This is a genomic window from Streptomyces malaysiensis subsp. samsunensis (assembly GCF_024519315.1).
GTDB classification, from domain to species: Bacteria; Actinomycetota; Actinomycetes; order Streptomycetales; family Streptomycetaceae; genus Streptomyces; species Streptomyces malaysiensis.
The window spans coordinates 1-57671 of sequence record NZ_JANIIC010000049.1 but is presented as its reverse complement, the minus strand read 5'-3'; the positions used below and the strand labels follow the sequence as shown (position 1 = coordinate 57671).

The 57671-nt window shown below is 72.5% G+C and carries 43 protein-coding genes (1 of these 43 running past the window's edge); 17 read left to right on the top strand and 26 right to left on the bottom strand.

The window, feature by feature from the left end:
- The 5 genes from NQU54_RS33675 to NQU54_RS33655 form a co-directional block, all read right to left on the bottom strand.
- Nucleotides 1–2144, bottom strand: partial view of a hydantoinase B/oxoprolinase family protein gene (locus tag NQU54_RS33675; RefSeq protein ID WP_257634343.1) — the 5' portion only. 1501 nt of this gene lie to the left of the window's left edge; 2144 of the gene's 3645 nt are visible here — the first part of the coding sequence; its start codon is at nucleotides 2142–2144; the stop codon falls past the left edge of the window.
- Nucleotides 2141–3454, bottom strand: a complete 1314-nt coding sequence (locus NQU54_RS49470) for an SGNH/GDSL hydrolase family protein (RefSeq protein WP_308408519.1) — start codon at nucleotides 3452–3454, stop codon at nucleotides 2141–2143. The genes NQU54_RS33675 and NQU54_RS49470 overlap by 4 nt, the downstream gene beginning before the upstream one ends.
- Nucleotides 3451–4665 carry a glycosyltransferase gene (locus NQU54_RS33665; RefSeq protein WP_257634342.1) on the bottom strand — a complete coding sequence of 405 codons (1215 nt, stop codon included), beginning with the start codon at nucleotides 4663–4665 and terminating at the stop codon, nucleotides 3451–3453. The genes NQU54_RS49470 and NQU54_RS33665 overlap by 4 nt, the downstream gene beginning before the upstream one ends.
- A 308-nt stretch (nucleotides 4666–4973) precedes the next feature.
- Nucleotides 4974–6140, bottom strand: a complete 1167-nt coding sequence (locus NQU54_RS33660; protein ID WP_257634341.1) for a glycosyltransferase family 4 protein — start codon at nucleotides 6138–6140, stop codon at nucleotides 4974–4976.
- A 377-nt stretch (nucleotides 6141–6517) separates the two neighbouring features.
- Complete coding sequence (locus NQU54_RS33655) at nucleotides 6518–7942, bottom strand: HEAT repeat domain-containing protein (RefSeq protein ID WP_257634340.1); 1425 nt, start codon at nucleotides 7940–7942, stop codon at nucleotides 6518–6520.
- Nucleotides 7943–8254: 312 nt separating this feature from the next.
- Between NQU54_RS33655 and NQU54_RS33650 the strand changes: the two genes are divergently transcribed.
- The gene (locus NQU54_RS33650) at nucleotides 8255–9757 is read left to right on the top strand and encodes a PP2C family protein-serine/threonine phosphatase (RefSeq protein ID WP_257634339.1); all 1503 of its coding nucleotides are present in this window, start codon (nucleotides 8255–8257) and stop codon (nucleotides 9755–9757) included.
- Between the two features lie 237 nt (nucleotides 9758–9994).
- On the opposite strand, the gene NQU54_RS33645 is transcribed toward NQU54_RS33650, so the two are convergent.
- Nucleotides 9995–11503 carry a DNA-binding protein NsdB gene (locus NQU54_RS33645; RefSeq protein ID WP_257634338.1) on the bottom strand — a complete coding sequence of 503 codons (1509 nt, stop codon included), beginning with the start codon at nucleotides 11501–11503 and terminating at the stop codon, nucleotides 9995–9997.
- A gap of 246 nt (nucleotides 11504–11749) precedes the next feature.
- Between NQU54_RS33645 and NQU54_RS33640 the strand changes: the two genes are divergently transcribed.
- Both NQU54_RS33640 and NQU54_RS33635 read left to right on the top strand, forming a co-directional pair.
- A complete protein-coding gene (locus tag NQU54_RS33640; RefSeq protein ID WP_257634337.1) occupies nucleotides 11750–12853 on the top strand; it encodes an aminoglycoside phosphotransferase family protein in 1104 nt (367 codons plus the stop codon).
- A 165-nt stretch (nucleotides 12854–13018) separates the two neighbouring features.
- Nucleotides 13019–15052: an N-acetylmuramoyl-L-alanine amidase gene (locus tag NQU54_RS33635; RefSeq protein ID WP_257634336.1), complete on the top strand. Its 2034-nt coding sequence runs from the start codon at nucleotides 13019–13021 to the stop codon at nucleotides 15050–15052.
- A gap of 144 nt (nucleotides 15053–15196) precedes the next feature.
- Here the strand turns inward: NQU54_RS33635 and NQU54_RS33630 are convergent, their stop codons facing one another.
- Together NQU54_RS33630 and NQU54_RS33625 are read right to left on the bottom strand one after the other, a co-directional pair.
- Nucleotides 15197–15697, bottom strand: coding sequence for a hypothetical protein (locus NQU54_RS33630; RefSeq protein WP_257634335.1), 501 nt, complete (start codon nucleotides 15695–15697; stop codon nucleotides 15197–15199).
- 61 nt (nucleotides 15698–15758) lie between these two features.
- Nucleotides 15759–18686: an ATP-binding protein gene (locus NQU54_RS33625; protein WP_257634334.1), complete on the bottom strand. Its 2928-nt coding sequence runs from the start codon at nucleotides 18684–18686 to the stop codon at nucleotides 15759–15761.
- Nucleotides 18687–18938: 252 nt separating this feature from the next.
- Here NQU54_RS33625 and NQU54_RS33620 point away from each other — a divergent pair, with 252 nt between their 5' ends.
- Nucleotides 18939–20129, top strand: coding sequence for an isoafricanol synthase (locus NQU54_RS33620; RefSeq protein ID WP_257634333.1), 1191 nt, complete (start codon nucleotides 18939–18941; stop codon nucleotides 20127–20129).
- Here NQU54_RS33620 and NQU54_RS33615 read toward each other — a convergent pair.
- From NQU54_RS33615 to NQU54_RS33590, 6 genes are all read right to left on the bottom strand, one after another.
- Nucleotides 20117–21949, bottom strand: a complete 1833-nt coding sequence (locus tag NQU54_RS33615; RefSeq protein WP_257634332.1) for an AMP-dependent synthetase/ligase — start codon at nucleotides 21947–21949, stop codon at nucleotides 20117–20119. The two genes, NQU54_RS33620 and NQU54_RS33615, sit on opposite strands and share 13 nt — an antisense overlap.
- A gap of 447 nt (nucleotides 21950–22396) precedes the next feature.
- Nucleotides 22397–22642: a DUF397 domain-containing protein gene (locus tag NQU54_RS33610; protein ID WP_069871390.1), complete on the bottom strand. Its 246-nt coding sequence runs from the start codon at nucleotides 22640–22642 to the stop codon at nucleotides 22397–22399.
- Nucleotides 22643–22735: 93 nt separating this feature from the next.
- Nucleotides 22736–23902 carry a thiolase family protein gene (locus NQU54_RS33605; RefSeq protein ID WP_257634331.1) on the bottom strand — a complete coding sequence of 389 codons (1167 nt, stop codon included), beginning with the start codon at nucleotides 23900–23902 and terminating at the stop codon, nucleotides 22736–22738.
- On the bottom strand, nucleotides 23899–24966 hold the full coding sequence (locus tag NQU54_RS33600) for a thiolase family protein (RefSeq protein ID WP_257634330.1): 1068 nt from the start codon (nucleotides 24964–24966) through the stop codon (nucleotides 23899–23901). The genes NQU54_RS33605 and NQU54_RS33600 overlap by 4 nt, the downstream gene beginning before the upstream one ends.
- A complete protein-coding gene (locus NQU54_RS33595) occupies nucleotides 24967–25926 on the bottom strand; it encodes a Zn-ribbon domain-containing OB-fold protein (protein WP_257634329.1) in 960 nt (319 codons plus the stop codon).
- Nucleotides 25927–25988: 62 nt separating this feature from the next.
- Complete coding sequence (locus NQU54_RS33590; RefSeq protein WP_257634328.1) at nucleotides 25989–26795, bottom strand: crotonase/enoyl-CoA hydratase family protein; 807 nt, start codon at nucleotides 26793–26795, stop codon at nucleotides 25989–25991.
- Nucleotides 26796–26960: 165 nt separating this feature from the next.
- Here NQU54_RS33590 and NQU54_RS33585 point away from each other — a divergent pair, with 165 nt between their 5' ends.
- Both NQU54_RS33585 and NQU54_RS33580 read left to right on the top strand, forming a co-directional pair.
- Nucleotides 26961–28610, top strand: a complete 1650-nt coding sequence (locus NQU54_RS33585; RefSeq protein ID WP_257634327.1) for an acyl-CoA synthetase — start codon at nucleotides 26961–26963, stop codon at nucleotides 28608–28610.
- 26 nt (nucleotides 28611–28636) lie between these two features.
- Complete coding sequence (locus NQU54_RS33580) at nucleotides 28637–29215, top strand: GNAT family N-acetyltransferase (protein WP_372506125.1); 579 nt, start codon at nucleotides 28637–28639, stop codon at nucleotides 29213–29215.
- A gap of 27 nt (nucleotides 29216–29242) precedes the next feature.
- Here the strand turns inward: NQU54_RS33580 and NQU54_RS33575 are convergent, their stop codons facing one another.
- The 8 genes from NQU54_RS33575 to NQU54_RS33540 form a co-directional block, all read right to left on the bottom strand.
- Nucleotides 29243–29845: a chorismate mutase gene (locus NQU54_RS33575; protein WP_069871375.1), complete on the bottom strand. Its 603-nt coding sequence runs from the start codon at nucleotides 29843–29845 to the stop codon at nucleotides 29243–29245.
- 253 nt (nucleotides 29846–30098) lie between these two features.
- A complete protein-coding gene (locus tag NQU54_RS33570; protein WP_257634326.1) occupies nucleotides 30099–31661 on the bottom strand; it encodes an acyl-CoA synthetase in 1563 nt (520 codons plus the stop codon).
- A gap of 107 nt (nucleotides 31662–31768) precedes the next feature.
- Complete coding sequence (locus NQU54_RS33565; protein WP_257634325.1) at nucleotides 31769–32872, bottom strand: NAD(P)H-dependent flavin oxidoreductase; 1104 nt, start codon at nucleotides 32870–32872, stop codon at nucleotides 31769–31771.
- 174 nt (nucleotides 32873–33046) lie between these two features.
- The gene (locus tag NQU54_RS33560) at nucleotides 33047–34603 is read right to left on the bottom strand and encodes a phytoene desaturase family protein (RefSeq protein WP_257634324.1); all 1557 of its coding nucleotides are present in this window, start codon (nucleotides 34601–34603) and stop codon (nucleotides 33047–33049) included.
- Between the two features lie 46 nt (nucleotides 34604–34649).
- On the bottom strand, nucleotides 34650–37049 hold the full coding sequence (locus NQU54_RS33555; protein ID WP_257634323.1) for a serine/threonine-protein kinase: 2400 nt from the start codon (nucleotides 37047–37049) through the stop codon (nucleotides 34650–34652).
- Nucleotides 37050–37071: 22 nt separating this feature from the next.
- Nucleotides 37072–38025: an oxygenase MpaB family protein gene (locus NQU54_RS33550; RefSeq protein ID WP_257634322.1), complete on the bottom strand. Its 954-nt coding sequence runs from the start codon at nucleotides 38023–38025 to the stop codon at nucleotides 37072–37074.
- 225 nt (nucleotides 38026–38250) lie between these two features.
- On the bottom strand, nucleotides 38251–38667 hold the full coding sequence (locus NQU54_RS33545; RefSeq protein WP_069871537.1) for a VOC family protein: 417 nt from the start codon (nucleotides 38665–38667) through the stop codon (nucleotides 38251–38253).
- Nucleotides 38668–38677: 10 nt separating this feature from the next.
- A complete protein-coding gene (locus NQU54_RS33540) occupies nucleotides 38678–39106 on the bottom strand; it encodes a helix-turn-helix transcriptional regulator (RefSeq protein ID WP_069871363.1) in 429 nt (142 codons plus the stop codon).
- A gap of 122 nt (nucleotides 39107–39228) precedes the next feature.
- On the opposite strand from NQU54_RS33540, the gene NQU54_RS33535 reads away from it, so the two are divergent.
- Together NQU54_RS33535 and NQU54_RS33530 are read left to right on the top strand one after the other, a co-directional pair.
- Nucleotides 39229–39639 (top strand): VOC family protein, encoded by a 411-nt coding sequence (locus NQU54_RS33535; RefSeq protein WP_257634321.1) that lies wholly within the window; start codon nucleotides 39229–39231, stop codon nucleotides 39637–39639.
- Nucleotides 39640–39762: 123 nt separating this feature from the next.
- Nucleotides 39763–42156, top strand: a complete 2394-nt coding sequence (locus NQU54_RS33530; protein WP_257634320.1) for an ATP-binding cassette domain-containing protein — start codon at nucleotides 39763–39765, stop codon at nucleotides 42154–42156.
- Between the two features lie 98 nt (nucleotides 42157–42254).
- Here NQU54_RS33530 and NQU54_RS33525 read toward each other — a convergent pair whose 3' ends face one another.
- Together NQU54_RS33525 and NQU54_RS33520 are read right to left on the bottom strand one after the other, a co-directional pair.
- A complete protein-coding gene (locus NQU54_RS33525; RefSeq protein WP_257634319.1) occupies nucleotides 42255–43433 on the bottom strand; it encodes an acyl-CoA dehydrogenase family protein in 1179 nt (392 codons plus the stop codon).
- Nucleotides 43434–43569: 136 nt separating this feature from the next.
- A complete protein-coding gene (locus tag NQU54_RS33520) occupies nucleotides 43570–45678 on the bottom strand; it encodes a pyridoxamine 5'-phosphate oxidase family protein (RefSeq protein WP_257634318.1) in 2109 nt (702 codons plus the stop codon).
- Between the two features lie 142 nt (nucleotides 45679–45820).
- Here NQU54_RS33520 and dhaK point away from each other — a divergent pair, with 142 nt between their 5' ends.
- The 7 genes from dhaK (at nucleotide 45821) to NQU54_RS33485 (ending at nucleotide 53377) form a co-directional block, all read left to right on the top strand.
- On the top strand, nucleotides 45821–46813 hold the full coding sequence (gene dhaK, locus NQU54_RS33515; protein ID WP_257634317.1) for a dihydroxyacetone kinase subunit DhaK: 993 nt from the start codon (nucleotides 45821–45823) through the stop codon (nucleotides 46811–46813).
- A gap of 89 nt (nucleotides 46814–46902) precedes the next feature.
- The gene (dhaL, locus tag NQU54_RS33510) at nucleotides 46903–47508 is read left to right on the top strand and encodes a dihydroxyacetone kinase subunit DhaL (RefSeq protein ID WP_069871533.1); all 606 of its coding nucleotides are present in this window, start codon (nucleotides 46903–46905) and stop codon (nucleotides 47506–47508) included.
- The gene (gene dhaM, locus NQU54_RS33505; protein WP_257634316.1) at nucleotides 47505–47921 is read left to right on the top strand and encodes a dihydroxyacetone kinase phosphoryl donor subunit DhaM; all 417 of its coding nucleotides are present in this window, start codon (nucleotides 47505–47507) and stop codon (nucleotides 47919–47921) included. The genes dhaL and dhaM overlap by 4 nt, the downstream gene beginning before the upstream one ends.
- 636 nt (nucleotides 47922–48557) lie before the next feature.
- Nucleotides 48558–49637 (top strand): polyprenyl synthetase family protein, encoded by a 1080-nt coding sequence (locus NQU54_RS33500; RefSeq protein WP_069871350.1) that lies wholly within the window; start codon nucleotides 48558–48560, stop codon nucleotides 49635–49637.
- Nucleotides 49634–50557, top strand: a complete 924-nt coding sequence (locus NQU54_RS33495) for a terpene synthase family protein (RefSeq protein ID WP_257634315.1) — start codon at nucleotides 49634–49636, stop codon at nucleotides 50555–50557. Before NQU54_RS33500 ends, NQU54_RS33495 begins: the two co-directional genes overlap by 4 nt.
- 14 nt (nucleotides 50558–50571) lie before the next feature.
- On the top strand, nucleotides 50572–51933 hold the full coding sequence (locus tag NQU54_RS33490) for a cytochrome P450 (RefSeq protein WP_257634314.1): 1362 nt from the start codon (nucleotides 50572–50574) through the stop codon (nucleotides 51931–51933).
- 82 nt (nucleotides 51934–52015) lie between these two features.
- Nucleotides 52016–53377 carry a cytochrome P450 gene (locus tag NQU54_RS33485; protein WP_257634313.1) on the top strand — a complete coding sequence of 454 codons (1362 nt, stop codon included), beginning with the start codon at nucleotides 52016–52018 and terminating at the stop codon, nucleotides 53375–53377.
- Between the two features lie 176 nt (nucleotides 53378–53553).
- Here the strand turns inward: NQU54_RS33485 and NQU54_RS33480 are convergent, their stop codons facing one another.
- On the bottom strand, nucleotides 53554–54747 hold the full coding sequence (locus tag NQU54_RS33480) for a cytochrome P450 family protein (protein WP_257634312.1): 1194 nt from the start codon (nucleotides 54745–54747) through the stop codon (nucleotides 53554–53556).
- 123 nt (nucleotides 54748–54870) lie between these two features.
- On the opposite strand from NQU54_RS33480, the gene NQU54_RS33475 reads away from it, so the two are divergent.
- Both NQU54_RS33475 and NQU54_RS33470 read left to right on the top strand, forming a co-directional pair.
- Complete coding sequence (locus NQU54_RS33475; protein ID WP_257634311.1) at nucleotides 54871–55551, top strand: TetR/AcrR family transcriptional regulator; 681 nt, start codon at nucleotides 54871–54873, stop codon at nucleotides 55549–55551.
- 252 nt (nucleotides 55552–55803) lie between these two features.
- Entirely contained in the window at nucleotides 55804–57231 is a 1428-nt protein-coding gene (locus tag NQU54_RS33470; protein WP_257634310.1) for an MFS transporter, read from the top strand.
- On the opposite strand, the gene NQU54_RS33465 is transcribed toward NQU54_RS33470, so the two are convergent.
- On the bottom strand, nucleotides 57225–57671 hold a 447-nt coding region (locus NQU54_RS33465; protein WP_257634309.1), incomplete at its 5' end, for a PucR family transcriptional regulator. The two genes, NQU54_RS33470 and NQU54_RS33465, sit on opposite strands and share 7 nt — an antisense overlap.

Sequence of the window (57671 nt, the reverse complement as noted above, 5' to 3'; positions counted from 1 at the left end):
TGCTCCAGGCGCACACCCATCTGCTCGGCGATGGCCATGAAGAGGCTGTTGAAGACCTCCAGCATCACGGGGTCCACCTCGGTGCCGACCGCGGTGGTGCTCGGCCGCGGCCTGACCCGGGTGAGCAGCAGATGGCCGCGTTCGCCCATGGCGGCCTGCCAGCCGGGGTCGACCACGGTGGTGGCGTCCTCCTCGGCGATGATCGCGGGCCCGGTGACCCGGTCCGCCGGGCGCATATGGCCGCGTTCGTACAGCGCCGTCCGCTGCCATCGCCCTTCCGAGAACATCCTTACGGTCGCCACGGGCGCCGGCTCGCCCTCCCTCGGCGGCGGTTCCACGGCATGGCCGCCGGTGGGCCCGGACGCGCCGACCGCCTCGACCGAGACCGCCTCCACGACCAGTGGCTTGTCCATGGTGAAGGCGTATTGGGCGCGGTGCGCGCGGATGAAGTCCTCGGTCATCGCGGGGGCGGAGCCCAGCGGTACGGGAATGCTGGAGTCCGTTCCCGCGTACCGCAGATGGACCCGTGCGACGGTGTCCAGGGTGTACTCCGGGACGCCGTCCGCGAGCAGTTCGTCCCGGGTCTGGCCGGCCAGCCGCGCGCACAGCTCGCGCACGCGCGCCAGCGTCTCCTCGCCCAGCTCCGCCTCGACGGCCTGCTCACGCATGGCGGTGGCGTCGGCCACCCCGATGCCGTACGCGGAGAGCACCCCCGCGAGCGGCGGCACGATCACCGTGCCGATGCCGAGCGCGTCGGCGACGGCGCACGCGTGCTGGCCGCCCGCGCCGCCGAAGCTGGTGAGCGCGTAGCGGGTGACATCACGGCCGCGCTGCACGGAGATCTTCTTGACCGCGTTGGCCATGTTGAGCACGGCGATGTCCAGGAAGCCCGCCGCGACCTCCTCCGGTCCGCGCCGGTCGCCGGTGGCCTCCGCGATCTTCTCGGCGAGGGCGGCGAAGCGCTCCCGGACCGTCGCCGCGTCCAGCGGCTGGTCGGCGTGCGGGCCGAAGACCGCCGGGAAGTGGTCGGGCTGGATCCGGCCGAGCATCACATTGGCGTCGGTCACGGTCAGCGGGCCGCCGCGCCGGTAGCAGGCGGGGCCGGGGACGGCACCGGCCGAGTCCGGCCCCACGCGGTAGCGCCGGCCGTCGAAGTGGAGCACCGAACCGCCGCCCGCCGCCACGGTGTGGATGTTCATCATCGGGGCGCGCATCCGCACCCCCGCCACCTCGGTGCCGAAGACCCGCTCCAACTCGCCCGCGTAGTGCGAGACATCGGTCGAGGTGCCGCCCATGTCGAAGCCGATGACACGGTCGTGTCCGGCCTCGCCGGAGGAGCGCGCCATGCCCACCACACCGCCCGCCGGTCCGGACAGCACCGCGTCCTTGCCCCGGAAGTGCGCGGCCTCCCGCAGCCCTCCGTTGGACTGCATGAACATCAGCCGGATACCGGGCAGTTCAGTGGCCACGTCCTCCACATAGCGGCGCAGGATGGGTGAGAGATACGCGTCGACCACGGTGGTGTCGCCGCGGGAGACCAGTTTCATCAGCGGGCTGACCTCGTGGGAGCAGCTCACTTGCGGGAAGCCGAGGGCGCGGGCCACCGCGGCGACCGCCTGTTCGTGCGCGGCGTGCCGGTAGCCGTGCAGCAGGACGACGGCGGCGCTGCGGAAGCCGTCGCGGTGAGCGGCGCGCAGCGCCTCGCTGGCGGCGTCGAGGTCCAGGGGGCGGACGACCTCGCCATGGGCGTCCACCCGCTCGGGGATCTCCACCACCCGGTCGTACAGCGCCTCGGGGAGCAGGATCCGGCGGTCGAAGAGGCGGGGGCGGTTCTGGTACGCGATGCGCAGCGCGTCCCGGAACCCCTCGGTGACGACGAGGACGGTCGGCTCGCCCGTGCGCTCCAGCAGGGCGTTGGTGGCCACCGTGGTGCCCATCTTGACGACGCCGATCCGTTCGGCCGGGACAGGTTCGCCGGGGCCGAGCCCCAGCGTCTGCCGGATCCCGGCGACGGCAGCGTCCCTATAGCGCTCGGGATGGTGGGACAGCAGCTTGCGGGTGACCAGACGGCCGTCGGGACGCTTGCCGACGACGTCCGTAAAGGTTCCGCCCCGGTCGATCCAGAATTCCCAGCGACCCGTCACCCCGCCATTGTCGCAGCGGGCGGCGGTGTGTCCGCGATGAGCGGATCGGCGGTCGGGTGAGGCGGGGGCGCGGCGGGCGCGGCCTGCCGGGTGCGCGGGGCGTCGGGCGCGGGTCTCCGGGCGAGCGGATCGGCGGCCGAGGGGGTGGGGGTGGAGGTGGAGGTGGGGGTGGAGGTGGGGGGCAGCGGATCGGCGGCCGGATGAGGGAGCAGGGCGGGGGCCGGGCCACGGGTCACCGCGGTGAGCGCGGCGAGCGTCGCCCGCCGGTCCCGGTCCTCCAGCAGATGTCCGGTGCCCCGGAGGTGGTGGCTCCACTCCAGTGCCGCCAGCGCGACCAGGCCGGGCAGGAGGTCGGTGCAGCGGTCCGCTATCCAACGGGTGCCGCGGGTCGCCATCCACCATGCGGAGGCGGTGCGCGAGGGGGCGCGGCCGTCGAGCTCCAGGGACGGCGGGGCGCCGGTCGCGATCGACCGGGCGCGCAGGGCGCTGTGGAACTCCCTGGCCAGCAGCCGGTGCCCCAGCTCGCTCGGATGCAGCCGGTCCACGCTCCACGCCCGCCGGTCGGCGACCCAGGCGTGGTCGCCCAGCTCCACATGGACCGCCTCGTAACGCTGGGACAGCGCGTGCACCACGGTGTTCACCGCGCGCATCCGGCGCCCCAGCGGGCGCGCCAGCGCGGCCGGGAGCCCCAGCATCCGCCCGGGGTCGGGCAGGCAGGCGGTGAGCACCACGGTGCCGTCGGCGCGCAGCGCGGCGATCGTGCGGTCGAGGGCCTCGGCCACCTGGTGGATGTCGAACGAGTCGCGCAGCGTGTCGTTCCCGCCGACCACGACCGACGCCAGATGCGGACGGGCGCGACGGGCAGCGGTCAGCTGCTCGTCGGCGACATCGGCGGCCAGCGCCCCGCTGCGGGACACATTGACGAACTCCACGGGCTCCTCGGGATGCGGCCCGCACGCGGCCGCCAGCAGCGCGGCCCAGCCGCGCCAGCCGCCGGGCACCGGGTCGCCGAGCCCCTCGGTGAGCGAGTCGCCCAGGGCGGCGAACCGCAGCCTGCGCGGCTCCGCGCCCTCGCCCGTGCCGGGTGCCGTGCCCGGTGTCGTGCCCCGCGCCGTGGTGTGTGTCCGGGACGCCTGGTGCGGGGCGGCCGTGGATTCCTGCCCCGTACCCTCCGTCCGCGTAAGAACCGCCTCCGCATGAGACCGCTCCGTGCCGGGCGACTCCGCATGAGACCGCTCCGTACCAAGCGACTCCGCATGAGACCGCTCCGTACCAGCCCGGTCCCCCGTATGAGCGCCGGCTGCGCTCACCGCACACCGCCGACTGCCCGGTGCGCGGAGACCGACGCGGCGGCCGGGACCCGGCCGCCGTCGGCGCACCGGACGCCCTCGGTGGACGCGTCATGGGCGGTCAGGAAGGAGGCGACCGCCGCGGGCCAGCCATAGCGCTCGGCCCGTGCCCGCGCCGCGGCCCGGCGGAGGGACTCCGAGCGGGCGAGTACGCGCTCGACGGCGTCCGCGAAGGCCGGTCCGTTGTCCGCGGCGGTCTCGCCCGCGGGCCCGACGATGTCCGGCAGCGCGGAGAGTGCGCTGACGACGACGGGCGAACCGCAGGCCAGCGCCTCCAGCGCCGCGAGGCCGAAGGTCTCCGCCGGGCCCGGCGCCAGCACGACATCGGCGCTCGCCTGGACGGCGGCGAGCCCCGCCCGCTCCGCCACATGGCCCAGGAAGACGGCCGGCAGCCCCTCGGCGTGGGCGCGGGCTTCCAAGCGCGGCCGGAGCGGCCCGTCCCCGGCGACCACGAGCGCCGCGGAGACGCCCCGCCGCCGCAGCTCGGCGAGCGCGTCGAGCGCCCGGCCCGGCCGCTTCTCGGGCGAGAGCCGCGAGCACATGGCGAGGAGCACGGCCGCCTCGCCACGGTGGTGGTCCCGCAGCGCGGCGTCGTAGTGGGAGGGGTGGAAGTGGCCGAGATCCACGCCCAGCGGGGCGCGTACGACATTCCGCGCACCGATCCGGACAAACTCGCGCGCCGCCCATTCGGTGGTGCAGACGATCCGCGAGTACGCCCGCGCGGTGCGGAGGTTGAGCCGGTCCGCGGCTCCCCGGGCAAACCCGTCCGGCGCACCCCAGGTGCGCAGCACGGCGTCCGCGCTCTCGTGGGAGACCATCACGGCGGGGACGCGGGCACGCCGCGCCCACTCCCCCGTCCAGCGGAGGGTGGTGCGGTCCGACACCTCGAGCCGGTCCGGCGCGAGGCCGTCGAGCAGCCGGGTCAGCCGCCGCCGGTCGGTCAGGACGCGGTAGCCGCCGGTACCGGGGATGGTCGGCCCGGGCAGCGTGATCACCCGCCCCTGCCGGGTCTGCTCGTCCGAGACCCGCTCACCCGGCACCACCAGCACGGCCTCGTGCCCGGCCGCCTGGTAACCGGCCCCGAGCTCGCGCAGCGCGGTACGGAGGCCGCCGGAGGCGGGGGTGACGAAGTTGGCCAGCCGGACGATGCGCAGCCCCTTGTCGTCGCTCATGCTGTGCTCTCCTCCCACGGCGCTCATACCGAGCCCCTTCCCGTAGCGATTCCGCCCGCGCGACGCGGAAGCGCGCGCATCATCCCCCACCGCGGCCCGGCGGCCACGCACGCGGCGCTCATACCGTGCCCCTTCCATTCGCTTCTCCGCCCACGCGGCACAGAAGCGCGCACATCATCCCCAACCGCGGCCCGGCGGCCGCGCGTGCGGCGCTCATACCGAGCCCCTTCCATTCGCTTCTCCGCCCACGCGGCACAGAAGCGCGCACATCATCCCCAACCGCGGCCCGGCGGCCGCGCGTGCGGCGCTCATGCGGCGACCGCCGTGCGGGCCGCCAGCACCTCGGTGTAGTGGTCGATCAGCTGGTCGCCGATCGCCTCCCAGGTGCGGCCCTCGACCGCCTCGCGGCCCGCGTGCCCCATCGCCGCGCGCAGCTTCGCGTCGGCCGCGAGCAGCGATACGGCGTCGGTCACCTCGGTCGCGTCCCCGGGCGGCACCAGCAGCCCGGTACGCCCGTGGTCGACGAGGTCGAGCGGGCCGCCCGCCGCGGGTGCGATCACCGGGACGCCACTGGCCTGGGCCTCCTGCACGGTCTGGCAGAAGGTCTCCTGGGGTCCGGTGTGGGCGAAGACGTCCAGCGAGGCGAAGATGCGGGCCAGGTCGTTGCCGGTGCGGCGGCCGAGGAAGCGGGCCGTCGGCATGGCCGTCCGCAGCGCGGGGTCGCTCGGCCCGTCCCCGACCACGACCACCTGGACACCGGGGAGCTTGCTCAGCGGCGCGAGCAGCTCGACGTTCTTCTCCGGGGCGAGGCGGCCGATGTATCCGACGATCAGCTCACCGCCGGGGGCCAGGGAGCGGCGTAGCTCCGGGTCGCGGCGCGAGGAGTGGAAGCGCTCGGTGTCGACCCCGCGCGGCCACAGCCGGATCCGCGGCACGCCGTGCTCGTCGAGGTCGCGGGCGGCGGCGGTGGAGGGCGCGAGGGTGCGGTCGGCGGCGGTGTGCACGGCGCGAATGCGCCGCCAGGCCGCGTTCTCGCCCGCGCCGAGATAGGTGCGCGCGTAAGAGCCGAGGTCGGTCTGGTAAACGGCCACCGCGGGTATTCGGAGCCGGAGCGCGGCCGTCATCCCGCGCGCGCCCAGCACGAAGGGGCTGGCGAGGTGGACGACGTCGCTGTGGTGGGAGGTGATCGAAGCCGCGAGCTTCCGGCTGGGCAGCGCGACCCGCACCTGCGGATAGCCGGGCAGGGGCAGGGACGGGATCCGCACGACCGGGTACGGATGCGACCGGTCGAGCTCCCCTTGCCTCTCGGGTGGCCCGCCGGCCGCGGCGGGCGGTGGGCCTCCGGGGGGACCCGCCGGTGCGATGACCAAGGGGTGATGACCGCGCCGGTAGAGGTGATCGGCGGTCTGAAGCGTGCAGTGAGCGACGCCGTTGATGTCGGGTGGGAAGGATTCAGTCACGATGGCGACACGCATACCGGTGTTGTCGGCGTACGAAGGGTGGCCCCGGCATCGTGCACGTTGCGCGCCGTAGAACGTCCCATGAGCGTTGGCCCTCACGCTCCCCGGGCCCTGCTCCGGCCCCCGGTGAGACCATCGCAAACCCGTATGTACCAGCCGATACGGCGGCCGGTCACTCGGCGTGAAACTGCCGCTGCGCGAATGCCCTGTTCAGGGCAGAGCGCAAATACGGAGGGTGATGACCCTTTCACCCTTGCCGGGGAAGACGCGCCCGCCGCCCCCGAGGTTGCCTGCCCCGGCGCGATGCCTTGCTCCGGGGCGGACGGCGGAATCGGAAGCCGGGGGCAGAGGCCCGCCGGGGTCAATAGCCGGGCGGCAGAAGCCCGGCGGGGTCAGAGGCCCGGCGCCTCGGGCTCGAAGCGGCTGCGGACCGCCGTCTGGACCTCGGCCTCCTCCGCAGGGTCGGCGGCCAGCCGGCGGAGTTGTTCGACCACGCGGGCGTCGGCGGTGGCGGCGTGGTGGGCGGCGAGTTCGCGGGTGCTCTCCTCGCAGTCCCAGAGGCATTCGACCGCGAAGCCCGCCGCGAAGGACGGATCGGTGGCGGCCAGCGCGCGGGCGGCGCGGCCGCGGAGGTGGGAGGAGGCGGTCTCCCGATAGATATGGCGCAGTACGGGCGCGGCACAGGAGATCGTCAGGCGCCCGGCGCCGTCGACGAGCGTCCACAGGGTCTGGGCGTCCGGGCCCTCGGCCCGGACCGTGCGGCGGAGGGCCGCGAGCACGAGCGGGGTGTCGTACTGACCGCCGCGGCAGGAGAGCATCGCGGCCGCCGCGTCGCCGAGGGCGTCGGGGCGGTGGGCCCAGACCCGGGCCCGGTCGAGGGCGGCGATACTGCGCATGCGTTCGAATGCGGAGAGGGCCGCCTGGGAGACCAGCTCCGAGGCGTCCGGCTCGGTCACGGCCGCCTCGATCAGGTCGAGCACCTCGGGGTCGCCGGTCTCCGCGAGGTGGCGCAGCGCCGCGGCGCGGGCGGCGTCGGGGGCCGACGCGGCGGCGGCGAGGAGCTCGGGCCGGTCCTCGGGGCCCGCGACGGCGGCCAGACAGCGAGCCGCCGCGTCGGGGCGGCGGGCGTCCGGCTTCAGATCGTGCTCCCGCTGGGCCCACAGCAGGATGTCGTGGACGCTCCAGCCGGGGCGCGGCCCCGAGGGCCGCAGCTGGCGCTGCCACCGGTCGAAGGCGCCCTGCTCGGCCGCCGCGCGCACCCGCGGCCCGTGGTGCGGATCGTCGGCCCACAGCCGCCAGGGCCGGGGTTCATAGGCACCGCGCACGACGGCGGCCAGTTCGGCGTCGCCGTCGGAGGTCTCGGGGAAGCGGACGAGGATCGCGGGGGCGAGGCCGCGCAGCCCGGTGTCGTCGTCGCGCAGGGCCAGCTCGTCCAGGGCCCACTCCCAATTGCTGCCGGCCGCGGCGTAGCGGCGCAGCAGCCGCAGGGCGTCTGCCCTGCCGTAAGCGGCGAGGTGGCCCAGAACGGACAGGGCGAGTCCGGTGCGCGCCTCGTCCTCGTCGACCAGGTCGTCGGGGTGGAACAGATGCTGTTCGATCTCGTCGAGTCCGGCGTCGAGGTCCAGACAGAGCCTGGCGTAGTAGAGCGAGCGGTTCTCGACCTGCCAGTCACGGCGGGGGTCGCGCAGCACACACTGGTGCAGTGCCGCGAGCGCCTCGGCCCGCGGCGCGGCGAGGGCGTGCAGGGTCCCGTCGCCGCGGCCTCGCTGGAGGAGGCCGAGCAGGGTGCCGCTGGGCGCTATGTCTGGATCGAACATGAGGTCAGCATCCGGTGCGGGAGGTTCGCTGGCAACGGGATTTCCGTCGATCGGCATTCTTGCCGATGTCCTGGCGCCGTATGCCTGATGAACGGCGTGAGACTGCGGGACTCCCGAGCGCCGCAGCCTACCCGGAATCGCGCCCTCCGCCGATTCCCGCCGGACGCAGCCCCGGAAGGCCATCGGCATATGCCGCAAGCACCACCGGATCGGGTATTGCCAAACCGCTTACGGGATGTCGCACCCTGTGCAAGAGTCGTTACCGGTCCCTCCCTCAAGACCGGCCGCGCCGCGCCCGTATCGGAGAACGTCATGCCGTCCCCCCGCTCCGCGGACCATCCCGCCGTATCGCCTCCCCAGCGTGACACGGTGGACGCCCTCATCTCACAGACCCAGCGGCTCCGCGGCGGCCTCGACGCCGTCCGCCGCGACACCGTAGCGGACCTGAGTGGTACGGACGACGCGCAGCTGCGCTGGCAGCGCGCGGTGTGCGAGCTCGCCGTCCATCAGCTGGACGATCTGGGCCGGCATCTGGACGAGCTGCGCGAGGGACTGGCCGCCGATCCCCCCGAGACGGACGCCGAGACCGCGGCGGAGGCGGCGGCTGCGGTGACGGCCGCGGCGGCGGCCGGATGCGCGGCCGACGGCCGGGGCTCGTCGCCGAGCCGGGTCGGCAGCGCGGAGTGGAACCTCCTCACCGACGAGGTGACCTGGTCCGACGAGCTCTGCCGGATCTTCGGCCGGCACCCCGGGGACGGCGGGCTCACCCTCGACGAGCTGCCCTCCTGGGTCTTCTCCGAGGACCAGCCGATCCTGACCGCGATGGTCACGGACTGTCTGGTGGACGGAAAGCCGATCGACGGGGAGTTCCGCGTCGTATGTGTGGACGGCGCGGTGCGCACCGTCCATATGGCGGGCGAGCCGGTGCTCGACACCGACGGCAGCACCGCCGCCATGTGGGCCGTGCTCCGGGATGTGAGCGAGCTGCGCCGCGGCGAGCGGGCGGTGCGCGAAAGCCGGGACACCCTGCGCCACCAGCGGCGGATCGCGCGGACCGAGCGCCGGCTCGCGGTGGAGGTGCAGGAGGCCGTGCTGCCGCCATGGCGCGGCTCCCTCCGGCTTCCGGCCCGCGACGGCTTTCCGGGCGCCGAACCACCGGATGACGGCGCCGCCCTCGACCTCGCCGCCCACTATCTGCCCTCCGAGTCCAGCGCCCAGATCGGCGGCGACTGGTACGACGCGCTGGAACTGCCGGACGGCCGGACCCTGCTGAGCGTCGGCGGCCTCACCGGCCATGGAGTGACCGCGACCTGCGGTATGGCCATGCTGCTCGGCGCGGTGCGCGGCATGGCGGTGGCCGGGATCGAGCCGGGCCCGCTGATGGGGCGGCTCAACCAACTGCTCGCCGTCTCCTCCCAGCCCGCGCTGGTCGGCGCCGTCTGCGGACAGTACGACCCGGACACCCGCACCCTGCTCTGGGCACAGGCCGGACACCCCGCCCCGCTGCTCTTCCGCGACGGGACGGGGCGCCCGCTGCGCTCTCCCGACGGCGTGCTGCTGGGCGCCACGACGGGCGCCGCGTACGCCCAGGCCGAGGAGCGGCTGGAGCCGGGCGATCTGCTGGTGCTGCACACCGGACGGCTCGCCCGGGACGCCGAGGGCGCCACCGAGCGGCTGCTCGCGCTCGCGCCACGGCTGACCGCCGCCCACGGCGCCCAGGAGTGCGTACGGACCGTGGCCGAGGCGTTCGGCGACGAGCCGCGTGCGAACGACGCCTGTGTGCTGATCGCCAGGGTCACCGCCGCCCGCGCATGACGCGGCTTCCCGCGTCGGCATGACGCGGTGATCGACCCCTCGTAAGCGGTGCCCGACCTCGTAAGGCGTCGCACCGCGTAAGGCGTGCCCCCCGTAAGGCGTCGACTCCCCGTAAGACGTTGCCCCGCGTAAAGCCCTTCGTACGGCCCCTCCGGCCCTTCGTCATGCCCCTCGTAAGGCAAGCTCCTCGTAACGCGAGCAAGCTCCTCGTAAGCCCCATAAGGGGTGGCCCGGACGCTAGACGGCCGGGCTCCTGGCGATGGAGCCGGATCCTTTCAGCCCCGCGCCGCCCTTTCCCGCGCCTCCCTTCGGCAGTACCCGCTGGATCTCCTCCCGCAGCTCCCGGACGGCCGGTGAGGTGCCGTACCGCGCGGTGAGCCGGTACATCTCGCGCAGCCGGTCCCAGGTGCGGTGCGAGGAGTTCTGCTCGATCGTCAGCAGGGCCGTCCGGGCGTAGCGCTCGGCCTGCTCGGGGTCGTCGCCGATGAAACAGGCCGAGGCGATGGAGATGTGGTCGAAGATCTGGGACCGCTGGCGCCCGCCCTCCCGCATCCGCAGCGCCTTCTTCGCATGGTTCAGGGCGATCCCCGCCGCCGCCGGCTCGTGCTCGGCGAGGGTGCGGTAGACCAGCCCCTGCATCCCGTGCAGATCAGCCTCGTTGAACAGCTGCATCCAGCTGGGCGCCGGCCCGTGGTCCCCGTCGGAGACGAACAGCTCCTCCGCCTCGCCCAGGGCGCGCCGCGCCGCCTGGCCGTGGCCCTTGGACGCCTGCGCCCATGCCTCGATGGTGCAGAACATGGCCCGGGTGCACGGCAGCGCCTGCTCGCCCGCACCGGACGTGGCCAGCTTCATCAGATCCAGCGCGTCGTCCGGGCGGCCCAGGTGCACCATCTGCCGGGCGGCCCGGGAGAGCGCCTCGCCCGCCCGGGGCCGGTCGTCGCCCTCGCGGGCCGCGTGCGCGGCGATGACGAAGTACTTCTGGGCGGTGGGCTCCAGGCCGACGTCATGGGACATCCAGCCGGCGAGCACCGCCAGATTGGCCGCCACCCCCCACAGTCTGCGCTGAAGGTGCTCGGGGTGGCGGTAGGCGAGCATGCCGCCCACCTCGTTGAGCTGGCCGACCACGGCCTTGCGCTGGAGCCCGCCACCGCGGGCCGCGTCCCAGGCGCGGAAGACCTCGACCGATCCCTCCAGGGCGTCGATCTCCTGGGAGCCCACGGGGGCGGCCTCATAGCGGTCGAAGCCCACGGGCTCGACGGACAGGGGGTTGTCGGTACGGGGCGCGTCGGTGGCGAGGGTGGGGTCGGAGAGCAGAAAGTCGCTCATGGCACCGGTGATGGCGGATCCTGCGGCGAGCGCGGCGCCCGCACCCACCAAGCCGCGTCGGTTGAACATAAGGTCCATTCCCGTGAATTCGGTGAGGACCGCGGCGGTGGACTCGGGCGGCCAGAACAGCCCGTCGCCGGACTGCCCCTTTCCCGCGCGCCCCCCGCGTCCGAACCCGAGATCCTCGATGGTCACGACTCGACCGAGGCGCTCGGTGAACAGGGCCGCCAGCACCTTGGGCACGGGATCGCGCGGCGTCTCGCCGGTGTCGATCCAACGCCGCACCCGCGAGGTGTCGGTCGCCAGCTGCGGATGGCCCATGGCCGCCGCCTTCCGGTTCACGAGTCTCGCGAGTTCCCCCTTGGACCATCCGGCGAGGCCGAACAGATCCGCAAGACGGGTGTTGGGTTCCCTCGTCACGTCAAGCCCCCAGGTTCCTCGGCTGACTTGACAGTAACGGCCCCGTCACAAGCGGTGCGACTATTCGCCAGGGTTCGCCAGGGTCCGCCAGATGGTGTGCCACCCGCACACGGGTGTGATGTAGGAGCGCGTTACCCGGCCCGGTGGCGGCTCGCGCTGGATCGGCCGCATTCCCCAGGGTGCGGCCCCGCCCCGGGGCCGGGTGCGTACGCAATTCGTCGGCACACGAAGGGATCTGTATCGCCCATGTACGCAGCATCGTCCTCCGTGTCCGCCCCGCCCCGGCCGTACCGGCGGCAGCTGCCCGGCGCTGGGCCGTACCTCGATCCCGCCCCCGGCGGCCGGACCCGGCGGACCGCCGCCCTCGGCCCCGTGCCGCCCCGCGGGAGACTCGACTTGTCCGGTCCTCAGGGCGCGCAGCTGCGCACCGCGATCACCTCGGTCCATCGCATCTGTCCGGAGTTCAACCCGGTCCAGGTGCTGCGGCGCAGCGGCCGGTCCGTGCTTCTGATCGGCGCGACCGGGCGCAGCACCGCGGTGGCCAAGTGCCTGCTGGACCACTCCCCCGCGTGGGCCGAGCGGTTCCGCCGGGAAATAGCGATGTACCGGGCGTTCGTCCGCCAGCGCCCGCCGGTGCGTGTGCCTAGGCTGATTGCCGCCGACCCGGACAACTGCGCACTGGTCATCGAGCGGATGCCCGGGCGGATCGCGGCCGCGCAGCGCCACCCCACCGAACCTCCGCCGCGCGCCGATCTGGGGGCGGTGCTGGGCGCGATCCGCCGGGTCAACCAGTGGCGCCCGCCCGCCGGTCTGTTCGACGCCCCCATCGACTACGCCGTCCGGCTGACCCGCTATCACGAGCTCGGACTGCTCACCGACCGGGACATGGGCGATCTACAGAAGCTGCTGCGAGGCGTCTCGCAGACCTGTGGGCGGCAGACCCCGGCCCAATTTTCCCATGGCGACGCCCTGTTGAACAATGTCCTGCTCTCCCCCGCGGGCCCGGTGCTCCTCGACTGGGACCACGCGGGCTGGTATCTGCCCGGCTATGACCTGGCCACGCTGTGGACGGTGCTGGGCGACGCCCCCGTGACCCGGCGCCAGATCAGCCAGCTGGCGCAGGCCGCGGGCCCGGCCACGCGGGATTCCTTCCTGGTCAATCTGATGCTGGTGCTGACGCGGGAGATCCGCCAGTACGAGACCGCGGTGCAGCGCACCATGCACGACCCCGCCCCCGTGGTGCCGGGCGCGGTTCCGGCCGGTGAGGAGCAGCGGCTGCTGCTGCGCAGGCTGCACGACGACTGCGCGCTGGCCCGGCGCGCGGTGCGGGCGGCGGTCGGCACCCGCTGAGCGGAGGCGGAGTGGCGTCCGGGCGCGTCACCGGTCTGGACCGGTGACGCGCCGCAGGCGGGCTGACGTCCGAACGTCCGTCCGGGTGACGGCGATTGACGCCACGCCTGGCAGCGCATATCTCTAAGTGGCTCGGCTCGCCCCGGCCCGCTTGAGGAGGCTGCAATGCCAGAATCCGCACAGGACAGCGCCCACGACGCGAACAGAGATCCGTCCGGTCCCACCCGGCGAACCACACTGCGGACCGCGGGAGCCGCGGCGTCCGCCGCGTTTCTGCTCCCGCTGGTCTCGGCGACACCCGCGGCCTACGCCGACCAGTCACGGGCCGAGGGGGCCGAGGGGCCTCCGGCCGACGGCGGCGCATTGCAGCGTGCCTTCGCGGCCGCGGCCGCCGAGTACGGCGTTCCGCTGAGCGTGCTCCTGGGCGTCTCGTATCTCCAGTCGCGCTGGGACGGCCACCGCGGTGCGCCGAGCGTCACCGGCGGCTATGGCCCCATGCATCTCACCGACGCCCACACCGCCCTACTCGGCGCCCCGCACCACAGCCAGGGCACCGAGGACGCGCGCGGCGATCTCGCCCGGCCCCTGCGGGTCCCCAAGGCCACCGTTCCCGAGCCCCGGCGGCTGCCCGCGCGGCTGCGCACCCTCGGCCGGGCCGCGGAGCTCACCGGGCTGTCCGCGGAGGCGCTGCGCGGCGATGAGAGCGCCAATGTGCGCGGTGGCGCGGCCCTGCTGGCCGCCGCCCAGAAGCGGCTGGGGCTGCCGCGGAGCGAGGACCCCGCCGACTGGTACGCGGCGGTGGCGGCCTACTCGGGCGCCGATGACGCCACGGCCGCGGGCGTCTTCGCCGACGAGGTGTACTCGGTGATCCGCGGCGGTGCCTCGCGGACGACCGCCGACGGCGAGCGGGTCTCCCTCGACGCGGCGCCCGGTGTCGCGCCGGACACCCGGCAGCTGCGGACGCTCGGTCTGGCCTCCCCCGCGCGGGATCCGCGGGTCGAGGCCCCCAAGGACGTGTCCTGCGAGTGGCTCCCGGCGCCCTACGAGGAGTTCGGGGACAACGACTACGGCAACCACGACCTGGGCGAGCGCCCCTCCTCGCAGTCCATCGACTACATCGTCATCCATGACACCGAGGGCTCCTGGGACACCACCCTCAAGCTGGTCCAGGACCCCACCTATGTGTCCTGGCAGTACACCCTGCGCTCCTCCGACGGCCATATCGCCCAGCATGTGCCGCTGAAGGACGTCGCCTGGCACGCGGGCAACTGGTACGTCAACGCCAAGTCCATCGGCCTGGAGCACGAGGGTTTCCTCACCGCCCCCGACGCCTGGTACACGGAGGCGATGTACCGCTCCTCGGCGCGGCTGGTGCGCTATCTCGCCAAGCGGTTCGACATTCCGCTGGACCGCCAGCACATCCTGGGCCATGACAATGTGCCGGGCACCACCACCGGCACCATCCCGGGCATGCACACCGACCCGGGCCCCTACTGGGACTGGGCGCACTACTTCACCCTGCTCGGCGCGCCCTTCCAACGCACCGCGGGCTCCTCCGGCGGCCTGGTCACCATCCGCCCCGACTACGACACCAACCGGCCCGCCTACACCGACTGCGAGACGGCGGGCCAGGCATGCGCCCCGCACGGCTCGGCCGCGGTGCGGCTGCACACCGCGCCGAGCGCGGACGCCCCGCTGGTCAAGGACATCGGGCTGCGCCCGGACGGCTCCGACTCGACGACCGGTGTCAATGACACCGGGGCCCGTGCCACCACCGGGCAGCAGTTCGCGGTCGCGGGGCACGAGGGCGACTGGACGGCGATCTGGTACCTCGGCCAACGCGCCTGGTTCCAGAACCCCAAGCGGCGGCCGACGGCGGTGGGCGCCAAGGGACTTGTGGTGACACCCAAGGACGGGGCGGCGGAGGTCACGGTGTACGGCCGCGCCTATCCGGAGAAGGAGGCGTATCCGGAGGGCGTACCGGTGCAGGCGGTCTCGCCGCTGCCGTACAAGCTGCTCGCCGGGCAGTCCTATCCGCTGGGGCTGCGGACGCGGGGCGAGTATCTGTGGGCGACCACCTTCGATCCGGCCGGTCACAAGGTGGTGCGCGGCCAGGATGTGTACTACCAGATCCAGTTCGGGCACCGGGTGGCGTTCGTCCGGGCCGCCGATGTGACGGTCCGGCGCTCCGGGAAGTGAGGTTGATGGGTCAGCGAAGCTGATGGATCGATGGGCCTGATGGCCCGTCAATCCACCGTGGAGGAGTGGTAGAAGAAGGGCCGTGGGCGCGGCCGTACCGGCCTCGTGCCGTACGGGCGTCTCACGGCCCTTCGCGGCGGCCCCTCAGCGCTGCTGGAACATCTCCGCGGGCAGCGGCTTGAGCAGCCGGTACAGATCGTCGGTGATCGGCCGGTCCCAGCTGGCGATGGTGACGAGCACACCGTCGCTGCGATCGAACTGGGCACAGGAGATCCGGCCCTCGGAGAGCTTGATCCGGCGGACGATGAGGAGGTTGTCCTCATGCATGACCGGGCTGTCCTCGGTGTCCACCACCTGGACCGGCTCATCGTTCCCGAGCGCCGCCAGCAGCTGGGTCACCTCGAACGGCGGCTGCCCCTCGGCCACATCCCGGGCCGGGGACCCCTCGGGCAGATTGCCGATGATCATGGCCGGGCCGCGCCCGCCGAACAGGTCGTACCGCAGGAAGACGCCCTGGCAGGTGCCGTCGGGGGCGGGCAGCAGCCCCGCCCCGAGATCGCCGGGCCAGTCTCCCGGGTCCATGGCGAGGACATCGAAGTCCGGCCCGGTGGGCGTGGCGGCGCTGCGGCGGCGGAGGAAGGACATGCGGACATGGTACGTGGCCGCGCGCCCGTTCCCGTGTCGGGTGGCGGACGGGCCGCACCCCTCATTCGGGGTCGGGCACCGGGCGCTGGGGAAGGCCGACGGTGGGCGTGATGAGCCGCTTCGCCAGCCCGGCCCGGTCGGTGCCGACCTTACGGTAGACATCGGAGAGCAGCCGGGCGACCTCGCGCTCCTCGAGCCCGGTCGTCTCGCTGATCCGGGCGTCCGGCCAGCCCTCGGCGGCCCGCTCGGCGATGGCCTGCTCCTGCGAGGTCAGCGGGCTGGTGTGATCCACCCGCAGCTGCATCGGGCGCAGCCCGGCCGCGGACAGCTCGTCGCGGGCCCGGGCGGCGAGCGCGTCGGCCCCGCAGCGCACCGCTCCCTCCAAACCGCGGTAGAGCCGGTCGCCGGCCTCCTGGGGCAGGCCGATGCGGCGCAGCGCGGCGCCGTGGTCGACCAGCGCCACGGCCAGGTCGTACGCGGCCGGTGAGCGCATCAGATGGCTGACGGCCTCGGCCAGCAGCTTGATCCGGTCCGGCCCCTGGGTCACGGTGGCCGCGGTGTGCAGCGCCTTGCCGATCGCGGAGTGGGCGCCGAACTGGCGGGCGCGGCGCACCGCGTCGTCGGCGACCTCTGCGGCCTGCCGGGGACCGGTGAGCGCGAGGGCCTGGGCGAGGTGGAGCTGCCAGGGGCACCAGGCGGGGTTGCGCATACCGCGTCCGTCCATGCGGCGGCCGACCTCGATGAGCCGGTTCCGGGCCTCGCGGTGCAGATTGGCGGCGAGCAGCAGCTCACCGCGGACCGCCGGCACATCGGGGCAGAGCGTGGCCTGCGGAAGGGTCTCGCCACGGTGCCCGGCCGCGAACTCCTGCGCCTCCTGGATCCGGCCCCGGCAGATCAGCGTTCCGATGAGGGTGCCGACCGCGGTCCAGTGGGCGGGTGTCGAGGAGCCCACCAGATCGGCGATCCGCATCCCCTCACGGGCCAGCTCCTCCGCCTCGCCGAGCGCGCCGCGGCGCAGTCGGGCATAGCCGAGGAGGGTGAAGCCGAACGCCAGATGGGAGCCGCGCCAGCCCTTGCGCTCGCATTCGGCGATGCCCTTGTTGAACAGCTCCTCGGCGCGTCCGGGCTGGTCGCAGTGGAGGAAGACCAGGGCGACCAGGATGGGCACCTCGAAGCCCCAGTCGTCATCGGTCCAGCTGAGGCCGTCGCCGAGGGCCTCCTCCGCGTAGTGCAGCGCGGTGGCGACGGGCTCTCCGCGCGTCATCGCGTCCCAGGCGCGCAGCCCCATCAGATAGCGCTCGGCCATACCGCGGCCGGTGAGGTGCTCCGCGAGCCGGGTGAGCCGCCGGGAGCGGGCGGGCGACTCCTTCTCATCGGCGCGGAACATGTTCCACATCAGCTGCTCGGTCTGCATCCGCAGCCGGGTGCGGGCGCTGGTGGCGCGTCCGACCTCGTCGGCGAAGACCTGGGCGGCCTCCTCCATACGGCCGCTGTGGCCGTACGCCTGGGCGAGCCGGTAGGTGATCGCCTCGCGCAGTTCGGGGCCGAGCGCGGGCTCCCCGAGCGCGGCCCGCAGATGGTTGACGGTGACATCGGGCTCGGTGAGCTGGGCGGCGCAGCCAAGCTCGTACAGCACGGCGGCGCGCTCCTCCAGGGCGGGCGGTTCGCGCAGGGCCCTGGCCAGACAGCGGCGCCCGGCGTCGGGTGCCCCGGCGCGCAGATACTCCCGGGCGGCCTCCCGCAGATGGTGCACCACCCATGGGTCGCCCTCGGGGTGCATCTCCAGCAGATGCCGGCCGGCCGCCGCGGAGCCCAGGCCCGCGCCGAGCACCACGGTGGCGGCCTGGCCGTGCATGGCCACTCTCATGGCGCCGGGGATCGCCTGGTAGACGGCGGTGGCGATGAGCGGGTGGAGGTACTCCAGGGGTTGGGTGCCGTTTCCGGGGCGCGGCGGGGCCAGGATCCGCGCGTCGACGAGCCGCGCCACCATTTCGGCGGCCTCGGACTCGCTGAGCCCGGCGACATTCGCGGTGAGCGCCGGGGTGGCCTCGATGCCGAGGACGGCGACGGCCCAGGCGAGGCGGACGGCGGCGGTGCCGAGGCGGGTCAGCCGGTCGTTGAGCCCGCTGTCCCTGGCCGAGGAGACCAGTTCGCGCAGTGCGGGCAGGTTCTCCGACTGCGGTTTCAGCCTGCGGTCGCGGATCTTGGCGGTGAGCTCGGTGATCTCCCAGGGGTTGCCGCCGGTCATCGCCCAGCACTCACGGCAGAACGCCTCGTCGGCGTGGTCCCCGAGGACCTCCCGGACGATTCTGCCGACGCCGCCCGGGGTGAGCGGGGCCAGTACGTGGGGCCGTGCTCCCTGGCGCTCGACCAGGGCCCGTATCGCGGCGACGTCGGCGGTCAGGTCCTCGGGGCGGTAGCCGACGGCGAGCAGCAGGGGCAGATCGGCGGTGCGCGAGGCGAACCGGGTCAGCCAGTCCAGCGATTCGGGGTCGGCCCAGTGGACATCGTCGAGGATCATGACGACCGGGGCGTGCTCCACGGTGAAGCGGGTCACCAGCCAGTCGAGGCCGTCGCGGACGCCCTGTGGATCGGGTGCGCCGCCGCTGCCGGAGACCACCAGGCCGACCGCGGGCGCCACGATGTCGTACCAGCCGCCGAGGATGCGGCGGTGCTCGTCCTCGCCGGTCGCCGCGAGCACCGGCTGGAAGAGCTGGCGCACCACATGGAAGGCCGCGCCCTGTTCGTGCTCGCCACCACGGGCGCGGAGCACGGTGCAGCCGCGGGCGACGGCCCGCCGGCGCGCCTCGCCGAGCAGTGCGGTCTTGCCGACGCCGCCGGGCCCCTCGAAGGCGATCACTCCGCCGCCTCGGATCTCGTCCCGGTCGGCGGGTTCCGTTCCGCACAGTTCGGTCAGCGCGCCGTGCACCGCGCGCAGCTCCCGCTCCCGTTCCAGCAGTGTCCGGCGCGTCCGGTTCTGTTGGCTCATGCACTCCGCCACGTTGCTTCCCCTCCGGCAGGTGACGCCGAGCGTAGCGTGAATGGCACGCTCCGTAGCTCCCGTATGGAGGGATTTCCGTCCGCTCTTGCCACTGGCATGCGCCAATTCACCGCCTCCTCTATCGATGCCACGTTCCGCACGCGAGGATGACCGGATTCAGCGGGTTGGCCAGTTGCCGTGTACGCCTGTGGCATATGCGGGCTCGGGCCGCCCGGACGACGAAGGGGGCGGAGACGACTCATGCACACGCACGCTTCGCGACCACACGCCCGGCAGTCGGCACTGCCACGACGGGCGGCCCTGTTCGACTTCCCGGCCTCCGCCGACCTCAGCCCGGACACCGGGGCGGCGAGGCAGCACACCATCCAATGGCTGTCACGGTTCAGGGTCTTCGAGAACCACGCGTCCGTCGAGGAGTACGACGCGCTCCGCTTCGACGTACTGACGGGACTGTTCTACCCCCGGGCGACCGGCGCCGATCTGAACCTCGGCAGCGACCTCGTGGGCTGGTACTTCGTCTTCGACGACCAGTTCGACGGGGAACTGGGCTGCCGCCCGGAGGAGGTGGCACGGCTGGTGGCGGACGTCATCCGGGTCACCGAGGAGGACACGGCACCCGGCGGGACGGGCGGCGGCGAAGGGCCGCTCCTGGAGAGCTTCCGCGATCTGTGGCGCCGGATCAACTCCGGGCGGCCGCGGGTGTGGCGGGACCGCTTCCGCCACCACTGGCTGGAGTATCTGCACTCCTACCACCGCGAGGCCCTGGAGCGGACCGGTGCCCCGCCCGCGGACGGCGGCGGGGACGCGCCGCGCTCGGTGGAGGATGTGCTGGCCCTGCGGCGCCACTCGATCGGCGTACAGCCCTGTCTGGACCTGAACGAGCCGTTCGGCGGCTACACCCTGCCGTCCGCGCTGCACGGCGGCTTCCCGCTGGCCCGGATGCGGGAGGCCACGGACGATGTGGTGGTCTTCACCAATGACATCGCCTCCCTGGACAAGGAACTGGCCGTCGGCGACGTCCACAACAGCGTCATCGTCCAGTGGAAGCTCGCGGGCGGTGGACTGGAGGACGCGGTGCGCCATATCGCCGGCCTCGCCAACGCCCGCTACGGCTGGTTCGAGGAGACCGCGGCCAGGCTGCCGGAGCTGCTGGCCGAGGCGGGGGCGGACCCCGGCACCCACCGCGCGGTGGGGCGCTATGTGGACGGCATGCGGCATGTGATGACGGGCAATCTGGGCTGGTCGCTGCGGACGGCCCGGTACGACGAGCGGGGCACCGAGGCGGTCAGCGGGGGACGGCAGCGGCCGTGGGCCCGGCTGACCGGCGCGGAGGACCTGATCCGCGCGGGAAGGGGAGCGCCGCCGCCACCGCCCGGCAGCGGCCCGGACACCCGTCAGCCGATGCCCTCGGAGCCCTCTCAGCTCGCGTAGAGCTGCTCGATCTGCGCGGCGCAGACCTTGTAGACCGCGTCGCGGCGCAGCTTGAGCGAGGGCGTCAACAGCCCGTCCGCCACGGTGAATTCCTTCGGGAGGATACGGAAGGCCCTGATCGACTCCGCCCTGGACACCGAGCGGTTCGCCGCCGAGACCGCCTGCTGGATCTCCTCGTGCAACGCCTTGTTGGCCGCCGCGTGCTCCCGGCCGACGGGCAGCCGCGCGCCGACCACCTGGTGCCAGCGCCTCAGCATCTCGGCGTCCAGGGTGATCAGCGCCCCGACGTAGGGGCGGTTGTCGCCCACCAGGACGCATTGCGAGATCAGTGGATGCGCCCGCAGCCGCTCCTCCAGCGGCTGCGGCGAGACGCTCTTGCCGCCGCTGGTGATGATGATGTCCTTCTTACGGCCGGTGATGGTCAAATAGCCGTCGCCGTCGAGGAATCCGATGTCTCCGGTGCTCAGCCAGCCGTCGCGCAGCGCGGCCCCGGTGGCCGCCGGCTCGTCCACATAGCCCGCGAAGACGGTGCCGCCGCGCACCCACACCTCGCCGTCCGGCGCGATGCGCACCGCCGTGCCCGGCATCGGGCGGCCCACCGTGCCCTGCCGGGGGCGGCCGGGCGGCTGTGCGGTGATCGCCGCCGTCGTCTCGGTGAGGCCGTAGCCGTTGTAGACGGTGATCCCGGCTCCCGCGAACGCCAGCCCCAGCTCCCGGCTGAACGGGGAGCCGCCGGTGACCGCGTAGCGCACCCGGCCGCCCAGGACGGCTCTGATGCGCCGGTAGACCATGTGGTCGAAGACGGCGTGCGCGGCTCTGAGGCCGGGGCCCGGTCCCTTCCCGGCGCCCCGTGCCTGCTTCTCCACCGCCGTGGCGTAGCGCACCGCCGTGTCCATGGCCTTCTCGAAGACCCCGCGCTTGCCATCGTCCTGGGCGGAGTTCCGCGCGGCCCCGAGGATCCGCTCGAAGATGTAGGGCACCGCGAAGACACAGGTCGGGCGGAAGGACTGGAGGGAGGGCAGCAGGGTCGACGGGGAGAGCTCGGGCTCGTGTCCCATGAGGATGCCGCCCCGTACGCAGAGCACCTGGACCATCAGTCCGTAGATGTGGGCCAGCGGGAGGAAGGCGAGGATGGCGGGCTGCACCCCGGGCTCGGCGAACAGCCCGTTCCAGCCCGCGAAGAGGGTGTCGCATTCGGCGGCGAGATTGGCATGGGTGATCATGCACCCGAGGGGCTGTCCGGTGGTGCCCGAGGTGTAGCAGATGACCGCCGTGGAGCGCGGTTCCACGAGCCAGCGCCGCTCGACGACCAGTTCGTCGTGGACGCCGGCGCCGCGCTGCCACAGCTCCGTCACGCACCCCTGGTCCATCTGCCAGATGGAGCGCAGCCCGGGAAGGGCGTCGCAGACGGCGCCGACCGTCATGGCGTCGTCCTCGCCCTCGACCACCACGGCCACGGCCCGCGTCCGGGCCAGGATCCAGCGCACCTGTTCCGGCGAGGAGGTGGGGTAGACGGTCACCACCTGGGCGCCGACGGACCACAGGGCATAGCTGAACAGCGTCCACTCGTACCGCGTCCGTGCCATCAGGGCCACCCGGTCACCGAACCGCACACCCTCGGCCAGCAGGCCCTTCGCCAGCGCCAGGACCTCGTCCCGGAAGGCCGCGGCGGTCACCGGAGTCCACCGGCCGGGTTCGGTGGCGTGGCGCCGGGCGAACTGGATCCGGTCCGGTTCGCGGTCCGCCAGCTCGTACACCGAGTCCGCCAGTCCGCCCGCGCGCAGAGTTTCCACCATGCGAGGGAGACTGAATTCGCGCACGACACCCCCTGTTTTCAGCCGAGTTGCCGCCCCGTACAACGGGGAGGTGGGAGGGAAAACTACCTCTCGAGGCGAGGGCTGCATAGAGCGCGGACGATCCTGTTCCCCATCGCGGAGACCCGTCGCGACCTGCCGCTGTCACCGTGAGTCACGCTCACGTTTCGGCAGAAGGCATGGAGGTTTCGTGACCCCGCCGCGAAGCCATGGGAAGACGGATCTCGTGGCCGCGCCCGGCGATGTGTGGCTCCACCGGGGTCCACCGCGCTCCGATTCTGGCCGATAACGCACTCATCGCCATGGGACAGGCATCGCGGGGCCGCCGACGGGCCTTTTTGACGGCGCGACATGCCATGAGTGAGGGGCGATATGCCACGGATGGGGGACGACATGCCACGGGGCGGGCCGTCCGGTCCGGCCGGACCCGCCCGCCCCCGGTGGAGCCCCGGTTCAGGTGAGGTCGAACTCGCCCTCACGCGCGCCCAGGACGAAGGCGCGCCACTCGCCCGGGGTGAAGATCAGCGCCGGGTCTTCGGGACGGCGGCCGTGGCGCATCGCGATGAATCCCTCGACAAAGGCGATCTCCACATCGCCCACGCCCTGGCTGCTCGACCGCCATTGGGCGCCCGAGAGGTCGAGTTCGGGCTTCTCCCCGCTTCCTGTCAGTGGCTGTTCGGTGGTGGTGGTATCGGCCACGTCGGCTCATCCTCCCGGATCGTCGTCCGCGCCCCACCCTAGCGATCGCGGCCGGTGCCGCACAGGCCACGAAAGGAGGAGTGAGCAGGAGACTCAGCTCTCCGGCGGAGTGTCCGCGACCACCCACATCGAGAAGAACTGCGAGCCGCCGCCATAGGCGTGACCGAGCGCCTTACGGGCGCCGTCGACCTGGTGTTCGCCCGCCCGCCCGCGCACCTGGAGCGCGGCCTCGGCGAACCGCAGCATTCCGGACGCCCCGATCGGGTTGGTGGACAGCACCCCGCCGGACGGGTTGACCGGGAGCTCGCCGTCGATCTCGGTCACCCCGGACTCGGTGAGCTTCCAGCCCGCTCCCTCGTCCGCGAAGCCCAGGTTCTCCAGCCACATGGGTTCGTACCAGCTGAAGGGCACGTACATCTCCACCGCGTCGATCTCCCGGCGCGGGTCGGTGATCCCGGCCTGGCGGTAGACATCGGCCGCGCAGTCCCGGCCGGCCCGCGGCGAGACGAAGTCCTTCCCCGCGAAGAGCGTCGGCTCGCTGCGCATGGCGCCGCCGTGCATCCAGGCGGGCGGATACGGCGCGCGGTCGGCGCCGGCGCGGTCGGTGAGCACCATGGCACAGGCGCCGTCCGAGGAGGGGCAGGTCTCGGAGTAGCGAATGGGGTCCCACAGCATCGGGGAGGACCGCACCCGTTCCAGGGTCAGATCGTGCTCGTGGAGGTGGGCGTAGGGGTTGCGCAGGGCGTTGCGGCGATCCTTGTAGGCCACGAGCGCGCCGATACCGGAGGGCGCGCCGGTGCGCCGCATATACGCCCGTACGTGTGGTGCGAAGAAGCCGCCCGCCCCGGCCAGCAGCGGCTGTTGGAAGGGGATGGGCAGGGAAAGCCCCCACATGGCGTTCGACTCCGACTGCTTCTCGAAGGCGAGAGTGAGGACGGTCCGGTGGACCCGGGCGGCGATCAGCCCCGAGGCCACCAGCGCGGTGGAGCCGCCGACCGAGCCGGCGGTGTGCACGCGCAGCATCGGCTTGCCGACGGCGCCGAGCGCGTCGGCGAGGTACAGCTCGGGCATCATGACGCCCTCGAAGAAGTCGGGGGCCTTGCCGATCACGACGGCGTCGATGTCCGCCCAGCCCAGCTGGGCGTCGTCCAGGGCCCGTACGGCGGCCTCCCGGACCAGCCCGGCGATGGAGACGTCCCGGCGTGCGGCGGTGTGCTTGGTCTGGCCGATCCCGACGACGGCCACCGGCTCCTTCGTCACGTGTCATCCCCTTCCAGGACGGCCACCAGGTTCTGCTGGAGACAAGGGCCCGAGGTGGCATGGGCGAGGGCCCGGTCCGCGGCGCCGCGGTGGATGGCGGCGGCGGCCTCGCCGAGGCGGATCAGCCCGGCGGCCATCAGGGGGTTGGCGGCCAGCGCCCCGCCGGACGGATTGACCCGTACGCCCTCCCCCAGCCGCAGCTCACGGCGGAGGATCAGCTCCTGTGAGGTGAACGGGGCGTGCAGCTCGGCCAGGTCCACGGGGGCCTCGAAGGCGCCCGCGCGCTCGGCGGCGAGCCGGGTGGACGGGGAGCGGGTGAGGTCCCGTACGCCGAGGCTGTGGGCCTCCGTCCGGTGATCAATACCGCGGATCCAGGCGGGGCGGCGGCAGAGCCGGCGCGCGGTGTCCCCGGCGGCGAGCACGACGGCGGCCGCGCCGTCGCCGACCGGCGGGCAGTCGTGGCGGCGCAGCGGCCGCACCACATACGGGTCCTCCAGGAGGGCCTCGGGCGGCGGTGAACCGGTCAGCTGGGCATGCGGGTTGCCCTCGGCCGCGGTCCGGCTGCGCGCCGCGACCCCGGCCAGTGCCCGCTCGTCGGCACCGGTGTCCTCCGCGTCCAGCAGCGCCTGGGCCTGGAGGGCGGCCAGGGAGACCGAGTCCGGCCACAGGGGCGCCACGTAGTACGGGTCGAGCTGGCGGGTGAGGACCTCGCGCAGATCGCCGGGTGAGGACTTGCCGTAGGAGTAGACGAGCGCGGTCTCCGCCTCGCCGGTCAGCAGCCTCGTCCATGCCTCGTACAGCGCCCAGGCGCCGTCCATCTCCACATGGGACTCCGAGATGGGCGGCCAGGCGCCGACGCCGTCGAGAGTCATGGTGAAGGAGAAGGCGCGGCCCGCCAGATAGTCGCAGGAGCCGGAGCAGGTGAAGTCGATCTCGCCGGCCCGGAGTCCGACGGCGTCGAGCACCTGGTGGAGGACGGGCATCAACATCTCGACCTCGGAGATCTCCGCGGTGTCGCGCCGGTGGTCGCTCTGGCCGAAGGCGACGATGGCAACCTCTCGCATCTACAACAGCTCCTTGTAGGTGTCGTAGTCGGCATCGGGTTCGCCGGTGGGGCGGTAGTGGTCGGGGTAGCGGCCGTCCTCGCTCCATACGGGCTCCACGCGCAGCCCCATCCGCACCTCGTCGTAGGGGATGTCGCCGATGCGGGCGTGGAGGGCCAGATCGGCGCCGTCCAGGGCGATGTGGGCGTAGACGTACGGCACTTCGATATCGAGGTTGCGGGCCTTGATGTTGACGATGCAGAAGGTGGTGACCGTGCCGCGGGGGCCGACCTCCACCTGTTCGTCGGTGGCCACACCGCAGGTGGGACAGGCGCCCCGGGGCGGGACGTACACCTTGCGGCAGGACGGGCAGCGCTCCCCGTAGGTGGTGCGGCCGGCGAGGGCCTTCAGATAGCGCGACTGGGCGCGGCCGGGCGCGTAGGTGTAGTCGAGGCGGGCGGGGGCCACGATGCCGTCGACGGGGTCGGTGAACTCACCCGTGTGCGGCACGGCTCGGCCGCCCCCGGCGCCGTCGTACGGCTCGAAGCAGGCGATGTCGGTGATGGCGCCGACGCGCTCCCCGGCCCAGCGGATCCGCACCCGCATACCGGTGCGCACCGCGTCGGGGCCGGGCGCGTCGAGGGCGTGGAGGAGTGCGGTGTCCGCGCCGTCCAGCCGCACCAGCACCCAGGCGAAGGGGGTGGGCAGGGGCTGGCCGCGGCGCGGGGAGGGGTTCCAGGCCCAGGTGGTGACGGTGCCGATGGGGGCGACTTCGACGAGGTCGGACAGTTCGTCGGCGGTGACCGGGTCGTATTCGACGGGCGGCATCAGCACCCGGCCGTCGGTGGTGCGCACGCCGAGCACGGTGCGTTCGCGCAGCCCGGTGAGGAAGGCGCTCTGCACCGGGCCGAGGGAGCGGGTGAACGGGAACTCGACGACCAGAGGCGCCTGGAGCGCCTCGGGCGAGGGAGCCGGGGTCATGGGGGGTGCGTCTCCTTCCGCGCGGCCACCGGGTGGGGGCGCCGGCCTGAGGTGGTGGGGGATCACGCCCGGCGGTAGACCGGCGGCCGTTTCTCCGCGAAGGCTTTCGAGCCCTCCTTGGCATCGGCGGTGTCGAAGATGGGCCAGCCGCGTTCGAGTTCGGACTTCAGGCCGTCGGTCTCGGTCATCTCGGCGGTCTCGTAGACGGATGCCTTGACCGCCTCGACGGCGAGCGGACCGTTGGCGTTGATCAGCTCCGCGATCTCCAGGGCCTTCTCCAGCGCCGTGCCGTCCGGGACGACATGGCCGATGAGCCCGATCCGCGCCACCTCCTCGGCCGGGTAGGGGCGCCCCGTCAGCAGCATCTCCAGGGCGTGGGTGCGGGGCAGCTGGCGGGTCAGCCGTACGGTGGAGCCGCCGATGGGGAACAGCCCGCGCCGGACCTCGAAGAGCCCGAAGGTGGCGCCGCGGCCCGCGACCCGGATATCGGTGCCCTGGAGGATCTCGGTGCCGCCCGCGACGCAGGGGCCCTCGACGGCGGCGATCACCGGCTTGCGCGGCCGGTGGTGGCGGAGCATCGCCTTCCAGTGCAGATCGGGGTCGGCCGCGAGGCGGTCGCGGACATGCTCGCCGGCCATCCGGCCGCCGCCCGCGAGCGCCTTGAGGTCCATTCCGGCGCAGAAGGCCCCACCGGCGCCCGTGAGCACCACGGAGCGCACGGTGTCGTCCTCGTCGGCCTCGGTCCAGCCGTCGTACAGCCCGACCAGCATCGGCAGCGAGAGCGCGTTCCTGGCCTCGGGCCGGTTCAAGGTGAGCACCAGGGTCGCGCCGACGCGCTCGACGATGAGGTGTTCGGTCCCGCTTGTCACGACGTCCTCCCGTCTCGAGACCTAGAACAGGTTGCAGCAGCCGCAGGCCGACTTCAAGAGAAATCTGATGCTCAGTCAGATTTCTTGTTCCGTGGCCCTTCCCACCTCATCCCGGCGCGGCTCTAATGAGCGCCGAGCCGCCGGATCGAGGGGTCAGGAGGAGCCGTGGAGTACAACCTTGCCGACCTGTTCGAGTCGATCGTCGACACGGTGCCCGACAGAGAGGCGCTGGTGTACATCGACCACCCCGGCACCGGAGCCGAGCGGCGTCTGAGCTACGCCCAGCTCGACGCGGCCGCCAACCGGCTCGCCCACCATCTCGGCGACAGCGGGATCGCCCCGGGCGAGCACGTCGGACTGCATCTGTGCAACGGCGTCGAGTACCTCCAGACCGCGCTGGCCTGTCTGAAGATCCGGGCGGTGCCGGTGAACGTCAACTACCGCTACGTCGAGGACGAGTTGGTCTACCTCTACCGCGACGCGGACCTGGCCGCGCTGGTCTACGACGCCGAGTTCGGCGAGCGGGTGGCCGCCGCGCTGCCCCACACCGGCACCCTGCGCCATCTGGTGCGGGCAGGCACCGGGCACGGCCCCCGTGCGTCCGTGGCGTTCGGCGACGCCGAGGCGTCCGGGTCGCCCGAGCGCGGCTTCCCGGCGCGCTCCGCCGACGACCGCTTCATCATCTACACCGGCGGCACCACCGGTATGCCCAAGGGCGTGGTGTGGCGGCAGGAGGACCTGTTCTTCTCGGGGCTCGGCGGCGGCGCCCCGACCGGCCGGCCCGTCGGACGCCCGGAGGAGCTGGCCGAGCGGGTGGCCGCGGGCGGCGAGGGGCTGGCCTTCTTCCCCACCCCGCCGCTGATGCACGGCACCTCCACCCTTACGGCCTTCATCGCGTTCAACTTCGGTCAGAAGGTGGTGCTGCACCGAAAGTTCGTGCCCGAGGAGGTGCTGCGGACCATCGAGAAGGAGAAGGTCACCGCCGCCTCGCTGGTCGGCGACGCGATGCTGCGGCCCCTGGTGGACGCCCTGACCGGCCCCCTCCAAGGCACCGATCTCTCCTCGCTGCTCAGCGTCAGCAGCTCGGGCGCGATCCTGTCGGAGACCGTACGCGCCCAGTTCGCCGAGCTCGCCCCGCACACCCTGCTGCTCAACAACTTCGGCTCCTCGGAGTCCGGTTTCAACGGCACGGCCACCGCCGACTCCGGTCCCGAGAAGGGCTTCCGGCTGCGTGTCAACGCCCGTACGACGGTGGTGGACCCGGCGACCCTCACCCCGGTGGCGCCCGGTGAGCCCGGCCGGATCGCCCAGCGCGGCCATGTGCCGCTCGGCTACTACAACGATCCGAAGAAGACCGCCGAGACGTTCTTCGAGGCGGACGGGGAGCGCTGGGTGCTGCTCGGCGACATGGCGACCGTGGACGAGGAGGGCGTGATCACCGTCCTCGGGCGCGGTTCGCAGTGCATCAACACCGGGGGCGAGAAGGTCTACCCGGAGGAGGTGGAGCAGGCCCTGAAGGCCCATCCGGAGGTGTACGACGCGCTGGTGGCGGGCGTCCCCGACACCCGCTGGGGCCATCGCGTCGCGGCCGTCGTCCAGCCCCGGACCCCGGCGTCCGGGCTCACCGCCGAGGCGGTCCGCGACCACTGCCGGGAGCGGCTGGCGGGCTACAAGATCCCTCGTACGGTCGTCTTCACCGACCGCATCCAGCGCTCCCCCAGCGGCAAGGCCGACTACCGCTGGGCGCGGGCGGTCGCACAGGGGACGGACGGGGAGACCCCGCACCAGGACCGGGGCGCCCCGCACCGCGGCTGACCCGCCGCGCCGACTAGGCTGACCAGGTGACTCTTCCTGCCGCGGCGGTGCCCCTTTCCCCTGTGACCCTGGCCGACGGGATCACCATGCGAACCGCCGTCGAGAACGACGCCGAGGCGCTCGCGGACGCGTACACGCGCAACCGTGAGCATCTGCGCCCCTCCAGCCCGCGGCGGGACGAGAGCTTCTTCACCGCCGGCGGCCAGGCCGCCCGGCTGCGGGACCAGCTGGAGCAGTGGGAGTCCGGCCGGATGGTGCCCTGGGTGCTGACCGGCGGCGACCGGATCCTGGGCACGGTCACGCTGTCGCATATCGTCCTCGGGCCCTGGCGCAACGGCCATCTCGGCTACTGGATCGACGCCGGGCACCTCGGGCGCGGGCTGGCCTCCCTGGCCGTCCGGTCCGTGTGCCGGGTGGCCGACGAGCGCCTCGGACTGCACCGGATCGAGGCCAGCACGCTGGTGGCGAACGTCCCGTCCCAAGGCGTTCTGCTCCGCTGCGGATTCACCCGGATCGGCATGGCGCCGGACTATCTGCACATCGCCGGCGCCTGGCGGGACCATCTGCTCTTCCAGCGCGTCCTCCACGACCGCCCCGCGGCCTGACCCGACCCCTTCACGGCTTGACGGCGCTCAGCGCTCGCACACCGACGGCAGCGAGCGGCCGAGCGCCACCGTGTGCAGCACGTCCAGGTGGCGCCCGTGGACCACGGCGACCGTCCCGGCCGTGAGCCGCCCCACGCAGGAGGGGCCCTCGCGCACGGCCGCCGAGTCCGCGATGGCGCGCACGAGTTCGCCGTTGATCCGGTTGATCTCCAGCCGGATCCGCCCGAGGTCGGGGCGTTCGGTGGGCGCCTGTGAGGGGTCGGCGTCCCAGCGGTGGTAGAGGCCGCGCTGGACGACCTTGCTGGCCTCGATCTGGTCGCGGAAGATCCTCGTTGTCGCGGCGGGGTCGGCGCCCAGCTCCTCGGCCTGCCGCGCCACCGCGTCCAGCACCTCCCGCTCCCGCGCCGGATCGTCGATCGGGCTGTCCGTGCCCCACTTCGCGGCGGCGACCTCGTCGGCCACCAGCACCCGCTGCGCGGCCAGTTCGACCAGCGGCCGCAGAGTGCCGTGGGCACGGGCCGGACCGGCCGGACCTGCCGGTGCGGCGACGGCGGCGGTGGCCCCGGTGGCCAGCACGGCGGTGGCGAGTGCGGCGATCAGCGCATGGCGCGGGGACAGATGCGGTCGCATGGGCGGGGATTCCTCTCTCGGCGGTACGGGCGAGGCCAGTCCCGGCGGTACGGGCGGGCCCGTCTCGGTGTTGCGGGCGGGCCCGAAAGGTCGTCCGGGCAGCCCGGTGGGCTCTGGAACGATAGGTCGCCGCACCGCGAGCACGCCACGGGGCCGGTCCCGCGGGAAGCGGAACCGGCCCCGGGCGCGATGGCCGGATCAGGATGGCGCCCGACGTGCCCAGCGCGACCGCGTCACATGGGCGAACGCACCCTCACTGCCGGGTCTGACCCGCGTCCTTCCAGTACGGCTCGCGCAGCCGCCGTTTGTAGAGCTTGCCGTTGGGGTCGCGTGGCATCTCCGCTATGAACTCCACCGACTTGGGGCATTTGTAACCGGCCAGCCGGGTGGCGCAGTGGTCGAGGATCTCCGAGGCCAGGCCGGGCCCCGGCGCATGCCCCTCGGCGGGTTCCACAACCGCGATGACCTGCTCGCCCCAGTCCGCGTGAGGGATCCCGAAGGCGGCGGCGTCGGCGACGGCCGGGTGGGTGAGCAGCGCCGACTCGATCTCGGCGGGGTAGATGTTGACCCCGCCCGAGATGATCAGGTCGATCTTGCGGTCGCGGAGGTAGAGATAGCCGTCCTCGTCCAGGAGGCCGAGGTCGCCGACGGTGAAGAAGTCACCGATGCGGCTCTTCTCGGTCTTGCTCTTGTCCTTGTGGTAGGCGAAACCCCCGGTGCTCATCTTCATGTAGACGGTGCCGAGTTCACCGGCCGGGAGCCGGGTGCCCTCGTCGTCGAAGATGGCGATCTCGCTGATGGGCCAGGGGCGGCCGACGGTCCCGGGCTTCTTCAGCCAGCCCTCGGCGGTGGCGAAGGTGCCGCCGCCCTCGCTGGCCGCGTAGTACTCCTCGATACAGCCGCCCCACCAGTCGATCATCGCGCGCTTGATGTGATCGGGACAGGGCGCGGCACCGTGGATGGCATGACGCATCGACGAGACGTCGTAGGACCGTTTGACCTCGTCGGGGAGGGCGAGCAGCCGGTGGAACTGGGTCGGCACCATATGGGTGTGCGTACAGCGGTAGGTGTCGATGAGGCGCAGCATCTCCTGGGGCGTCCACTTGTCCATGAGCACCAGGGGATGGCCGATGTGCAGCGAGGAGCTCGCGAACTGAAGTACGGCGGTGTGGTAGAGCGGTGAGCACACCAGATGGACGTGGTCGGGCTCCTCGGCGCGCGGGGTGATGCCGAAGAACCGCAGAAAGCCGCCGAGGTGGCTCACCTCGGGGAGCTTTCCGGTCAGCGCCCGGCGGATTCCGCGCGGACGGCCCGTGGTGCCGGAGGTGTAGTTCATCACCCAGCCCAGCTCGCGGTCGGCGGGCGGTTCCTCCGGCCGCCCCTCGATGAGCTCGGCGTACGGGCGGAAGCCGTCGATCGCGCCGACCGCGTAGCGGTGGGTCGCGGGCAGCCCCGCCTCGTCGGCGGCCGCGGCCGCCTGATCGCCGAAACGCTCGTGGGCGATCAGCACCTTGGCGCCGGAGTCGGAGACGATCCAGGCGATCTCGGGGCCGACCAGATGGTGGTTGACCGGCACCAGATAGAGCCCGGCCTGAGTGGCGGCGAGCGCGGCGACGAAGAACTCCACCCCGTTGGGCAGGACGATCGCCAGGGCGTCGCCACGGCGCAGCCCGGCGGCGCGCAGCCCGACGACGAGCCGGTTGCACGCGCTGTGCAGCCGCCCGGCGGTCCACTCCGCACCGTCCGGGGCGATGAGCACGGTGCGGTCGGGCTCGAGCGCGGCCTGGGCCCAGAAGCCGTTGGGTGTAGGGGACATGGCGGTCCGGTCCTCCTTCTGACGGCGGTGTCAAGCGGTGTGGGGCGGGTGCGAACGGGTCGGGCGGGATGCGGTACCGGGCCCCGGGGCTCGCGATATCCGCGCGGTCAGCCGCGTCGGGCGATGTGGTTGACGCGGTCGATGGCGCGCTCGAAGCCACGGGTCAGATCGTCGAAGACGGCCTGGACCGGGCGGACGGAGTCCATCCGGCCGACGATCTGGCCGACCGGCGTGCCGAGCAGCGGTTCCACCTCGTGCTTCTGGATGCGGGAGACGGCCTCGGCCACCAGCAGCCCCTGGAGCGGCATGGGCAGCGGCTCGGGCCCGTCCGGGTCCTCCCAGGCGTCGGTCCACTCGGTGCGCAGCTGACGGGCGGGCTTGCCGGTGAGGGCACGGGAGCGCACGGTGTCCCCGGACCCGGCCGCCAGCAGCTTGCGGGTGAGGGCCGCCGAATGGAGTTCGGCCTCCTCGGTGGTGAGCCAGAGGGAGCCGATCCAGACGCCCTGGGCGCCCAGGGCCAGCCCGGCCGCGATCTGCTCACCGCTGCCGATACCGCCCGCGGCGAGCACGGGCAGCGGGTCCACGGCCCGCACCACCTCGGGGGTGAGCACCATGGAGGCGATCTCACCGGTGTGGCCGCCCGCCTCATAGCCCTGGGCGACGATGACATCGAGCCCCGCCTCCTTGTGGTGGAGGGCGTGGCGGGCGCTGCCCGCGAGGGCGGCCACGAGGATGCCGTGGTCATGGGCGCGGGCCACGACATCGGCCGGGGGTGAGCCCAGGGCGTTGGCCAGGAGTTTCACGGGGTAGTCGAAGGCGACGTCGAGCTGGCTGCGGGCCACCTGCTCGAGCCAGCCGGTGATCCGCCAGCCGGACGCCTCACCCTCGGCGAGCTCGGGGACGCCGTGCTTGGCGAGGGTGTCCCGGACGAAGGCGCGGTGGCCTTCGGGGATCATCGCCTCGATATCGGCCTCGGTGACCCCTTCCACCTTCTTCGCGGGCATCACCACGTCCAGGCCATAGGGCTTTCCGTCGGTGTGCTCCTCCATCCAGTCGAGGTCACGGGCCAGCTCCTCGCCCGCGCCGTAACGGACCGCGCCGAGCACACCGAGGCCGCCGGCCCGGCTGATCGCCGCGGCCACGGCGGGAAACGGCGTGAAACCGAAGACGGCGTGCTCGACACCCAGCCTTGCGCTCAGCTCCGTCTGCATGGGCGGCAGGATGCCGCAGGGTGGCGGACGAAGGAAGAGTTTTTCTGACGCTACGTCAGATTCGGCGGCAGAAAGTCGTGGCCCGGCGGGAGAAAATCCCGTCCCGGGGCGTCCGGAGGGCTCGTCCCGGGCCGTCCGTAGGGCACACCGGGGCGCCCGGAGAGCCGTCCGGGGTCACTTGCCGAGCACCGCCATCGCCGCGTTGTGCCCGGGGATTCCGCTCACCCCGCCGCCGCGCACCGCCCCCGCGCCGCACAGCAGCACATTGGCGTGGCGGGTCTCCACACCCCAGCGGCCGGTGCCCTCCTGGGCGTACGGGAAGGCCAGGTCCCGGTGGAAGATGTTGCCGCCGGGCAGCCGCAGCTCGGCGTCCAGGTCCAGCGGGGTCTTGGCCTCGATACACGGCCGGCCGTCGGCGTCATGAGCGAGACAGTCGGCGATCGGCTCGGCGAGACACGCGTCCAGCTCCGCCAGGGTGGCGCGCAGCAGCGCGGTGCGCGCCGCGTCGTTGTCCTCGGTGAACAGCCGGGCGGGGGTGTGCAGTCCGAACAGGGTCAGGGTCTGATAGCCCCCGCGTGCGAGCTCCGGGCCGAGGATCGACGGATCGGTCAGCGAGTGGCAGTAGATTTCCGACGGCGGCCGGTGCGGCAGCTCCCCCGCGGCCGCCTGGCGGTACGCGTCCTCCAGCGCGCCGTACCCCTCGGCGATGTGGAACGTCCCGGAGAACGCCTCGCGCGGGTCGACCTCGCGGTCACGCAGCGCGGGCAGCCTGCGCAGCAGCATGTTCACCTTGAGCTGCGCCCCTTCGGCGGGCGGGGCGGGCGGCTCCTCGCCCAGCAGCCGGGCCAGCTCGCGCGGTGCGGCGCCGACGAGCACATACCGGGCGGCCGCGGCGCCCTCCCCCGCCCCGCCCTCGTACCGCACCTCCGCCGAGGTGCCGTCGGTGGCGATCGAGGTGACCTCGCGCCCGGTGGCGATCCGCGCGCCCGCCGCGCGGGCGGCGTCGGCGAGGGCGTCGGTGAGCGCGCCCATGCCGCCGACGGGGACGTCCCAGTCGCCGGTGCCACCGCCGATCACGTGGTAGAGGAAGCAGCGGTTCTGCCGTAGCGACGGGTCATGGGCGCGGGCGAAGGTGCCGATGAGCGCGTCGGTGAGGACCACGCCCCGGATGAGGTCGTCGTCGAACGCCGCCTCGATCGCCTCCCCCAGCGGCCGCTCGAACAGCGCCTGCCACGCCGCGTCGTCCCCGATCCGCGCCCGCAGCTCGTCCCGGGTGGGCAGCGGCTCGGTCAGCGTGGGGAAGACGCGCTCGGCCACCCGCTGGGTCATGCCGTAGAAGCGCCGCCAGGACTCGTACTCCCGCTCCGACCCGGTCAGCCGGGCGAACGCGGCACGCGTCCGGCCGGTGGAGCCGGTGTCCACCAGCAGCCCGGTGGGGCGCCCGCCCCGGACGTCGGGCGTGTACGAGGACACCGCGCGCTTGCGTACCGCGAAACGCAGTCCGAGGTCGTCCACGATCCGCCGCGGCAACAGGCTGACCAGGTAGGAGTAGCGCGAGAGCCGTGCGTCCACCCCGGGATAGGGCCGCGTGGACACGGTGGCGCCACCGGTGTGGCCGAGGCGCTCGAGCACCAGCACGCTCCGCCCGGCGCGGGCGAGATACGCGGCGGCCACCAGGCCGTTGTGACCACCGCCGACGATGACGACGTCGTACGCATCGCTGTGAGACATGCCCTCTGGTTAGCACGCGATGATCGCGGGGGCCAGGCCACGGGGGTCACCCCCGGCGCGTCGGCTGCTCCATGGCCCCGGCCGTCCCGTCCGCGTCGGCCGCCTCGGTCACCTCGTCGGCGTCGGCCTCCTCGGCCACCTCGGTCGCGTCAGCCATCTCAGCCGTCTCAGGCATCTCAGCTGCCTCGCCCGTCTCGGCCCGGTTGTCCAGCCGCTCCCGGCAGTGGGCCTCGTCGCCGCGGCTGACGAGGGTGTCGGGATGGTCCGGGCCCAGGACGCGGACGCGGGCGCGGGTCACCCGGCGGTAGCCGGCCAGCGCGTCGGACCAGCGGCCGAGCCAGCCCAGGGCGACGGCCACTTCACGACGGCTGACCAGGGTGTCCGGATGGTCGGGGCCAAGCACCCGCTCGCGGAGGGCGCACACCGCCCGCGCCTCGACCAGCGCCTCCTGCCAGCGGCCCAGCCGGCCGAGGCTGACGCCGAGGCCGTGCCGGGCGCGCAGGGTCTCCGGATCGGCCGGGCCATGGGCGCGGGTGCGGTCCTCGACAAGGGCACGGTAGACCGCGAGGGCCTCCGCGCCCCGGTCCAGCCGCCCCAGGCCGACGCCGATCTCATAGCGGGCGGCGAGGGTGTCGGGGTGGCCGGGGCCGAGGGTGCGGGCGCGGGCGGCGGCCACCTCGCGGAAGATGCCCAGGGCCTCGCCCCAGCGGTCGAGGCGGCCGAGGGCGTACCCCACCTCGTGGCGGGTGACCAGCGTGTCGGGGTGATCGGGGCCCAGCACCCGGGCGCGGGCGGCGGCCACCCCCTCGGCCATGCGGTACGCCTCCTTCAGGTGCCCCAGACAGCCCAGGTTGAAGGCGAGGTTGTGACGGCAGCGCAGGGTGTCGGGGTGGTCGGCGCCCATGGTGCGCTCGCGTTCGGCGAGCACGGCCGTGTAGAGGCGCTGGGCCTCGGTGAAGCGGCCGAGGCGGCCCAGGGTGAACGCGGTCTCCTGGCGGGCGGCGAGGGTGTCCGGATGGTCGGGGCCAAGGACGCGCCGGCGGCCCGCCGCGACCCGCTCGTACTCGCGCAGCGCGTCGCCGGGGCGGCCCAGGACCCCGAGGGCGAAGGCGATCTCGTAGCGGCTGGCGAGGGTGTCGGGGTGGTCGGCGCCCAGGGCGCGCTCGCGTTCGGCGGCCACCGCCCGGTGTGTTTCCACCGCCTCCGCCCAGCGGCCCAGCCACCCGAGATCCAGCCCGGCGCGGTGCCGCTCGGCGAGCCGGGCCCGCGCCCCGGGCGGGGGTGGCAGAGCGGGGCGCGCGGTGGCGCGGCCCCCGGTCCAGACGCCGGTGAGCGCGGCCGCCGCGTCGGGCGGGGTCGCCGCGTCGGGCGGGGTCGCCGCGTCGGGCGGGGTCGCCGAGAGCAGCCCCACGCCGCCGGTGTACGCCTTGGACCCGGTGGTCATCTGCCGGGCCCAGGCCGGGAGGCGGGGAGCCGACGGCCCCGCGGTCAGGAGGCGAGCCAGCGGTCCGGCGGCCGGAGGGCGCGGAGCCGGCGGTCCGGCGGCCGGGAGCGCGCCGCGCGGTGCGGGGAGCGTCGGCGCCGTCGGCCCCCGGGACACCCGCGCCGGGGCGATCCGCTCGGCGAACTCGGCGGCGTCGCGCGGTCGGTCCTCCGGGGTCTTGGCCAGCAGATCGAGCACGGCGCGCTCGAACCGCTCGGGGAGTCCGTGCCGGTGGCGGCGCGGCGGGACGGGCGGGGTGTGACGGTGGCCGACGAGCACCGCCCATGTGTCGTCCAGGGCGAACGGCGGCGCCCCCGTGGCCAGTTCGTAGAGCACACAGCCCAGGGAGTACAGATCGCTGCGGTGGTCGACCGGGCTGCCCGCGATCTGCTCGGGCGACATGTAGTGCGGGGTGCCCATGGCGACGCCGGTGCCGGTGAGCCGGGAGGTGAAGCCGACGTCGTGGGCAAGGCGGGCGATGCCGAAGTCGCACAGCTTCACGGTGCCGTCGGTGAGCCGCATGATGTTGGCCGGCTTCAGATCGCGGTGCACCACGCCCTGGTCATGGGTGTAGGCGAGGGCGGCGGCGACCTGCTCCGCGATGTCCAGCACCTCGGGGACCGGCAGCGGCCGGCGCTCGGTGCCGTCCAGCAGCTGGCTGAGATTACGGCCCTCCAGCAGCTCCATGACCAGGTAGAGCACACCTTCGTGCTCGCCGAAGTCATGCACCACGGTGACCCCGCGGTGCTGGAGCGCGGCGGCCACCCGCGCTTCCCGGCGGAAGCGCTCCCGCACCACCCCGGTGAAGGCGGGGTCGTGCCGCGACCCCAGGGGCTTGAGGCATTTGACGGCGACACGGCGGCCGAGTGACTCGTCGCGCGCCCGCCACACCTCGCCCATGCCCCCGCGCCCGATCCGGTCCAGCAGCCGGTACCGGTCCTGGATCAGCCTGATGTCCGCCATGCTCCCCCTGCCTTGGCGGAAGTCAGCTCCCGCCGCCCCCGTGGAGACCGGCCGCGTGCGGCAACGCCCCCGTCGCATCCCCGCTGCCCAGTATGGCCGCGTTCCTGCGGAGTTTGTAGGGCGAGGGGCGGCTGCCCGGGCCGAGCCGTTCCACCGCCCGCAGGATGTGCTTCGGCGGAAGCTGCCAACGGGCCTTGGGCGGGATGCAGCGCAGCGCCCTGCCCATCGCCCGCAGTCGGCGGGTGACCACTTGGGGGGCGGGCGCGGGGCGCCCGTACAGCTCGTGGGCGTACGGGGGCAGGGATCCATAGGCAAGCGCGGCGAAGCGCCCCCAGATCACCTCGCGCGCCGGGACGAGCAGGGCATGGACCGGCGGCCGCCGCAGAAAGGCGTCCACCTCGCGCGCCTCGGGGGTGTCGGCGAGTTCGGGGCGCACCTTCTCGAAGTACGCGGCGAGCTCCGCCGTATCGGCCGGTACCTCGGCGGGGTCGAGACCGACCAGCCGGGCGGACACCACGTTCTCGGCGACATAGGCGTCCGCCTGCGCGTCGGTGAGCGGATAGCCGGAGCGCCGCATCACATGCAGGTAGGAGTCGATTTCGGCGCAGTGCACCCACAGCAGCAGTTCGGGCTCGTCGACGCCGTGCCGGACACCGGTGACGGGGTCGGTCAGGGAGAGCCTGCGGTGAATGCCCCGGACCTGGGCGCCCGCCCGCTCGGCCGCCTCTGTGGTGCCGTAGGTGATGGTGGCGACGAACCGCGCGGTGCGCAGCAGCCTTCCCCAGGCGTCCTTGCGGAAGTCGGAGTTCTGGGTGACGCCGCGCACCGCGAGCGGATGCAGGGCCTGGAGGTACAGGGCGCGCACCCCCGCGATCCACATCACCGGGTCGCCATGCATCTGCCAGGTGACCGACCGGGGGCCGTAGAGCCCCGGGTCCGCCTCCGATCCGCCCAGCCGCCGTATGGCCACCACCATGGCCACCACCTCCCGACGGCCAGCCTAAGCGGATCGGCGGACGTCGGCCGCGGTTCGGTGGCACCCCGAAGGCGCGGGGGGCTGCGATCGATATGCGGCTCCGCCGCGCGGCGCGGCCGGCCACGACGGCGCCGCGGACGATCGGCGGCAGGTCAGGGCACTTCCAGCGGAGCGCTCAGGCTCCGTCGGGCCCCTGAGCGGGACACCGTGCAGCCCGTGCGGGGCTCACTTCGCGAGGGGCTGGGTGAACCGCAAGAGGTTTCCGGCGGGGTCGCGGAACGCGCAGTCGCGGACGCCGTAAGGCTGGTCCATGGGCTCCTGGAGCACCTCGCCGCCCGCGGCGCTGATGCGCTCGAAGGTGGCGTCGCAGTCGTCCGTCGCGAAGATGACTCCGCGCAACATGCCCTTGGCCATCAGCTCGGCCATGGCCTGTCTGTCGGCCGGGGAGGCGTTCGGGTCGGCGAGAGGCGGCTCCAGGACGATGTTCACATCCGGCTGCGAGGGCGACCCGACGGTCACCCAGCGCATCCCCTCGAACCCCACGTCGTTGCGGACCTCGAGGCCGAGCACATCGCGGTAGAAGGGGATCGCCTTGTCGTGGTCGTCGACGGCGATGAAACATTGGGAGAGCGTGATGTCCATGCCGCTCACGCTACGGCCGGGCGGCGGGACGCGCTTCTCCGTTCCTGACCGGCCGCGTGTGGATCTTGGCCATGCACGCCGGGATGGCGGCGCCATGGTCATGGCTCCGGGCCCGGTAGCTGCTCGGGCTCTCGCCGACCAGCTGTGTGAAGCGCGAGCTGAACGACCCCAGCGAGGTACAGCCCACCGCGATGCAGACCTCGGTCACCGAGAGGTCGCCGCGCCGCAGCAGCGCCTTGGCCCGCTCGATGCGGCGGGTCATGAGGTAGCTGTACGGCGTCTCGCCGAAGGCGGCGCGGAAGCTGCGGGAGAAATGGCCGGGCGACATCAGGGCGCCCCGCGCCAGCGCCGGGACGTCGAGCGGCTCGGCGTAGTCGCGGTCCATCCGGTCGCGGGCCCGCCGCAGCCGGACGAGGTCATCGAGATCCTGCCGTTTCACCCGCTCAGCTTCCCACAGCGCCCAGGGGCGCGGACGAGGGGCGGCGACCGGGAGCGAGAGGCGACCGGACCGGTCAGGAATGGAGAAGCCCCGGTCAGAAGGGCGCGGCTAGCGTGACCGCCATGGACCTCACCATTCACTGGACCTTCCTTCCGCATGACGACCCGGACGCCTCCCTGGCCTGCTACCGCGACACCCTCGGCTTCGAGATCCGTAAGGACGTCGGGTACGACGGAATGCGCTGGCTCACGGTCGGCCCCGCCGGCCGGCCCGGAACCTCCATCGTCCTGGAGCCTCCGGCCCTCGACCCCGGCATCACCGACGACGAGCGCCGCACCATCGTGGAGATGATGGCCAAGGGCAGCTACGCCCGCCTCACCCTGGCCACCGCCGACCTCGACGGCGTCTTCGCCCGGGTGCGGAGCAGCGGCGCCGAGGTCGTCCAGGAGCCGACCGAGCAGCCGTACGGGATTCGCGACTGCGCCTTCCGCGACCCCGCGGGCAACATGATCCGCATCAACGAGCTGCGCTGAGCCCTCCTGCGACGGCGGCCACGACCCGCGAACCGGACGTATTGTTCGAAGCCGGCCAGGTCGAGCCAGGCGACACCGGCGGGGACCGCGAAGACGGTCCCCGCCCGAACAGATGGAGACACGATGAGCATGGCCACGGAGACGGGCACGCGGTCGCCTGCGCCCCACGCCGCCGACAGCCACGATCTGATCCGCGTGCACGGCGCGCGCGAGAACAACCTCAAGGACGTCAGCATCGAGATCCCGAAGCGCCGGCTGACGGTGTTCACCGGCGTCTCGGGCTCGGGCAAGAGCTCGCTGGTGTTCAACACGATCGCCGCGGAGTCACAGCGGCTGATCAACGAGACCTACAGCACCTTTGTGCAGGGCTTCATGCCGACGCTGGCGCGGCCCGAGGTCGATGTGCTCGAGGGGCTGACCACCGCGATCATCGTGGACCAGCAGCGGATGGGTGCCGATCCCCGCTCCACGGTCGGCACCGCCACCGACGCCAACGCGATGCTGCGCATCCTCTTCAGCCGGCTCGGCGAGCCGCATATCGGCCCGCCCGGCGCGTACTCCTTCAACACCGCCTCGGTCTCCGCGAGCGGTGGGTTCACGGTCGACCGCGGCGCCGAGAAGACCAGGACCGAGAAGGTGTCCTTCAGCCGCACCGGTGGCATGTGCACGCACTGCGAGGGCCGGGGCACGGTCTCCGACATCGACCTCACCCAGCTCTACGACGACTCCAAGTCGCTCTCCGAGGGTCCGTTCACCATCCCCACCTACACCGGGGACGGCTGGGTCGTGCGGGTCATCACCGAGTCGGGCTTCTTCGACAGGGACAAGCCGATCCGTGAGTACACCAAGAAGGAGCGGCACGACTTCCTCCACCGCGAGCCCACCAAGGTGAAGATCAACGGCGTCAACCTCACCTATGAGGGGCTGATCCCGAAGCTCCAGAAGACCTTCCTCGCCAAGGACCGCGAGTCGATGCAGCCGCATATCCGGGCGTTCGTGGACCGGGCGGTCACCTTCGCCCGGTGTCCCGAATGCGACGGCACCCGGCTGAGCGAGCCGGCCCGGTCCTCCCGGATCGGCAAGGTCAGCATCGCCGACGCCTGCGCGATGGAGATCCGCGACCTGAGCGAATGGATCCGTGGGCTGGACGAGCCGTCGGTGGCGCCGCTGCTCGCCAAGCTCCAGCACACCATGGACTCGTTCGTGGAGATCGGCCTCGGCTACCTCTCGCTCGACCGGGCCTCGGGCACGCTCTCCGGCGGCGAGGCGCAGCGCGTCAAGATGATCCGCCACCTGGGCTCCTCGCTCACCGACGCCACCTACGTCTTCGACGAGCCCACCACGGGTCTGCACCCCCATGACATCCAGCGGATGAACAACCTGCTGCTGCGGCTGCGGGACAAGGGCAACACGGTGCTCGTGGTGGAGCACAAACCGGAGACGATCGCCATCGCCGACCATGTGGTGGACCTCGGACCCGGCGCCGGTACGGCGGGCGGCGCCGTCTGTTTCGAGGGGACCGTCGAGGGGCTGCGCAACAGCGACACCGTCACCGGCCGCCACCTCGACGACCGGGCGGTGCTCAAGGAGACGGTGCGTAAGGCCACCGGCACGCTGGAGATCCGCGGCGCGACGGCGAACAACCTGCGTGATGTCGACGTGGACGTTCCGCTCGGCGTGCTCTGTGTGGTCACCGGTGTCGCCGGCTCCGGCAAGAGCTCGCTCATCCACGGTTCCATCCCGGTCCCGGAGGGTGTGGTCTCGGTGGACCAGACCCCGATCCGCGGCTCGCGGCGGAGCAACCCGGCCACGTACACCGGGCTGCTCGACCCGATCCGCAAGGCGTTCGCCAAGGCCAACGGCGTCAAACCGGCGCTGTTCAGCGCCAACTCCGAGGGCGCCTGCCCCACCTGCAACGGCGCCGGCGTCATCTACACCGACCTGGCGATCATGCAGAGCACCGCCACCACCTGCGAGGAGTGCGACGGTCGGCGATTCGACGCGTCGGTGCTCGAGTACCACCTCGGCGGCCTTGACATCAGCGAGGTGCTCGCGATGTCGGTGGTCGAGGCCGAGGAGTTCTTCGGCGGCGGTGCGGCGCGCACACCGGCCGCCCACAGGATCCTCCAGCGGATGGCGGACGTCGGGCTCGGCTATCTCCGCCTCGGCCAGCCGCTCACCACGCTGTCCGGCGGTGAGCGGCAGCGGCTCAAGCTGGCCGTGCACATGGCCGACAAGGGCGGTGTCTACATCCTCGACGAGCCGACCACCGGGCTGCACCTCGCCGACGTGCAGCAACTGCTCGGGCTGCTCGACCGGCTGGTCGACTCCGGCAAGTCGGTCATCGTCATCGAGCACCACCAGGCCGTCATGGCACACGCCGACTGGATCATCGACCTCGGCCCCGGCGCGGGCCACGAGGGCGGCGAGGTCGTCTTCGAGGGCACACCCGCCGACCTCGCCGCCGACCGCTCCACCCTCACCGGCGAGCACCTGGCGGAGTACGTCGGCGGCTGACCGGGGCGTCGGCGGCCGACCGGGGGCGCCCTGCCTGACCGGGGCGGCCCGCGCCGGCGCCTGACCGGTGCCCTCGCGGGAAGCGCCGTCGCGGCGGCTCAGCGGCGCACCCGTGGCATCCCCAGGCCGATCCAGGAGATGATCTCCCGCTGGACCTCGTTGTTGCCGCCGCCGAAGGTGAAGACGACGCTGCTGCGGTAGCCGCGCTCCAGCTCACCGTGGAGGACCTCGCCCGCCGAGCCCTCCTTCAGCGGTCCGGCGGCACCGACGATCTCCATCAGCCAGGCGTAGGCGTCGCGGCGCGCCTCCGAGCCGTACACCTTGACGGCGGAGGCGTCCTGCGGGGTGAGGGCGTCGCGCTGGAGGGCCTCCACCATCTGCCAGTTGAGCAGCTTCATGGCGTCCAGCCGGGCGTGCGTACGGGCCAGCCGGCCGCGCACCCAGCCCAGGTCGATCACCCGGCGGCCGTCGGGGAGCTTGGTGTCGGCGGCCCACTGGCGGACGCCGCGCAGGGCGCGGATGGCCATGGTGCCGTGGGCGGCGAGGGTGACCCGCTCGTAGTTGAGCTGGGTGGTGATCATGCGCCAGCCCTCGTTCTCGGCGCCGACGCGGCGGGTGGCCGGGACGCGGATGTTCTCGTAGTAGCTGGCGGTGGTGTCGTGCGAGGCGAGGGTCCTGATGAGGGTGGCGGAGTAGCCGGGGTCGCCGGTCGGGACGAGCAGGATGCTGATGCCCTTGTGGGGTTTGGCCTCCGGGTCGGTGCGGACCGCGAGCCAGACCCAGTCGGCGGTGTCGCCGTTGGTCGTCCAGGTCTTCTGACCGTTGATGATGTAGTCGTCGCCGTCGCGCACCGCGCGGGTCTTGAGCGAGGCGAGGTCGGTACCGGCGTCGGGCTCGCTGTAGCCGATGGCGAAGTCGATCTCACCGGAGAGGACCTTGGGGAGGAAGTACCCCTTCTGCTCCTCGGTGCCGAACCGCATGATCGTGGGCCCGACCGTGTTGAGCGCCATCAGCGGCAGCGGCACCCCGGCCTGGGCCGCCTCGTCGAAGAAGATGAACTGCTCGACCGGGCCGAGCCCGCGCCCGCCGTACTCCTGTGGCCAGCCCACCCCCAGCCAGCCGTCCGAGCCGAGCCGGCGGATGGTCGCGCGGTAGAACCGCTTCTGCCCGGTGGAATCGGCGTAGCGGGCGTAGGCGTCGTCGGGGACCAGTTCGGCGAAGTACGCGCGCAGCTCATCGCGCAACCGCCGCTGATCAGGGGTGTATTCGAGGTCCACGGCCCCTCCTGGAGTCTCGCGTGCGCCGTGACGGCGGGCTGGGAGCGTCCTGGGATCGAGGGGCACGGTAGAACGTGTTCCAACAATACGGAAGGGCCGTGGACCGGGCCCGTCGACCCGGTCCACGGCCCGGGCCTCAGCCCTCCACCCGCGGCGGGCTGTCGTCGGAGCCGCGCCGCACCACCTGTACCGGCCGGCCGGGGCGCCAGGTCCGCAGCACCATCTCCCCGTTCTCCGAGGCCGTGTGCACCACCTCGGTCACCTCGGTGCGGAAGAGGTGGAAGGGCTCGGGCGGCCGGACCGCCTCGGCGAAGCGGGCGACCGCCTCGGGGTCGGTCACCTCGACCGCCCGGCCGCTCACCCGTACGTCTCCCTCGGTCAGCCCGTCCCCCGGGCCGGGGTTGGCCTGCACCGAGAACCGCGGGTCGCGGCGCAGGTCCAGCGCCTTGCGCGAGTCCGGCATCATGCCCAGCCACAGCTCACCGGAGAGGAAGGTCACTTCGAGCGGGGTCACCCGCGGGGAGCCGTCCTGGCGGAGGGTGGCGAGCACATGGTGGCGGTAGCGCCGGAAGCGGTCCTGGGCGTAGCCGGCGAAGGTGGGCTCGGCCGCCTCGAATCCGGCCCAGCTGGTGGTCGGGTAGGTCGTCGTCATGGCGCCCATGCTCGCGCCGTTTCCGGACGTCTCCTGTCGGGATTTCGCGGCTTCCCACTCCCGCGCCTGGTCCGGGGGCAGATACGCGTTCCACTCGGTGCCCGGCAGCGGATAGCCCACCCAGGTGCGGGCGTAGGACGGGGGCCGGGCCTGGCCGCGCCGCAGCAGCAGCGCGGTGGGTTCACGGGCGGCGCGCCGCAGCAGCGAGGGCAGGGTGGTGGACCGGTTGTTCCCGCTGGTCTGGGCGGAGGAGCAGCCCGCGTGGTACGCGATGGGCAGGGCGCGGTCGCCGGTCACCAGACAGGGCGGCCGCAGCCCCAGCCGCTGAAGCCCCTGCGCGGCGGTGCGGTAGCGCCCGGTGGTGGTGTCGGACTGCTTCGCGGTGTGGTCGAGGATGACGAACTGGCTGGCCAGATGGAGCGTGACGATCACCCCGAGGGCCACCGCCAGATGCTGCGGTGAGCGCGCGGCCCGTACGGCGCGGAACACCAGCCCGGCGATCGGCAGCGCCAGCAAGGCGTAGGAGGGCATCAGGAAGCGGGGTGCGGAGTAGTCGATGAGCAGCAGATAGGGCAGGGCGAGTGCGGCCGCGCAGACGATGGGCAGCAGGGTCAGCGGCACGGCGGGGGGCCGGGCGGCCGGGCGGCCGAGGCCCACCCGCACCCGGCGCAGCTCCTGGCGGTCGCGCAGGGCGGCGTGTACGGCGAGGAGGGTCAGCACGGGCAGCGCCAGCCACCACACGGTCAGCTCCGGGTGGCGCAGCGGCACCTCGCAGGGGCGGCACAGCTGGGGTCCGTTGAGGCTGCGCAGCGCGGCGCCCACGCTGAAGTGGAGCCCCATACCGCCCTCGACATGGCTGGAGACGTTCAGCCGCCCCCCGATGCCACCGAAGCGGTCGTACGCCTCGCCGATCCACTGGGCGGCGCCGAGCAGCGGTCCGCCGATCAGCGCGGGCAGGGCGGGGCGCCAGGTGCGCACCCCGATGGCGCCGATCAGCAGCGGCAGGGCGAGCCATCCCCCGTCGGGGGTGCGCACCAGGGTGACGCCCGCGAGGACGGCGGCCAGCCACCAGCGGGCGTTGGGCTCGTCCGGTGCGCGGAGGAACCAGCCGACGGCGGCGACGGCGCCGATGGCCACCCAGAGGTTGGGCATCACCGCGGGCCCGCTGATCTGGGTGATCCACAGCCCGGAGAAGAGCAGCGCGGCCAGGGCGACCTGGGGCGGGGGCAGCAGCCGGGTCCAGACCCGGAAGGCGCCGTAGAGCGCGCCCGCGGACAGCAGCATGAGCAGGACGCGCAGCACCGGAATGGAGTCGGTCGCGGCGACCACGGGCGCGACCAGGAGACTGACGCCGCGCGAGCGGGGTGCGCTGAAGTACGCGGGCGGGGTGCGCGGATCGACCTGGGAGACGTACACGGACTCGTCCCAGCCGAGCGCGTGACCGGTGTGCGGGATCACCATGGCGAGCTGGACCACGGCGTATCCGATGGCGACCAGGCCGAGCCAGGGAGCCGGTCGACGGTACCGCCGCGGCTGGCGGGGCTGGGGGCGCGGGGGCAGCACGGCGGCCGCCGATGCGGCAGTATTCTCCATGCGCGCACCATATGATGCCTATGTACCTTTTTCGTCCTATTAGGCCATTCGGCTCAGTGTCCAAGGGGTGCCATTGACGTGACGGATCCGTAGGCTGTTGCAGCGGTGCACAGCCCCCATCCGGCGGAGGACGGACACACCCATGAAAATGCTCATCAACGTCCCCGAGACCGTGGTCGCCGACGCGCTGCGCGGACTGGCCGCCTGCCACCCCGAGCTGACCGTCGACATCGAGAACCGGGTGATCGTCCGGCGGGACGCGCCGGTCGAGGGCAAGGTGGCACTGATCTCCGGTGGCGGGTCGGGACACGAACCGCTGCACGGCGGTTTCGTGGGGCCCGGCATGCTCGACGCCGCCTGTCCCGGCGAGGTGTTCACCTCCCCCGTACCGGATCAGATGGTGCGCGCGGCGGCCGCGGTGGACAGCGGCAAGGGCGTGCTGTTCATCGTCAAGAACTACACGGGCGACGTACTCAACTTCGACATGGCCGCCGAGCTCGCCGAGGACGAGGGCATCCAGGTCGCCAAGGTCCTGGTCAACGATGACGCGGCGGTCACCGACAGCCTCTACACGGCCGGCCGGCGCGGCACCGGCGCCACCCTGTTCGTGGAGAAGATCGCGGGCGCGGCGGCCGACGAGGGCGCGCCGCTGGAGCGGGTGGAGTCGATCGCCCGGCGGGTGAACGAGCTCTCGCGGAGCTTCGGCGTCGCGCTCAGCGCCTGCTCCACCCCGGCCAAGGGCGGCCCCACCTTCGATCTGCCCGCCGGGGAGCTGGAGTTGGGCGTGGGCATCCACGGCGAGCCGGGGCGTGAGCGGCGGGCGATGATGACCTCCCTCGAGATCGCCGACTACGCGGTGGAGGTGGTGGTCGAGGACCTGCGCCCGGACAATCCGGTGCTGCTGCTGGTCAACGGCATGGGGGCGACCCCGCAGCTGGAGCTGTACGGCTTCGCCGCCGAGGTGCACCGGGCGCTCGGCGAGCGGCAGGTGGCGGTGGCGCGTACGCTCGTCGGCAACTACGTCACATCACTCGACATGGCGGGCGCCTCGATCACGCTGTGCCAGGTCGACGAGGACCTCCTGCGGCTGTGGGACGCGCCCGTGCGGACCGCCGGGCTGCGCTGGGGCGCCTGAGGCCGGGCGGCCCACGATACGTACCCTGTCGCCGTTGGCTACTCCCCGAGGAGGCGTCTGTGTCCAGCAGTGAACCCGCCGTCGACGACGTGCTCGACACCCCTTTCTTCCTCCGATGGCTCACCGCCGCGGCCGCGTCCGTGAGCCGTGAGGCGGCCCGTCTCACCGATCTGGACTCCGCGATCGGCGACGCCGACCACGGCACCAACATGCAGCGCGGCTTCGCCGCCGTGGCCGAGGCGCTGGAGAAGGAGCCCCCGGGCTCGCCCGGGGCCACGCTCATCCTGGCCGGGCGCCAGCTGATCTCCAAGGTGGGCGGGGCCTCCGGACCGCTGTACGGCACGCTGCTGCGGCGCGCGGGCAAGGCGCTCGGCGACGCCGAGCGGATCACCCCGCAGCAGCTGGCGGACGCGCTGCGGGCCGGGGTGGACGCGGTGGCGCAGCTCGGCGGTGCCGCGCCCGGCGACAAGACGATGCTGGACGCGCTGCTCCCCGCCGTCGAGGCGCTGGGCGCGGGCGCCGGGTCGTTCGCGGCCGCGGGCGAGGCCGCCGAGAAGGGGGCGCTGGCCACCGTGCCGATGCTGGCCCGCAAGGGCCGGGCCAGCTATCTGGGTGAGCGCAGCGTCGGCCACCAGGACCCGGGCGCCACCTCGTCGGCGCTGCTCATCGCGGCGCTCGCGGAGGCGGCGCGATGACCGACGAGAGCGAGAAGAAGCTGGTCGGCATAGTCCTGGTGTCGCACAGCGCGGCGGTGGCCGACTCGGTGGCCGAGATGGCGAAGGGGCTGTCCGGCGGTGGCACCGCGCCGGTGCGCGCCGCGGGCGGCACCGAGGACGGCGGGTTCGGCACCAGTCCCGAGCTCATAGCGGAGGCGGCCCACGCGGTCGACCGGGGCGCAGGAGTGGCGGTCCTGGTGGACCTGGGCAGCGCGGTCCTGGCCGTCAAGGCACTGCTGGCCGAGGGCGACGAACTGCCGGAGGGCACCCGGCTGGTGGACGCGCCGCTCGTGGAGGGCGCGGTCGCGGCGCTCGTCACCGCCTCCACCGGGGCGGATGTGGAGGCGGTGCTCCAGGCGGCCTCGGAGGCGTACGACTACCGCAAGGTGTGATACCGACGCGCTATTGAACGGGCCCCGCCGAGTGAAGGCGGGGCCCGTTCAGCTTTCAACGAAATCACCGCGCGCATATTGCGCGGCGGCGTATTTCCCTGACACTCGGCGCGTACGGGGCGGGTTGCCCGGTTTCGGACCGCACCGGGCACGGCGACAGCACCCCGGACCCCCGCCCGCCAAGTGATAGGCGCGATAGCAGAACGGGCTTCCGAATCCGTCGATCTTGCGTCTAGACTGCTCATGTCCGAGTGGGGGGACCGGCGGCACTCAGGGGGAATAAGTGGACGTAATTGAGTGTACCCGCGCGCACCTGGCATCCATCGAAACGATGATGTCCACGCGGGTGCCGCGCCCGCCGGGACCCCATTGCGGCCCGGCCCGGATTCCATGCGCGGAAATGACCCGACCGCGCCTGCCCCATGGCTCCCTGAGCGTCTGAACTACGCGCGCCCATCGCGGCGCGTTCGGCACTTCGGCCATGGGGCGGCGGTAGTGCCCTGCGTCCGCCTTCATGGTGCCGTACTCAGCACGATCGGCAATCCATCTTTTCCATACAAAGCAGGGGTTTCCGCGTTCCTGTTTTTTCTCGTTAATCAACGGATTTCGACATTTCGACGTGGAGGAGTCAGTCGCATGACCACACCCACGCTCAGCCCCGGCCGCTTGGATGCGGATACCGTCCGTGAGTCGGTGGACGTCGTACTCGAAGACTTTCTGGCGGCCAAGGCCCGCACCACACCGCAACACCATCTGCCGTATCTCTCCGGGCTGCTCCGGGATTTCCTGTCCGGCGGAAAACGCATACGCCCCCTGTTGTGTGTCACCGGCTGGCAGGCCGTCGGCAACGGGGAGGACACCGAGGCGGTGTTCCGGGTGGCCGCCTGCCTGGAGATGTTCCACGCCTTCGCGCTGATTCACGACGATGTCATGGACGACAGCGACACCCGCCGCGGCCGGCCGACCATCCATCGCACCCTGGCCGCGCTGTGCGCCGCCGACCGCAGGCCCGATCAGATCGAGCGGTTCGGGGTCGGCGGGGCGGTGCTGCTCGGCGACCTCGCACTCACCTGGTCGGACGAGCTCCTGCACTCGGCCGGCCTCACCCCCGCCCAATTCAACGCCGTACTGCCGCTGCTGTCGGAGATGCGCACCGAGGTGATGCTGGGCCAGTACCTCGATCTCCAGGCCACCGGGGAACTGACCGACGACATCGAGGCCACCCTCACCGTCATCCGGTACAAGACCGCCAAGTACACCATCGAGCGTCCGCTGCACGTCGGAGCCGCCATCGCGGGCGCCGGCCCGGACGCCATGGAGGCGATCAGCGCCTACGCCCTGCCACTGGGCGAGGCGTTCCAGCTGCGCGACGATCTGCTGGGCGTGTACGGCGATCCGGAGTCGACCGGCAAGTCCCAGCTGGACGATCTGCGGGCCGGGAAGAACACCACCCTGATCGCGCTCGCCCTGCGCGGCTCCGACAGCGTCCAGGCGGCGCGGCTGCGCAGCCTCATCGGCAATCCGCTGCTGGACGAGCGGGACGCCGCGACCGTTCAGGAGATCTTCGCCGCCACCACCGCCCGGGAGGCCGTCGAGCAGATGATCGACGACCGCCGGACGCAGGCCCTGCGGGCCCTCGACGACGCCCCATTCACCGCGGACGCGGTCCACGCGCTCAAGCAGATCGCCCGCATGGCCACTGTGAGGAACTCATGACGACCGGACCTTCCACGGCCGGGGCCCAGGACATCAGCCGGACCAGCGTCCGCCCGTACCTGGAGGAGTGCACCCGACGCTTCCAGGAGATGTTCGACCGCTACGTCGTCACCCGGCCCACCAAAGTCGAATTGACCGACGCCGAACTGCGCGAGGTCATAGACGACTGCAACGCGGCGGTGGCCCCCCTCGGCAAATCGGTTTCCGATGAGCGCTGGATCTCCTATGTGGGGGTGGTGCTCTGGTCCCAGAGCCCCCGCCATATCAAGGACATGGAGGCGTTCAAGGCCGTCTGCGTCCTGAACTGCGCGACCTTCGTATGGGACGACATGGATCCCGCGCTGCACGACTTCGATCTCTTCCTGCCCCAGCTGCGCAAGATCTGCGAGAAATACTACGGCCCCGGGGACGCGGAGGTCGCGTACGAGGCGGCGCGCGCCTTCGTCACCAGCGACCACATGTTCCGCGACTCGCCCATCAAGGCGGCGCTGTGCACCACGTCCCCGGAGCAGTATTTCCGTTTCCGGGTCACGGACATCGGTGTCGACTTCTGGATGAAGATGTCGTATCCGATCTACCGGCATCCGGAGTTCACCGAACACGCCAAGACAAGCCTGGCCGCACGGATGACCACCCGCGGACTCACCATCGTCAACGACTTCTACTCCTATGACCGCGAGGTCTCCCTGGGACAGATCACCAACTGTTTCCGGCTCTGCGATGTGAGCGACGAGACGGCGTTCAAGGAGTTCTTCCAGGCCCGCCTCGACGACATGATCGAGGACATCGAGTGCATCAAGGCGTTCGACCAGCTGACGCAGGACGTCTTCCTCGATCTGATCTACGGCAACTTCGTCTGGACCACCAGCAACAAGCGCTACAAGACGGCCGTCAACGACGTCAACTCCCGCATCCGGTGAGGGAACGGGGAACCGTGACTCCCGCGAAGAGCTCCGCACAGCCGGAGCGCTCCTGGACCACCGGCACGGCGCCCGGCTCGGTGCCGCTGCTGGGGCACACCCTGGCGCTCTGGCGCCAACCGCTCCAGTTCCTGGCCTCCCTGCCCGCCCACGGCGATCTGGTGGAGGTCAGGCTGGGCCCCAGCCGCGCCTATCTGGTCTGCCATCCGGAGCTGGTGCGCCATGTGCTGCTCAACCCCCGTACGTTCGACAAGGGCGGGGTCTTCGACAAGGCGCGGCAGTTGCTCGGGAACAGCCTCTCGGTCTCCCGGGGCGAGGAACACCGCCACCAGCGGCGGATGATCCAGCCCGCGTTCCACACCCCGAAGATCTCCGCCTACACCGCCGCGGTCGCCGATGACACCCGCGCCGCGATCGGCTCCTGGGAGCCGGGGCGGACCCTGGACATCAGCGACACCATGCACGCCCTGCTGATGCGGGTCGCCGCGCGGACCCTGTTCTCCACCGGGATCGACGAGGCGACGATCGACGAGGCGCGCCACTGTCTGCGCACCGTCTCGGACGGCATCTACAAACGCACCATGGCGCCCTTGGGGATCATGGAGAAGCTCCCGACGCCGGGCAACCGGCGCTACGACCGGGCCAACGCCCGGCTGCGGCAGATCGTGGACGAGATGATCCGCGACCGGCGGCGCTCCGGCACCGACCACGGCGATCTGCTCTCCACGCTGCTGCGCGCCGAACACCCCGAGACCGGGAGGGGATTGGACGACGGCGAGGTCCTGGACCAGGTGGTCACCTTCCTGGTCGCCGGGAGCGAGACCACCGCCTCCACCCTCGCCTTCGTCTTCCATCTCCTGGGTGCCCACCCGGAGGTGGAGAAGCGGGTGCACGCCGAGATCGACGAGGTCCTCGAGGGTCGCGTCGCCACCTTCGAGGACCTGCCGTCCCTGGAGTACACCCGCGGGGTCATCACCGAGTCGCTGCGGCTGTACCCGCCGTCCTGGATGGCGATGCGGGTCACGGCGGCCGAGACCGAACTCGGCGGCCGGACGATCCCGGCGGGCACGATGATCCTCTACAGCGCCCAGGCGCTGCACCACAACCCCGAACTGTTCCCCGACCCCGAGCGGTTCGACCCCGAGCGCTGGCTCCCCGACCGCGCCGAGGAGGTGCCGCGCGGGGCGCTGCTCCCGTTCGGCGCGGGCAGCCACAAGTGCATCGGGGACGTCCTGGCGCTGACCGAGACCGCCCTCATCGTGGCGACGATCGCGAGCCGGTGGCGTCTTCGCCCGGTGCCCGGGACCACCTTGCGCCCCGAGCCGAAGGCGACGCTCGAACCCGGCCCGCTGCCCATGGTGTGCGAGCCGCGCTGACACCGTCCGGTCCGGGGGCCGCCCCGGACCGGACGCCCCGTACCTTCCGTACCCCACCTCGCGAATGAAGGACATCTTCCGCATGAGGACCGCGCAGCACCCGGCGACGCGCCACTGGCGGCACGCCCTCGCCCCCGGCGGGCTTCCGCTGGCCGGCCATGCCCTGCTCATGGGCCGCAAGCCGCTTCAGTTCCTGGCCTCCCTGCCCGCCCACGGCGATCTGGTCGAGCTCCGGCTGGGGCCCCGGCCCGTCTTTCTGCCCTGTCATCCGGAGCTGGTCCAGCAGGTGCTGGTGAACGCGCGGATCTACGACACCGGCGGACCGGTGAAGGAGAAGGCGAAGCCCATCCTGGGCAACGGCCTGATCACCTCCGACTGGGCGGACCACCGCCGGCAGCGCCGACTGGTGCAGCCCGCCTTCCAGGCCGCCCGGATCGCCAAGTACGCCGAGGTGATGGAGGAGGCGTGCGCGGCCGAGTCGACGGCGTGGTCGGCGCGGCGGCCCATCGACGTCAGCCATGAGATGCTCGCGCTCACCGCGCGGGTGACGGCCCGTGCGCTCTTCTCGACCGATATGGCGCCGCACGCCGTGGCCGAGATCCAGCACTGTCTGCCCATCGTCGTGGAGGGCGCCTACCGGCAGGCGATCGACCCCACCGGGCTGCTGGCCAGGCTTCCGCTCGCGGCGAACCGGCGCTTCGACGACGCGCTCCGCCGGCTCAACCAGCTCATCGACCGCATGATCGACGACTACAAGGCGGCGGACGACGGCGACCGCGGCGATGTGCTCTCCGCCCTCTTCGCCGCACAGGACGACGAGACCGGCGGCACGATGTCGGACCAGGAGATCCACGACCAGGTCATGACCCTGCTGCTGGCCGGGATCGAGACCACCGCCTCCGCGCTGACCTGGACCTGGTTCCTGCTCGGCCGCAACCCCCGGGCCGAGGCCGCGCTGCACGCCGAGGTGGACGAGGTGCTGGGCGGGCGGGCCCCGGTCTACGCCGACGTCCCCCGGCTCGCCCACACCCAGCGGGTGTTCAGCGAGGCGCTGCGGCTCTTCCCGCCCGCCTGGCTCTTCACCCGGACCACCACCGAGGCCACCGAGCTCGGCGGGCGGCGGCTGCCCCCCGCGTCGGACGTGCTGATCAGCCCGTATGTGATGCACCGCGATCCCGCGCTGTTCCCCGACCCGGAGTCCTTCGACCCCGACCGCTGGCTCCCCGAGCGTGCCAAGGACGTGGCACGGAACTCATATCTGCCGTTCGGCGGCGGCAGCCGCAAGTGCATCGGCGACGTCTTCGGTATGACGGAGGCGACGCTGGCCCTGGCCGCGATCGCGGGCCGCTGGCGGATGCGCCCGATTCCGGGGACGAAGATCCGGCCAAGGCCGCAGATGAGCCTCACCGCCGGTCCCCTGCGGATGATTCCGGAACCACGCTGACCGCCCTGCCCCACGGACCGCGGTGGTCGGCCACCGCGGTCCGTCGAGTCCGTCGGGTTGCCGGGGTCCATCAGGTTGCCGGAGTCCGCCGGGTTGCAGGGGTCCATCAGGTTGCCGGGGTCCGGCGGGCGTGCACGGCCGCGGCCGGCCAGGGCGCACGTCCCGTGGGCGGGAACTCAGGCGTCCGGGGCGGTGGAGAAACGTACCGGCAGGCGCCGCAGGCCGCGCAGCATCAGGCTGGGCCGCCAGGCGAGTTCGGCCGGATCGCCGTCCAGGGCGAGATCGGGGCAGCGCTCCAGCAGGGCCCGGAAGGCGACGGCCCCTTCGAGCCGGGCCAACGGGGCGCCCAGGCAATGGTGCACGCCGTGCCCGAAGGCGAGATGGCCGCGCGACGAGCGCCGGATGTCGAAACGGTCCGGCTCGGCGAAGCGCCGGGGGTCACGCGACCCGGCGGCCAGGGCGACCGCGACCGGCTCCCCGGCCGCGATGGCCGTACCGGCGATCTCCACCGGCTCCCGGGTGAAACGGAACGCGGCGCTCTCCACCGGGCCGTCGTAGCGCAGCATCTCCTCGATCGCGCCCTCCAGCAGCGACCAGTCGGCGCGCAGCGCGGCCAGTTGCCCGGGGTGGCGGAGCAGGGCGAGGGTGCCGCTGGAGATCAGGTTGGCGGAGGTCTCGTAGCCGGCGACCAGCAGCACGAACGTCATGCCGAGCATCTCCTCGGCGGAGAGCGCGTCGCCGTCCCCCTCCATCGTGCGGACCAGGGCGCTGAGCAGCTCGTCGCCTGGGGCCCTGCGCTTGGACTCGATGAGCTCCGCGAAGTAGCCCGTCAGGGCCTGGGCGGCGGCACCTGCGGTCTCCGGGCAGGTCAGGTCGGTGCTCTCCAGATACCAGTCGTGGAACGCCTTACGGTCCGTCTCCGGCACACCCAGCAGCTCGCAGATGACGGCCAGGGGCAGCGGCAGCGCGTAGTCCTCGACGAGATCCGCGCGGCCCAGCGGGACCATGGCGTCCAGGAGTTCGTCCGCGATCCGCTGGACGCGGGGGCGCAGGGCCTCGATCCGCCCCGGGGTGAACGTGCGGGCCACCAGCCCCCGCAGCCGGGTGTGGTGCGGCGGGTCGGTCTGCACCATGTTCCGTCCGATGGCATTGCCGCCGTCGTCCTGCCACGCGGCCGAGTGACGTACGTCATTGCTCAGCCGGGGATCGGTCAGCGCGGCGCGGGCCTCTTCATGGCCGACGACGAGCCAGAACACACCGGAGGCGTCCGTGCGCACCCGGTGGACCGGGCCCCGTTCCCGCAGTCGCGCATAGACCGGATACGGGTTGACGACGAAATCCGCGCCGAGCGCGGACAGATCCTGGGGCATGTGATCCCCTCAGTCGGTTGACGGCTTCCCCCGAAGCCAGAACCGGGGATCGTTCCCCGTTCTGTCGATGATCTTAACACCTAACCGGAGAGATTCCCCCGGTTAGTGTTAGGGTTGCGGGCCATGGGCAGCCGTGTGGAGAAAGAGACACCATTGCGCCGAGACGCGCGGCGCAATCGCGAGATGCTGATAACCGCCGCCCGGGAGATCTACACGGATCAGGGGGTGGACGCCCCGCTCGACGACATCGCCCGTCGGGCCGGAGTCGGCAGCGCCACCCTCTACCGGCGGTTCGCCGGCCGGGCGGAACTCATCGAGGCGGTTTTCGGCGATTCCCTTCGGGACATTCTGCGGGCAGCGGAGGAGGCCCGCTCGGCGGTCGACGCCTGGGTCGGTCTGACGGCCTATCTTGAGCGCATCTTCGGGCTGCTCGCCGCCGACCGGGGCACCAACGATCTGATGACCACCGGTATACAGGGCGTCCCCTCGCTCGACGCGCTCCGTAAGGAGAACGCGAAGACACTCGACGTCCTCCTGCGCCGCGCCCAGGAACAGGGCGCGGTCCGGAAGGACGCCACCGCGGAGGACCTTCAGTTCATGCTGGCCGCACTCGGCCGCGCGGTCCCCGGCTCGACGGTCGCCGCGCCGCTGGCCTGGCGCCGCTATCTGTTCCTGCTGCTGGACGGGTTGCGCCCCGAGGGGTCCCATCCGCTCCCTGCCCCCTCGCTCACCGCGGAGCAGCTCAACGCCGCCATGCTCCAGCTCGGCAAGGTGCGGCGGCCGCGCGCGGGGCGCGCCGACTAGGCGGGGTCCGGGAGCGCCTGCTCTCCGGGAGCGCCTCCTGCTCCGGGAGCGCCTGCTCTCCGGGAGCGCGGGCCGGAGGACGTCGTCCGGGCGGTCCGATGTGGAGGCGCCGGGGCGAGGGTCCGGGCGAGGCACCTCACCACAGTGGCCGGGCGAAGTATGTCGCCCGCCTACATATCCGAGCCGAAGAGCGCATTTCTACGGTGTGGCAACACAAAACCGTCCCCGCACCCCGCTCGGAAGTGGTGACCCATGCCCACCCCGGATTCCCCGGCCTCCGCTCCCCCGACCCCACCCGGTTCGCTGCGCCGTATCGTCGCCGCGAGCCTCATCGGCACCACCATCGAGTGGTACGACTTCTTCCTCTACGGCTCGGCCGCCGCGCTCGTCTTCAACAAGCTCTTCTTCCCGGACTCCGATCCGCTCGTCGGCACGCTGCTCTCGTTCCTGACGTACGCGGTCGGCTTCGCCGCCCGGCCGGTCGGCGCCCTGGTCTTCGGCCACTACGGCGACCGGCTCGGCCGTAAGAAGCTGCTGATCCTGAGTCTGCTGATGATGGGCGGCGCGACCTGCGCCATCGGGCTGCTGCCCACCCACGCCACGGTCGGTTCGGCGGCACCCGTACTGCTCACCGCGCTGCGTCTGCTCCAGGGGTTCGCGCTGGGCGGCGAATGGGGCGGGGCGGTGCTGCTGGTGTCGGAGCACGGGGACGCGCGGCGGCGCGGGTTCTGGGCGTCCTGGCCGCAGACCGGCGCCCCGGCGGGGCAGCTGCTGGCCACCGGGGTGCTCTCCGCGCTGACCGCCCTGCTCTCCGACAGCGCCTTCGAGTCATGGGGATGGCGGGTGCCGTTCCTGCTCTCGGGCGTGCTGGTGGTGGTCGGCTTGTGGATTCGTCTCTCTGTCGATGAATCGCCGGTGTTCAAGGCGGCGCTGGCCCGGGCCGAGGCCCGTAAGGCGGCCACGGACGGCGGCGCGGACGCCGCCGAGAAGATGCCGCTGGTGGCGGTCCTGCGCCACCACTGGCGGGATGTGCTGATCGCCATGGGCGCGCGGATGGCCGAGAACATCGGCTACTACGTCATCACCGCCTTCGTCCTCGTCTACGCGACCTCCGACCATGTGGGCCTCGGCAAGCAGACCGCGCTCAACGCCGTACTGATCGCCTCGGCCGTGCACTTCGCGGTCATCCCGGCCTGGGGCGCGCTGTCGGACCGGATCGGGCGCCGCCCGGTGTATCTCCTGGGCGCGGCGGGTGTGGGCGCGTGGGCCTTCCCCTTCTTCCTCCTCATCGACACCAAGGGCTTCCCGGCCCTGCTGCTCGCCGTGACGGTCGGGCTGATCTTCCACGGGGCGATGTACGCGCCCCAGGCGGCGTTCTTCTCCGAGATGTTCGCGACCCGGATGCGGTATTCGGGGGCGTCGATCGGTGCGCAGTTCTCGTCCGTCGCGGCCGGTGCGCCCGCCCCGCTGATCGCCACCGCGCTCCTGGCCGACTACGACAGCGCCACCCCGATCGCCCTCTATGTGATCGCGGCGGCCCTGCTCACCCTGGTGGCCGTGGGCGTCGCCAAGGAGACCCGGGACCGCGATCTGGCCGCCGTGGAACCGACCTCGGCCCCCTCCCCGCGTCCGGCGTCGGAGGGAGCGGGGCGCAAGGCCCGTTCGGCCTCGGCTCAATAGCCTACGGTCGAGGCCAGTCGGTGCAGCCGCAGGGCGAGCTGGATCTCCAGGGAGCGGGCGGGCGACTGCCAGTCGGGGCCGAGCAGCCGCCCGATCCGCTCCAGCCGCTGCGCCACCGTGTTGACGTGCACGTGGAGGGCGTCCTTCGTACGGGCCGGACTCATCCCACCGGCGAAGTACGCGTCGAGCGTGCGGATCAGTTCGGTGCCGCGCCGCTCGTCGTAGTCGATGACCGCGCCCACGGTGCGGTGCACGAAGTCCTGGACGCCGGTGCCGGCCGGGGCGCCCTCGCGGGTACCGGCCAGCAGCAGACCGAGGAAGCCGAAGTCCTCGGCGGCGGCGCCCTGTCCGGCCCGGTCCAGCACCCGCAGGGCGGCCAGACAGCGCCGCGCCTCGGCATAGCCCGCGGCGACGTCCCCCGGCCGCGCGGCGGGCGCCGG

What these genes read in the sequence shown, in the direction of transcription:
- NQU54_RS33665 (WP_257634342.1), bottom strand. Translation starts at nt 4,665, where the DNA reads ATGAGCGACGACAAGGGGCTGCGCATCGTCCGGCTGGCCAACTTCGTC.
- NQU54_RS33660 (WP_257634341.1), bottom strand. Translation starts at nt 6,140, where the DNA reads ATGCGTGTCGCCATCGTGACTGAATCCTTCCCACCCGACATCAACGGC.
- NQU54_RS33655 (WP_257634340.1), bottom strand. Translation starts at nt 7,942, where the DNA reads ATGTTCGATCCAGACATAGCGCCCAGCGGCACCCTGCTCGGCCTCCTC.
- NQU54_RS33650 (WP_257634339.1), top strand. Translation starts at nt 8,255, where the DNA reads ATGCCGTCCCCCCGCTCCGCGGACCATCCCGCCGTATCGCCTCCCCAG.
- NQU54_RS33640 (WP_257634337.1), top strand. Translation starts at nt 11,750, where the DNA reads ATGTACGCAGCATCGTCCTCCGTGTCCGCCCCGCCCCGGCCGTACCGG.
- NQU54_RS33635 (WP_257634336.1), top strand. Translation starts at nt 13,019, where the DNA reads ATGCCAGAATCCGCACAGGACAGCGCCCACGACGCGAACAGAGATCCG.
- NQU54_RS33630 (WP_257634335.1), bottom strand. Translation starts at nt 15,697, where the DNA reads ATGTCCTTCCTCCGCCGCCGCAGCGCCGCCACGCCCACCGGGCCGGAC.
- NQU54_RS33625 (WP_257634334.1), bottom strand. Translation starts at nt 18,686, where the DNA reads ATGAGCCAACAGAACCGGACGCGCCGGACACTGCTGGAACGGGAGCGG.
- NQU54_RS33620 (WP_257634333.1), top strand. Translation starts at nt 18,939, where the DNA reads ATGCACACGCACGCTTCGCGACCACACGCCCGGCAGTCGGCACTGCCA.
- NQU54_RS33600 (WP_257634330.1), bottom strand. Translation starts at nt 24,966, where the DNA reads ATGCGAGAGGTTGCCATCGTCGCCTTCGGCCAGAGCGACCACCGGCGC.
- NQU54_RS33595 (WP_257634329.1), bottom strand. Translation starts at nt 25,926, where the DNA reads ATGACCCCGGCTCCCTCGCCCGAGGCGCTCCAGGCGCCTCTGGTCGTC.
- NQU54_RS33575 (WP_069871375.1), bottom strand. Translation starts at nt 29,845, where the DNA reads ATGCGACCGCATCTGTCCCCGCGCCATGCGCTGATCGCCGCACTCGCC.
- NQU54_RS33570 (WP_257634326.1), bottom strand. Translation starts at nt 31,661, where the DNA reads ATGTCCCCTACACCCAACGGCTTCTGGGCCCAGGCCGCGCTCGAGCCC.
- NQU54_RS33565 (WP_257634325.1), bottom strand. Translation starts at nt 32,872, where the DNA reads ATGCAGACGGAGCTGAGCGCAAGGCTGGGTGTCGAGCACGCCGTCTTC.
- NQU54_RS33560 (WP_257634324.1), bottom strand. Translation starts at nt 34,603, where the DNA reads ATGTCTCACAGCGATGCGTACGACGTCGTCATCGTCGGCGGTGGTCAC.
- NQU54_RS33555 (WP_257634323.1), bottom strand. Translation starts at nt 37,049, where the DNA reads ATGGCGGACATCAGGCTGATCCAGGACCGGTACCGGCTGCTGGACCGG.
- NQU54_RS33550 (WP_257634322.1), bottom strand. Translation starts at nt 38,025, where the DNA reads ATGGTGGTGGCCATACGGCGGCTGGGCGGATCGGAGGCGGACCCGGGG.
- NQU54_RS33545 (WP_069871537.1), bottom strand. Translation starts at nt 38,667, where the DNA reads ATGGACATCACGCTCTCCCAATGTTTCATCGCCGTCGACGACCACGAC.
- NQU54_RS33535 (WP_257634321.1), top strand. Translation starts at nt 39,229, where the DNA reads ATGGACCTCACCATTCACTGGACCTTCCTTCCGCATGACGACCCGGAC.
- NQU54_RS33530 (WP_257634320.1), top strand. Translation starts at nt 39,763, where the DNA reads ATGAGCATGGCCACGGAGACGGGCACGCGGTCGCCTGCGCCCCACGCC.
- NQU54_RS33520 (WP_257634318.1), bottom strand. Translation starts at nt 45,678, where the DNA reads ATGGAGAATACTGCCGCATCGGCGGCCGCCGTGCTGCCCCCGCGCCCC.
- dhaK (WP_257634317.1), top strand. Translation starts at nt 45,821, where the DNA reads ATGAAAATGCTCATCAACGTCCCCGAGACCGTGGTCGCCGACGCGCTG.
- dhaM (WP_257634316.1), top strand. Translation starts at nt 47,505, where the DNA reads ATGACCGACGAGAGCGAGAAGAAGCTGGTCGGCATAGTCCTGGTGTCG.
- NQU54_RS33500 (WP_069871350.1), top strand. Translation starts at nt 48,558, where the DNA reads ATGACCACACCCACGCTCAGCCCCGGCCGCTTGGATGCGGATACCGTC.
- NQU54_RS33495 (WP_257634315.1), top strand. Translation starts at nt 49,634, where the DNA reads ATGACGACCGGACCTTCCACGGCCGGGGCCCAGGACATCAGCCGGACC.
- NQU54_RS33485 (WP_257634313.1), top strand. Translation starts at nt 52,016, where the DNA reads ATGAGGACCGCGCAGCACCCGGCGACGCGCCACTGGCGGCACGCCCTC.
- NQU54_RS33480 (WP_257634312.1), bottom strand. Translation starts at nt 54,747, where the DNA reads ATGCCCCAGGATCTGTCCGCGCTCGGCGCGGATTTCGTCGTCAACCCG.
- NQU54_RS33475 (WP_257634311.1), top strand. Translation starts at nt 54,871, where the DNA reads ATGGGCAGCCGTGTGGAGAAAGAGACACCATTGCGCCGAGACGCGCGG.
- NQU54_RS33470 (WP_257634310.1), top strand. Translation starts at nt 55,804, where the DNA reads ATGCCCACCCCGGATTCCCCGGCCTCCGCTCCCCCGACCCCACCCGGT.